Origin of the sequence: Streptococcus sp. S1 (assembly GCF_034137685.1) — a bacterium.
GTDB lineage: Bacteria > Bacillota > Bacilli > Lactobacillales > Streptococcaceae > Streptococcus > Streptococcus dentalis.
This window is the reverse complement of sequence record NZ_CP139418.1, coordinates 1-57,671: the sequence shown is the minus strand read 5'-3', so window position 1 is coordinate 57,671 and position 57,671 is coordinate 1. Positions and strand designations below refer to the sequence as shown.

The window sequence follows — 57,671 nt, the reverse complement described above, 5'->3', positions numbered from 1 at the left end:
ATGGATGCTTTGTTGGTAGCCATGGAAAAATTGGGCATTGAAAATCCACAAGCCAGCTTTGATACGGTTTCAAAAACAACCATGGATTTGACCAATGAAGCAGCAGTCAACTTTACCAAAGCCTTGATTGGCAAGTACATGGACTACTTCAAAGACAAGTCTAAGATCTTTAACTACGGAACAGATGAATATGCCAATGACGCTACCAGTGCGCAAGGCTGGTACTACCTCAAGTGGTATGACCTCTATGGTAAATTTGCGGAGTATTCCAATAGTCTTGCAGCTATGGCGCGTGAAAAAGGCTTGCAGCCAATGGCCTTTAACGATGGCTTCTATTATGGAGATGAAGATGATGTTGCCTTTGACAAGGACGTCTTGATTTCATACTGGTCTAAAGGATGGTGGGGCTATAACCTTGCGTCACCACAGTATTTGGCAGATAAGGGGTATAAATTCCTTAATACCAACGGGGACTGGTACTATGTTTTGGGCCACAAAGGTGACCAAAGTTATCCGCTCGAAAAAGCTATTCAAAATACAGAAACTGTTCCGTTTGAACAGTTAGCTTCAACCAAGTACCCTGATGTCAAATTACCGACATCCGGAAGTATGTTGGGAATTTGGGCTGATGAGCCGGCCAATGAATACAAGGAAGAAGAAGTCTTCCAGGTCATGGAAGCTTTTGCCAACCATAACAAGGACTATTTCAAGGCGGACTTCACTGCTCTTAGAAAAGCAGTTGCTACGGTACCAACAGATCTAGCCATTTACACACCAGAATCGCGCGCAGCCCTTGCGAAAGTCTTAGATAGCTTGAATTGGAATGTGAGCCGTGCTCATCAAGATCAGGTGGATCAAGAAGTGGCTGCTCTGACTCAAGCCCTTGCGGGGCTCAAGCCAATTACGCAAGTAGGTAGCTTGGCTGAAAATGACGTCAAAGCCCTAGTGGAAGACAAACCAAGTCTTGAAATCGTAGAAAAAGAACTTGATTTTGACCTTGTGGAACGGACCAATCCAGATCTCGCTAAAGGAGAACGCAGAGTGATCCAGGCTGGGGTTAAAGGGCAAGGTCTTGAGTATGTAGAGGTTTCAGCGCTTGATCAAAGTCGAAAAGTGATTGCTACAGAAGTTGCAACAGAGCCTGTTGCAGAAATTGTTGAAGTCGGTACCAAAGAAGTCGTGATCCCAACAAGCCCTTCAGTAGAAGCACCAGTGAAACCAGACGTGCTTGTAAACAAAATGGTTTCAGATCCTTCAACACCTCAAGTGATCTCGAAGAATCAGCCAGTAGCACCAGAAAATACCCCAACGCCAATTCCAGCAGCTGTGGAAGAAACGGTTCGTTCAGAAGCAGTATCTTCTAACAAGCAACTTCCAGAAACAGGAGTGGAATCTGCTCTGGGGCTCTCTTTACTAGGAGCGATCTTAGGAGCAGCAGGAATGGACTTGAAAAATAAAAAAAGAGACTAAGACCTAGTAGATTTGTAACAGGTCGAAGTTAGGAGAGTGGGACAGAAATCGGTCATTCGTTAGAATTCGATTTCGTCGTCCCACCTCCGCACAGTTGAGTAGGGCTGTAAAAGCTGATGAAATCAGCGTAGTAGAGCCCACTCAACCACTGCGTCTTGCTCGACAATCCAAAAATAATTGAGAGGCTAGGACTTTTGTCCCAGTCTCTTTTTGTGCTCGTAAAACTGTACCCGGACAGTTTGATTTTTTCACTCTTGTAACCCCTTCTATATCCTGCTAAAATAAAACCATGACACGATACAAAGCAACCATTTCATATGACGGGACCTTGTTTGCAGGGTTTCAACGCCAACCTCATGCCCGTAGTGTGCAAGAGGAAATCGAGAAGACCTTGACGCGCCTCAATCAAGGAACCCCTGTTACCGTTCATGGAGCGGGGCGAACGGATTCCGGTGTCCATGCTCTTGGCCAGGTGATTCATTTTGATCTCCCCCAAGCGCGGGACGAGGAAAAGCTCCGCTTTGCCCTCGATACCCAAACCCCAGAGGATATTGATTTCATCCGAGTAGAGCAAGTAGCAGATGACTTTCACTCACGCTACAAGAAGCACAGCAAGACCTATGAATTTATTGTGGATTATGGTCGTCCCAAGAACCCCATGATGCGCCACTATGCCACCCACTATCCTTATCCTTTGGATGTGGAAAAGATGCAAGCAGCCATCCAAAAGTTGGAGGGAACCCATGATTTCACCGGTTTTACGGCTTCAGGAACCAGTGTGGAAGATAAGGTTCGTACGATTACAGAGGCTCGCTTGGTCGAGGATGCAGAGCATCATCGCCTTGTCTTTACCTTTTCGGGCAATGGTTTTCTCTACAAGCAAATCCGCAATATGGTGGGAACTTTGTTGAAGATCGGAAATGATCGGATGCCGATCGAGCAGATCGATCTGATTTTGGATAAGAAGGACCGCAATTTAGCAGGTCCTACAGCAGCGCCAAATGGCTTATATTTAAAGGAGATCCGTTATGAGTAATGAATTGATTCTAGCTATTTCAGGAAATGATATTTTTAGTGGTGGAGGTCTTCACGCAGACCTTGCAACCTATACGACCAACAAACAGCATGGTTTTGTAGCGGTGACTTGTTTGACCGCTATGACGGAGCACGGTTTTGAAGTGATTCCGGTGGATCCGACGACCTTTGCGCAACAGCTCAACTCCCTCAAAGATGTTCCTTTCTCTGCTATTAAACTCGGTCTTTTGCCAAATGTCCAAGTGGCAGACTTGGCTTTGGACTATGTCAAAGCCCATGCGGAGATTCCTGTGGTACTAGATCCTGTCTTGGTCTGCAAGGAAAGTCATGATGTAGAAGTTTCAGCTCTTCGAGACGAATTGATTAAGTTCTTCCCTTATGTGACCATCATCACGCCAAACTTACCAGAAGCTGAGATCTTGACCCAAAGCAAGATTCAATCGCTCGACGATATGAAGGCGGTAGCGCGCAAGCTCCACGAATTAGGAGCAGCGAATGTCGTGGTCAAAGGAGGCAATCGTCTCAATAAAGAAAAGGCCATCGATGTCTTTTATGATGGGACAGACTTCACCGTCATTGAAGAGCCAGTCTTAGAAAAGAACAATACAGGAGCTGGTTGTACCTTTGCGTCTAGCATTTCCAGCCAGTTGGTGCAAGGGAAATCTCCACTTGAAGCTGTTAAAGCCTCTAAAGACTTTGTTTTCCAAGCGATTCAACATTCAGACCAGTATGGAGTAGTACAGTATGACATCTAATCGAACTCAACTCATTGCCCGCCTCTCTATTTTGACAGCCTTGACAGTTGTACTTGGCTACTATACCAAACTTCCAACTCCTACAGGGATCGTCACCCTACTAGATCTTGGCGTTTATTTCACAGCCTTCTATTTTGGACGCAAGGAAGGTGCTATTGTAGGTGGTGTCGGAGCCTTCTTATTGGATCTGATTTCAGGCTATCCTCAGTGGATGTTCTTTAGTCTCCTCTTTCACGGGGGACAAGGCTACTTCGCTGGCTTCAAGGGCAAAGCTCGTTACCTAGGCTTGCTTCTTGCGACAGTTGTCATGGTAGGCGGTTACGCACTAGCTTCTGCTCTCTTTTTAGGCAATGGCTGGGGTGCTGCTATCTCGGACATTCCGAATAACCTCGCTCAGAATTTTGTTGGAATGGCTTTAGGTTATGTGGTCTATTATGCATTTCAAAAGAAAGGAAGCTAATTCATGGATCTGGAGCAACTGAAGAAGGATACAAAAGAAATCTTGGTAGATGTCTTGGAAAAAAGCCGTCTCCGCCAAGGACAGATTCTTGTACTCGGGATGTCTTCAAGTGAAGTTGCAGGAGGGCAAATTGGAAAGGCCTCCAACATCGACATTGCCGAAGCTATTGTCCAGACCTTGCTAGATGAGTTGAATCCAAGAGGGGTTTATCTGGCAGTACAAGGATGTGAGCATCTCAATCGCGCCTTAGTGGTCGAAAGAGAATTGGCAGATAAGAAGGAACTAGAAATCGTCAATGTCCTTCCGAGTCTCCATGCAGGAGGTGCTGGGCAACTCGCAGCTTTCAAGTATTTTAAGGATCCTGTTGAGGTGGAATTTATCACAGCTCAAGCGGGGTTAGACATCGGAGATACCTCCGTGGGGATGCATGTCAAACATGTGCAAGTTCCAATTCGCCCTATCTTGCGTGAACTAGGTGAAGCCCATGTCACAGCCCTCGCCAGTCGGCCAAAATTGATCGGCGGCGCCCGTGCTCTCTACCTCGATGATCCCATCCGAAAATCATAATCAGAACTAGCTTTTAAGGGCTAGTTTTTTTGGATGAAAAGAGAGGCAAAAACGTTTTAAAACTTGCAATTTCAAAGTTTTGTGGTAAAATTATAAGGAATGACTATATTATTTTAAGGAGAGACAGAATGTCTGTATCATTTGAAAACAAAGAAACTAACCACGGTGTATTGACTTTCACAATCAGCCAAGAGCAAATCAAACCTGCTTTGGACCGTGTGTTTGAGTCAGTTAAGAAAACTTTGAACGTACCTGGATTCCGTAAAGGTCATATTCCACGTCCAATCTTCAACCAACGTTTTGGTGAAGAAGCTCTTTACCAAGATGCTTTGAACGATCTTCTTCCAGCAGCGTATGAAGCAGCTGTTAAAGAAGCTGGAATCGAAGTTGTAGCACAACCAACTTTCGATGTTGTATCTATGGAAAAAGGTCAAGACTGGACATTGACAGCAGCTGTTGTAACAAAACCTGAAGTAAAATTGGGTGCTTACAAAGACCTTGAAGTATCAGTAGAAGTTTCTAAAGAAGTAACAGACGCTGATGTGGATGCTCGTATCGAACGCGAACGCAACAACTTGGCTGAATTGGTTGTTAAAGAAGGTGCTGCAGCAGAAGGTGACACAGTTGTGATCGACTTCGTAGGTTCTATCGACGGTGTTGAATTCGACGGTGGTAAAGGTGACAACTTCTCACTTGGACTTGGTTCAGGTCAATTCATCCCAGGTTTCGAAGACCAATTGGTTGGACACTCTGCTGGTGAAACAGTTGACGTGATCGTAACATTCCCAGAAGACTACCAAGCAGCTGACCTTGCAGGTAAAGAAGCGAAATTCGTGACAACGATCCACGAAGTAAAAGCAAAAGAAGTACCAGCTCTTGACGATGAATTGGCAAAAGACATCGACGAAGAAGTTGAAACTCTTGCTGAATTGAAAGAAAAATACCGCAAAGAATTGGCAGCAGCTAAAGAAGAAGCATACAACGATGCAGTAGAAGCAGCAGCAATCGATCTTGCCGTTGAAAACGCTGAAATCGTTGACCTTCCAGAAGAAATGATCCACGAAGAAGTACACCGTTCAATCAACGAGTTCCTTGGAAACATGCAACGTCAAGGTATCTCACCTGAAATGTACTTCCAAATCACTGGAACAACTCAAGAAGATCTTCACAAACAATACGAAGCAGAAGCTGAAAGCCGTACGAAGACAAACCTTGTGGTTGAAGCAGTAGCGAAAGCAGAAGGCTTCGAAGCAACTGAAGAAGAAATCAACGCTGAAATCGAACAATTGGCAGCAGATTACAACATGCCAGTTGAACAAGTTCGCAACCTTCTTTCACCAGAAATGTTGAAACATGACATCACAGTGAAGAAAGCAGTGAACGTAATCACAAGCACAGCAAAAGTAAAATAATTGAGATAAAAAAGAAGAGCCGTGAGGCTCTTCTTTTTTTTGATTTCATGGAGAATCCTGGAATTTTCCTTTGACGAAAGGGGAAATTTATCGTACAATAGAGTGTAACGATAAAATGCGTGATAGATTTAGTGACGAGAAGTTTTCAATCTATCATTGAGGATAGGATGAGGTTGAAGACCGGATCCTTCTCCATTTAGGAAATGAAACATAAGGAGATTTACCCTTGGAATTAGAAGTATTTGCTGGACAAGAAAAAAGTGAACTTTCTATGATTGAAGTGGCGCGTGCGATTTTGGAATTACGCGGACGTGACCATGAAATGTACTTTAGCGATCTTGTAAATGAAATTCAAAATTACCTTGAAAAATCAAACAGCGAGATCCGTGAAGCTCTTCCATTGTTCTACACAGAATTGAATGTAGATGGAAGCTTTATCCCACTTGGAGATAACAAATGGGGTCTTCGTTCATGGTATGCCATCGATGAAGTTGACGAAGAAATCATCGCTATTGAAGAAACAGACGAAGATGAAACTCCTAAGAAACGGAAGAAAAAACGTGTCAATGCCTTCATGGATGGAGACGAAGATGCGATCGACTACAACGACGATGATCCAGAAGATGAAGAAGTTTACGAAGCAGATCCAGCTCTTTCATACGATGAAGAAAATCCAGATGATGAAAAGAGTGAAGTCGAAGCTTACGATGCTGAAATCAATGAAATCGTACCAGATGATTTGGGTGAGGAAGTTGAATTAAGCGAAGAAGACGACGAAGAAGAGGATTCTGAAGACGAGGAAGAAGAATAAATCATAAGAAGAGGCTGGGACAAAAGTCCTAGCCTCTCAATTGTTTTTGGATTGTCGAGCAAGACGCAGTGGTTGAGTGGGCTCTACTACGCTGCTTTCATCAGCTTTTACAGCCCTACTCAACTGTGCGGAGGTGGAACGACGAAATCGAGTTCTAACGAATGACCGATTTCTGTCCCACTCTCTTTTTGTTTGCATTGAAAAAAGTGGCGAAATGGTATATGATAAACGTGTAAGGTTTCCCAAATAGGAGGTGTTCCAGATGGACTTTCGTTTAGATCAAAGTTTAGTAGCTCTTGGTATTGATACAGTTGTGGTCGGAATTGCTAGAAATGTGGATCCTCAAGCAGTTTTGCCCCCTTCTTTTCTTGAAAAGAAGAAAGAGCTTGAACAATGGGCGCTCCAGTGTCAGACAGAAGAAGTAGTGGCATCTCCTGTCATCAAAGGGTATACAGACCTCTTGCAAAAAGTAGGGCGTAGCATCAAGAAAAATCCCCCAACAGTCCTAGCTCTTATCCGAAACATCCAGCATCGAGGAGCTCTTCCTCAGATCAATAGCATCATCGATATCTATAATGTCGAATCTCTGAAGTCCTTTCTCGCAATTGGAGGACATGACCTAGATAAGATTGAGGGACCGATTGAATTTACAGTGAGTCAAAGAGACGATCTCTTCCTCCCTATCCTTTCTAGTGAAAAACATGTCGCACCGACAGATCCTGTCTACCGGGATCAAAAAGGAGTTCTGGCTTGGTTGGATGTACGCGATAGTGACCATTACAAATTTGAGGAGACTACGCAAAACGCCCTCTTTGTCATCCAAGGAAATACCGAGACGTCAGTCGAGATGCGTTTAGAAGCGCTAGAACGAATCCACAAGGACCTTGCTCTTTGCATGCCTCAGCTTCAATTTGAGAAATTTCTCGTCACACAAAATGGAGTGGAAAAGGTCGTGTAAACAGCGAAAATTATTTTCATGAAATTTTCAATTTGACAAAGTAGACCATTTGCGGTAAGATATTGTTCGGGCACCTCATTTTGAGGTCGGAGCTCCCTAAGGATTAGGGAGCTATTTTTGTTTTTTCTGCAAAGAGGAATGGCCTCTACAACATTAGAAGAAGAGGAAAGCACATGTCAACAAAATATATTTTTGTCACGGGTGGTGTCGTATCATCCATCGGGAAAGGGATTGTCGCAGCAAGTCTTGGTCGCTTGCTCAAAAATCGTGGATTGAAAGTGACCATCCAAAAATTTGACCCTTATATCAATATTGACCCAGGGACGATGAGTCCTTACCAACACGGGGAAGTATTTGTCACAGACGATGGCGCAGAGACAGACTTGGACCTTGGTCACTATGAACGCTTCATTGATATTAATCTGAATAAGTACTCAAATGTGACAACAGGGAAAATTTATAGCGAAGTCCTTCGAAAGGAACGTCGTGGAGAATACTTGGGCGCGACTGTACAGGTTATTCCTCATATCACAGATGCTTTGAAAGAAAAGATCAAACGAGCAGCGACGACGACGGATTCAGATGTCATCATCACAGAAGTCGGGGGAACAGTTGGAGACATTGAATCCCTTCCATTCCTTGAAGCTCTTCGTCAAATGAAGGCAGATGTTGGTGCTGAAAATGTTATGTACATCCACACCACCCTTCTTCCTTACTTAAAGGCTGCGGGAGAAATGAAAACCAAGCCGACGCAACACTCTGTGAAAGAATTGCGTGGTCTTGGGATTCAACCAAATATGTTGGTCATCCGTACAGAAAAACCAGCTGGTCAAGGAATTAAGAACAAGTTGGCTCAATTCTGTGATGTCGCACCAGAAGCTGTCATCGAATCACTGGATGTGGAACATTTGTACCAAATCCCATTGAACTTGCAAGCACAAAATATGGACCAAATCGTTTGTGACCATTTGAAATTGGATGTTCCTGCAGCAGATATGACAGAATGGTCTGCGATGGTCGACAAGGTCATGAACCTCAAGAAACAGGTCAAGATTTCCTTGGTTGGAAAATACGTAGAATTGCAAGATGCCTACATTTCTGTCGTTGAGGCCTTGAAGCACTCAGGGTATGCCAATGATGCAGAAGTCAAGATTAATTGGGTCAATGCCAATGATGTGACAGCTGAAAATGTGGCAGAACTCCTTGGAGATGCGGATGGAATCATCGTCCCAGGTGGTTTTGGTCAACGGGGAACAGAAGGCAAAATTCAAGCCATCAAGTATGCGCGTGAACAAGACGTCCCAATGTTGGGTGTCTGCTTGGGTATGCAGTTAACCTGTATCGAATTTGCCCGTCACGTTTTAGGTTTGGAAGGGGCTAATTCATCCGAATTGGATCCAGAAACCAAGTATCCAATTATCGATATCATGCGGGACCAAATCGATGTGGAAGACATGGGTGGAACGCTCCGTCTCGGTCTTTACCCTTCTAAACTCAAACGAGGATCAAAAGCAGCAGCTGCCTATGACAATCAAGAAGTGGTACAACGTCGCCACCGTCACCGTTATGAGTTTAACAATGCTTTCCGTGAACAGTTCGAAGAAGCAGGATTTGTCTTCTCAGGCGTTTCACCAGACAACCGTTTGGTCGAAATCGTTGAAATCCCAGAAAACAAATTCTTTGTTGCTTGCCAATACCACCCAGAATTGTCAAGCCGTCCAAACCGCCCAGAAGGACTTTACACAGCCTTTATCACAGCGGCAGTTGAAAACCACGATAGCAAATAAAAATCAAGGGAGCAGGTCGAAGGACCTGCTCCCTTTTTGTGAAAAAATGACAAACTCTGAAAAAAGTTTGAAAAAAATCTTGACAAGAAAGTAGAAGATTGATATACTAGTAAGGTACTCAATCGCGGGGATGGCGGAATTGGCAGACGCGCAGGACTAAGGATCCTGTGACCGCTTTAGGTCGTGAGGGTTCAAGTCCCTCTCTCCGCATCGGATCAAGATAGCTTCGGCTATCTTTTTTTGTTTTCAAATTTCTTTGTGGTAGAATAGGTGTGAGATGAGGTGAGAACATGAAGAAAAAGGATCTGGTATTGGCCGATGGCCTTTTTGCACTATTGGGAAGTGCCATTAATTTTTTCGGTCCTATCCTGATTTTAGCGATGGGGATAGGTGCATACAAGGATACTTTTAGATATTTTATCGCCTTAAACATATGGAATGTTTTCATTTTTTTAGTGGCGATTGCTTCTAAGTATCTGCTCAGAGATAAAAAAAGAATCAAAAAATGGATTCTTCATCTTTTTCTGATAGCAGGCAGTATACTCTTTCTTGCGTCAATCCTTGCAGTGTGTGAGAATATTCCCTTTCTTGAGGGAGTGCTAAACGGACTTCTTGGAAAAATATTTACCGACAGTCAGTTATTTGCTGCTTATTTCTATTCTCAATGGGTTGCAGCGGTATCCCTTGTGATTTGCGGGATTGCCTTTCTCCTTTCACTAAAAAAATTTAAAGAAGAGAATTGAAGGGGGTGTAAGTCCCCTTCTTTTACTTGTTTGCTAGGATGAGAGTCTTAGGAGATAGGAGATTCCGTCCTATTTATCGGAAGAAATCGCTTAAAGCTACAGGAAAAGCTAGCAATTTCATCTAAAAAGTGATAAAATAAACAATGTAAGTGGGATTAACCCCACAAAAATTTATAGGAGGCCTATAACAAATGGCAATCGTTTCAGCAGAAAAATTTGTCCAAGCAGCTCGTGACAATGGTTATGCAGTTGGTGGATTTAACACAAACAACCTTGAGTGGACTCAAGCTATCTTGCGTGCAGCAGAAGCTAAGAAAGCTCCAGTACTTATCCAAACTTCTATGGGTGCTGCTAAATACATGGGTGGTTACAAAGTATGTAAAGCCCTTATTGAAAACCTTGTAGAATCAATGGGTATTACTGTACCAGTTGCTATTCACCTTGACCATGGTCACTACGACGATGCTCTTGAATGTATCGAAGCTGGTTACACTTCAATCATGTTTGACGGTTCACACCTTCCAGTTGAAGAAAACCTTAAATTGGCGAAAGATGTCGTTGAAAAAGCTCATGCTAAAGGTATCTCAGTAGAAGCTGAAGTTGGTACTATCGGTGGTGAAGAAGACGGTATCATCGGTGACGGTGAATTGGCACCAATCGAAGATGCTAAAGCAATGGTTGCTACAGGAATCGACTTCTTGGCTGCAGGTATCGGTAACATCCACGGTCCTTACCCAGCAAACTGGAAAGGTCTTCACCTTGACCACTTGCAAAAATTGACTGAAGCTGTTCCAGGATTCCCAATCGTATTGCACGGTGGATCAGGTATCCCTGATGATCAAATCCAAGCAGCTATCAAACTTGGTGTTGCAAAAGTTAACGTTAACACTGAATGCCAAATCGCATTTGCAAATGCTACTCGTCAATTCGTACGTGAATACGATGCAAACGAAGCAGAATACGATAAGAAGAAACTCTTCGACCCACGTAAATTCTTGAAACCAGGTTTCGAAGCAATTACAGCAGCTGTTGAAGAACGTATCGACGTATTCGGTTCAGAAGGCAAAGCTTAATTTAGCTTTGAAATGTTATTAACCAGAGGTTTATCCGCAAGGATAAGCCTTTTTTGATTTTATATTCATTTTATCTGATTAATGTTAAATGAATAGATTAGTAAGTTAAAATCAATCCATGGTTATATAAAGAAGTTAATATATTTACTTTTGTAATAGGTTGTGATAAAATGAAATTAAGTTTTAGGTATATAGGAGGTAGTGTGAATATGAAAAACACTAAATTATTGTTAACAGTTTTAATCGCTGGCTCGTTGCTAACGGCTTGTCATACTAATAATGTATCGAAAGATACTGCTTTGCCTGAAAAGAATCCAACGGTAAAATCGGATTCGACACCTAAGTCTGAAAAGAATTCGTCAATGAAAGATGTTACTAAAGAGAACTCGCGTTTAGAAGAGATGAATTTGTTAGCAAAACAATCGAAATCAACAGAAGAAATCTATGTCACCGGAGATGTTGTTGTGGGTGAGAACGGAGATGTAAAACCTGGTATTTATGATTTGGAAATAACAGGAGGATCAGGAAATATTTTTGGAAATAGAAAGGATCCTTTTTCACTGTTTATTAATTGGGTAGCAGGTGCACCAGGAACATCAACCGATTATCCTTCAAAAATCAGGATTATTTTATTTGAGGGTGATACATTGGATTTTAGTAATATTTCCAAGATTAAGTTTAATGCAGTACCAGAAAAAGTAGAAATGAGTAATGAAGCGGGAATTGGAGAGTATGTAGTGGGGCGTGATATTAAAGCTGGTACGTATAAACTGAGCACGAATGTGAAGCTAGATCCTGAATTTGATAATTTAGGTTGGTCAATTGATATTTATAATAATTCAACGAAAAAAAAGAAAGAACAAACTCTAAATTCTGGTAATCAAGATGTTGTCGTGAAATTAGAAGACGGAGATATAATTTCAACTAGTTTATATAACTCTGATCCTGATTTACCAAGTGATAATGCTAGATTAATTTTTACTGAATATAAATAGATTATAAATTAACCAGAGGTTTATCCGTAAGGATAAGCCTTTTTGTAGACTTGGAGGTTATTATTTATCTCTTTTATTATTGCAATAAAAATATCTTATTTGTATTGCTAAAACACTCTAAAACTTGTACAATATGCCTATGAAAAAATTCAAACTGTGGAGCTGGATCGTTTGTGGCTTTCTCCTGCTCTTTTTAGGTGCTACATTTGTTTTTCATCAATTCAGTTTACGAAATGAAAGTAAGCTTCTCACACCCATTGGTAAACAAGTTACAGTCAATGGACATCGAATGAATGTCTCTGTTAAAGGAGAAGGGCCTCAAATAATCGTTTTTCTTTCCGGTGCAGGTATCGCCTCTCCGATTTTAGACTTTAAGGATCTATCAGATTCCCTATCCAAAAAATACAAAGTTGTTGTCGTGGAGCGAGCAGGATATGGTTTTAGCGAAGATAGTGATCGTTCAAGAGATGTGATGGAGGTCCTTTCTGAAACCCGTCAAGCTTTGGCGCAAGCTCATGTTTCAGGTCCTTATGTGATTATTTCGCATTCTATGGCTAGTTTAGAGAGTCTTGCTTGGCAAGAGAAATATCCAAATGAAGTGAAGGCTTTGATTGGCCTGGATTGGGCTTTGCCAGCGAGCTATGAAGATTTAAAAGAACACCCAACTCTTATAACCTTAGCCTATTGGACGAGTAAGATTGGCCTGCTCCGTTATTTCCCTGAGTCTGTTTACCTGAAGAATTCTGACTTGACTAAAAGTGAGCGTCAGCAATACCGATTTTTAGCTTACAAGCAGTTGCTGTCGACGGCTATGCTCAATGAGACCCGAACTGTAAAGAAAAATGCCCAAAAGGTTAGTAAATTTACCATTGATCCCAAAATCCCTGTACTTCTCTTGGTTTCAAATGGGGAGGGAACCAGCTTTAGCCAATCAGAGTGGCAACGTTATGCAGAGAGATTTGCAAGCGACCAGTCTAATGTTCAAGTCGACTATATGGATGCGCCTCACGACCTCTATCATTATCAAAGCGATGCTATTGTTTCTCGTATTAAAGAATTTTTAGAGAATAATTGAGGGCTTAAAAATCCATTGAGACTGATGATAATAATTAAATGCTGAAGGATTAACAGTAGAATCGTTAATTTTCTCGATTAAAAAAATTCTTTTTCTTAACAATAAGCCCGCCCCTAAGGGCAGGTTTTTTGGTGTTTTAAGGAAACTATTAAACCAGAATTTCTGACTCAAAAGCATTATTTCAAGAGAGAAATTTCTAATTTCATAATCTATAAGCAAACGCTTGCATTCCTTTTTTTATTGGATTATAATAGGTTGGTATAAAGCCTTCTGTAATAATATTGAGTAAGTGTAGAAAGTAAGGATTTAGAATATTTGTAGTCAAAAATACAATGTTGCTTCTTACGATAGGGAGATAGATATGGCAATGATAGAAGTGCAACATCTTCGGAAAAATTTTGTGAAGACAGTTAAGGAGCCGGGGTTAAAGGGGGCCTTGCGCTCCTTTATTCATCCTGAAAAGCAGACCTTTGAAGCGGTCAAGGATTTAACTTTTGAAGTTCCAAAGGGGCAGATTCTAGGATTTATCGGGGCAAATGGTGCTGGGAAGTCGACCACCATCAAAATGCTGACAGGGATTTTAAAACCGACATCTGGTTTTTGTCGGATTAACGGCAAGATTCCACAAGATAATCGACAAGATTATGTCAAGGATATTGGAGTCGTTTTCGGACAACGCACCCAGCTATGGTGGGATTTGGCACTGCAAGAGACCTACACGGTCTTGAAGGAAATTTACGATGTACCGGACTCGCTTTTCCATAAGCGCATGGACTTTTTGAATGAAGTTTTGGATTTGAAGGATTTTATCAAGGACCCCGTGCGAACTCTTTCACTTGGGCAACGGATGCGGGCGGATATTGCAGCTTCCTTGCTTCACAATCCCAAAGTTCTCTTTTTAGATGAGCCGACCATTGGTTTAGACGTTTCGGTCAAGGATAACATTCGTCGGGCCATTACTCAGATCAATCAAGAGGAAAAGACAACTATTCTCTTGACTACTCATGATTTGAGTGATATTGAGCAACTCTGTGATCGGATTTTTATGATTGACAAGGGGCAAGAGATTTTTGATGGGACGGTTAGCCAGCTCAAGGAAACCTTTGGCAAGATGAAGACTCTCTCCTTTGACCTGACGCCAGGTCAAAATCATCTAGTCTCTCATTATGAGGGCTTGCCTGATATGTCCATTGATAGACAAGGAAATACTCTCAATATTGAATTCGATAGTTCCCTCTACCAGTCGGCCGATATTATCAAGCAAACCTTATCTGATTTTGAAGTTCGTGATTTGAAGATGGTAGATACAGATATTGAAGATATTATCCGTCGCTTCTATCGAAAGGAGCTCTAAGATGGTCAAATTGTGGAGACGTTATAAACCCTTTATCAATGCAGGGATTCAGGAGTTGATTAGCTATCGAGTTAACTTTATTCTCTATCGGATTGGTGATGTCATGGGGGCTTTTGTCGCTTTCTATCTCTGGAAGGCTGTCTTTGACTCCTCCCAGGAGCCTTTGATTCAGGGCTTCAGTATGGCGGATATCACCCTCTACATCATCATGAGTTTTGTGACCAATCTTTTGACCAGGTCTGATAGCTCCTTTATGATTGGTGATGAGGTAAAAGATGGCTCTATTATCATGCGCTTATTGAGACCAGTGCATTTTGCGGCCTCTTACCTTTTCACTGAACTTGGCTCCAAGTGGTTGATTTTTATCTCTGTTGGACTGCCATTTTTAAGTGTCATTGTTTTGATGAAAATCTTATCTGGGCAAGGTATTGTAGAAGTGCTGGGATTAACTGTCCTTTATCTCTTTAGCTTAACTCTGGCTTATCTGATTAACTTTTTCTTTAATATCTGCTTTGGATTTTCAGCCTTTGTATTTAAAAATTTATGGGGCTCCAATCTACTCAAGACTTCAATAGTGGCCTTTATGTCTGGCAGTTTGATTCCCTTGACGTTTTTTCCAAAGGTGGTTTCAGATATTCTCTCCTTATTGCCATTTTCATCCTTGATTTACACTCCAGTTATGATTATTGTTGGGAAATACGATGCCAGTCAGATTCTTCAAGCACTTTTGCTTCAGCTTTTCTGGCTTATAGTGATGGTGGGCTTGTCTCAGTTGATTTGGAAACGAGTCCAGTCATTTATCACCATTCAGGGAGGTTAGTATGAAAAAATATCAACGCATGCATCTGATTTTTATTAGACAATACATCAAGCAAATCATGGAATACAAAGTTGATTTTGTGGTTGGTGTGTTGGGAGTCTTTCTGACTCAAGGCCTAAACCTCTTGTTTCTCAATGTCATCTTTCAACACATTCCCTCCCTAGAAAGTTGGACTTTTCAAGAAATTGCCTTTATCTATGGATTTTCCTTAATTCCAAAGGGACTAGATCATCTCTTTTTTGACAATCTCTGGGCTTTAGGTCAACGACTAGTTCGAAAAGGGGAGTTTGACAAGTATCTGACTCGTCCTATCAATCCTCTCTTTCACATCCTTGTTGAGACCTTTCAGATTGATGCCTTGGGTGAACTTTTGGTCGGTGGAATTTTACTAGCGACAACGGCGACTAGCATTGCTTGGACTCTTCCAAAATTCCTGATTTTTCTAGTTTGTATTCCTTTTGCGACCTTGATTTATACTTCCTTGAAAATTGCTACAGCCAGCATCGCTTTTTGGACCAAGCAGTCAGGTGCCATGATTTACATTTTCTATATGTTTAATGATTTTGCCAAGTATCCTATTTCTATTTACAATTCGCTCCTTCGTTGGTTAATTAGCTTTATTGTACCTTTCGCCTTTACGGCCTACTATCCTGCCAGCTATTTCTTGCAGGACAAGGATGGACTCTTTAAAATTGGTGGTTTGATTCTGATTTCCCTTGTTTTCTTTGTTATTTCCCTCAAACTTTGGGACCGGGGATTGGATGCCTACGAAAGTGCTGGTTCGTAAGAGGTAAAGTAAGACTAAAATCAAGAAAGGAACTTATGATGTTTGTAATTAAAGAAGTCAAGGGTGAAGATCAAAAAATGGCAGTTGTCGCTGAGATTTTAAGGGATTTGCCAGAATGGTTTGGAATACCAGAAAGCACGCAAGCCTACATTGAAGGAGCTAAGGATTTACGAGTTTGGGCTGCTTATCAAGAAAGTGATGTAGTAGGGTTTATAGGTTTATCATATTCGAGTGAAGATTGTGCTGAAATTGACTGTCTAGGCGTGAAAAAATCATTCCAAGGTCAAGGAATTGGAAGGGAATTAATTACGACTATAGAAAGAGAAGCAGTCAAACAAGTGGACTACCTACAGGTCAAAACAGTCGCAGAAGGTTCAAATAAAGATTATGACCGAACAAATGTCTTTTATCGCAGTCTTGGTTTTAAAAAATTAGAGATTTTTCCGCAACTATGGGATCCACAGAATCCATGTCAGATTCTGATTAAAAAGATCAACTAAAAGTGCTTGACATCCGCTATCAGAGTGCTATACTAAGAAGGTAATCGCCGATTTAGCTCAGTTGGTAGAGCAACGCACTCGTAACGCGTAGGTCACAGGTTCGATCCCTGCAATCGGCATAGAAAAAATCTGCTTTGAAGGAGCGAGACGACGAATGATGGTGATCACATATTCGTTCGGTCTCGCTCTTTTTTTTGACCGCATAGGCACCTTTTTTGACCACTTAGTCAAAAGTCCTTGTCGCCGTTGGGGCTCTCTGCTATCATAGAATCATCAAAGGAAGAAGTACTTCCGAATAATCAAAATGAGGTATATGATGAAAAAACTACTTGGACTTGGATTTATTTTGGCTGCTCTTGCGGTTGTCACAATGGGAATGGTTGGTTTTCCAAAGCTCGATGTGAACATCTGGCCCCTATTTCCTGCTCTCTTATTTGCATTCTTTACACTTGAAAATCTCTTGAAAAAAAGATTACAAGGCAAGTGTTATCTGCGCCTTGATCGCATTTATGATCGCAAATGCGATTTACGATCTCTTGTCGGTCTCAAATGGCCTGGTTATTACAGCAGGTGTGCTCGCTTGTGTAGGTCTTAGTTTTCTTTTACCGAACAAGGAAAGCAATAAATAAAGAAAGGCTGGTCACTTGATCAGCTTTTTTACTTCTCAAAAACTACCTCTTGATGGGGAAAACGTTCCGCTTACTGAAAAGCCCTTGTTTTGTTTTCAACAGCTGTTATAATGGTACTATCAAAACGTTGGGAAAGGAGTTTTATGAAAGTTAGAATCGAATTGGATCCATCTATGGACGAGCCTGAGATCTTGATTCGAGCTCCGCGCTTGACCCCGGAGTTGACCCAGCTGCAAGAGAGAATCCTCGAACAAAAGGTTGCTCCTTTGGCCTTTTACAAGGATCGAAGTGAGTATTTTCTGGATGTGGCATCGATCCTCTTTTTTGAGACGGACGGGGAGAAGATTTTTGGGCACACCAAGGACGAGGCCTATGAGGTTAAGCAGAAGCTCTATGAGTTGGAGGAGCTGCTTCCCATCGCCTTTTGTCGGATATCCAAATCCACCATTGTCAACGCAAAGCAGATCTACTCTCTGGAAAAGTCTTTTTCAGGGACCAGCACGGTCAATTTCTACCAGACTCATAAGCAGGTTCACGTATCTAGACGCTACTATCAACTCTTAAAAGAACGACTAAATGAAATGAGGTAATATCATGAGAAAAAAATTAATTGGAGTATTCTTAATCCTTTTAGCAGCCTTAATCCTCTTACAAGGCTATTTTGTAAAATGGGACATTAGCATCTGGACCTTAGCTTGGGTTACCTTGCTTGCCGTCCTGTCCCTCTCTAGTTTCTTAAAACGCCATTTTGGTTGGGGCTTCATCTATGGACTTTTAGCCCTCTTTTGTCTCAATGGGCAATACCATTTCCTCCCAGTTTCAAATTCAGTTGTCATCCTTTCCTCAATTCTCGCTGTGATTGGGCTCAACATTTTGTTTAAACCCTCTAAGAAAACAAAAGCCCGCCTAGCTTCCTATTCTGCTGGGTCCATGAGTAAGTCGGATGGCAATGACATTGATGTCACTTTTTCAACAGTGACAAAATATCTCAATGACCAACACTTTACCCGCGGAAGTGCAGATGTGAGTATGGGAGAAGCATCGGTTTATTTTGACAATTGCCGCATCGAGGGTCCTTCTGCTCAGTTTGTTGTCGATGTTTCCCTTGGGAGTCTGAGCCTCTATGTACCAAGTGATTGGCGCGTCCATGTTAATGTGGATAATTCCCTCTCAGCGATCCAACATCAGGAAAATCCAAGTGCTTTGACAAGCAAGGATTTCTACATTACAGGCGATGTCTCCTTAGGAAATCTGGAAATTATCTATGTGGGAGCGAATTCGTTTTCTTAAGTCGGAAATGAAAAACTTTGGCCAAAAGCTTGCCAAGAGAGATTTTTTTTGGTAATATAGTACGGTATGTGGTGCTAGCACATCCGTTATATTAGATCTAATAGGAGGAAACACAGAAATGGCTAAAGTATGTTATTTCACAGGTCGTAAGACTGTATCAGGTAACAACCGTTCACACGCTATGAACCAAACAAAACGTGCCGTAAAACCAAACCTTCAAAAAGTAACTGTCCTTATCGATGGTAAACCTAAAAAAGTTTGGGCTTCAGCTCGTGCATTGAAATCTGGTAAAGTAGAACGCGTTTAATAAAGAATATAGAACCTCATAGAGGTTCTTTTCTTTTTCTCTAGAGACAGCTGTCACAGTGGGAGAAGAATAGTCCCTACCCTTTTACAGTTGATCTCTTTTATGGTAAAATAGAATATAAAATACTTTTGAGGTAGAAATTATGACAGTAAAAATCAATACAAAGGACGGTCAAATTGAATTGACTGATGAGGTTATCGCAACTGTTGTAGGCGGTGCCGCTACTGAAATCTTCGGTGTGGTTGGAATGGCCAGCAAAAATGCGATCAAAGATAATTTCCAAGCCCTCCTAGGGAAAGAAAACTTCTCTAAAGGTGTTGTTGTCAAAACAACGGAAGCAGGAACTATCGCAGTTGATGTTTACACTGTTTTGAGCTATGGAACAAAGATTAGCGAAGTCTCAAAAAATATTCAAGAACGTGTGAAATTTAGTTTGGAAAATCAACTTGGAATCACTACGGATACTGTGAATGTCTATATTCAAAATATCAAGATTGTGGGAGAATAATCGTGGCTAATATTACTACAAGTTTATTTCAAGAAATGGTTCAAGCGGGGGCTACGCGCTTAAATAAACAAGCGGAATATGTAAACTCTTTGAACGTCTTTCCTGTACCAGACGGGGACACAGGAACCAATATGGGAATGACCATCGAAAATGGGGCCAAAGAAGTATCTGACCGTTCTGCTTCAACTGTTGGAGAAGCAGCAGGGATCTTCGCTAAAGGTCTCTTGATGGGGGCGCGTGGGAACTCAGGAGTTATCACTTCTCAATTGTTCCGCGGATTTTCTCAAAGTGTCAAAGACAAAGAAGAATTGGATGGAGCAGCACTTGCAGCAGCCTTCCAGTCTGGTGTAGAAGTTGCTTATAAGGCCGTTATGAAGCCGGTTGAAGGAACCATTTTGACGGTTTCTCGTGGGGCAGCCATTGGGGCCAAGAAGAAAGCAGAATCTACCAACGATGCAGTAGAAGTTATGCGTGCCGCTCTTGAAGGAGCTAAAACAGCTCTTGCGAAGACTCCAGATATGTTGCCAGTCTTGAAAGAAGTTGGCGTGGTAGACTCTGGTGGTCAAGGGTTGGTCTTCATCTATGAAGGATTCTTGTCAGCCTTGACAGGTGAATTCATCGCTTCTGAAGAGTTCCAAGCAACACCTGCAACCATGTCAGAAATGATTAATGCAGAACACCACAAGTCAGTCGCTGGCCATGTGGCTACTGAAGACATCAAGTTTGGTTACTGTACAGAAATCATGGTCGCTTTGAAACAAGGTCCAACCTATGTCAAAGACTTCGATTACGATGAATTCCGTAACTATTTGAACAACCTTGGGGATTCCCTATTGGTGGTGAATGACGATGAGATTGTCAAAGTTCACGTCCATACAGAAGATCCAGGTCTTGTCATGCAAGAAGGTCTTAAGTACGGAAGCTTGGTCAAGGTCAAAGTCGACAACATGCGCAACCAACACGAAGCGCAAGTTGAAAAAGAAGAACGTCAAGCCAAACCAGTTGAAGAAAAAGAATATGCCATCATCGCAGTTGTTGCGGGTGACGGATTGGCTGATATCTTTAAAGCGCAAGGGGTGGATTACATCATCTCTGGTGGTCAAACCATGAACCCATCAACAGAAGACTTTGTTAAAGCGGTTGAAGAGTTGAATGCGCGCAACATCATTATCTTGCCAAACAACAAAAATATCTTGATGGCCGCTCAATCTGCAGCAGAAGTGATTGATCAACCAGCAGCAGTTGTAGAGACCAAGACTATCCCTCAAGGATTGACCAGTCTTCTTGCCTTTGATGAGAGCAAATCGATCGAAGAAAACTACGAACGCATGAGCGCTTCATTGGGCGATGTTGTGTCTGGTAGTGTGACGACAGCGGTTCGCGATACCACTATTGATGGCCTTGAAATTCATGAAAATGATAATCTTGGAATGGTCGATGGTAAGATCGTCGTTTCAAACCCAGATATGATGGAAACCTTGGAAGAAACCTTCGCTCATATGTTGGACGAAGATAGTGAAATTGTGACCATCTATGTCGGTGAAGACGGCAGTGAGGAGTTGGCAAATGAATTGGCCCAAGTCCTTGCTGAGAAGTATGAGGATGTAGAAGTGGAAATCCACCAAGGTGGCCAACCCGTCTACCCATACTTGTTTAGTGTAGAATAATTGAACAGAAGGTTCCTTTCGGAACCTTTTTTTGTATATAGAAAAACCAGGAGATTCTCTATGAAAGCAGCGTGATTCAGAGGGATTTGAGACTGAAGTGAACCCTCCACTGAGGCTTTATTCGTGAGAAAAAGGAGTTTCTGCAAAAAGTCTCATATTCATCAGATTTTTATTCAAATTGAAGAGCTTGAAAAGAGGAGGAAATGGTTTGAGAAGTGGAGTTTTTAGACAAGAAAGACGCGATATGTTATACTGGTATCAGTATGTGAAAGGAGAGTTATAAAAATGAAGAAATTTTTTGTAACCCTTGGGCTAGCCATTTTGGTATTGACTGGTTGTTCGCAATCCCAAACGAAGAAAACTACAACCGCTAGCTCATCTAGCAGTTCCTCTGTTAAAAAAGAAGTAAAAAATGAAGAAAAAACCACAACCTTAGTTGGAGATATCAATGGAACAAAACACCGGGATATCATCAAATCTAAGGGAGATAAGGTTGAAAACCTTCGCATCGAAGTGACAGCTGATCTGCCCAAACAACTTGGGACCATTGCAGCAGAGAAATCGCCTGAAGAACTTACAGTAGCCATTCAAGCTTTGATGGAACAAAACGAAGACTACAAGAAGTTAAAAACTGTTCCTGGTTTTAGTTTGGAGTATACAATCACGCCAGAGAAAAAATTGCTCTCAACTAGTGTGATTGACATCAACCTAATTGACGCCAAGTCTCTAGAAGAAATTTCTTACTTTAAAGATGCCGGTCTCAATAACTTGAAGAATATGAAGGCAGATGCCTTGGTCAAGGCCTTGAAATTGCATGGCATGAAAGAAGAAGGTCAGTAAGAAGAATAGAAAAAGTCGAGTGAAGTCACTTGGCTTTTTTTAGTGACTTTTGTCATGTGAGCCAGTGACAAAATTATCTAGTGGCTGTTATTTTCTTTCGCTATAATATAGTCAGAAAGTAAGAGGTAAGGAAAAATGAAACAATGGTTCTATAAAGTGTTTACGTTAACAGTGGTGGGGATGGTCGTCTATTTGATCTTTTCAAAGGATGATAGTCTCTATTACCATTTTCCTTGGGAATTATTTGCTGGGATTGGCATCATGAGCTGGGCGGTTCAAGAAGGATTGAAAATGATCAAGGCTGTTAAAAAGGAGATGGAGCAATGAAAAAGAAACTTGAAATTGGATTGGTAGCTGTTTTGTGTTTGCTCCTTTGGGCAACTGAGATGATGACGGGCTGGTTTTCTGCCCATTTTCCTAGCTGGTTTTTCCAAACGGTTTGGGGAGTGACCTTGGTTGCCTTTGTCATCATTCCAGCTGGCCAGATTTGGTTGAAAGGAGAGTCTCATGAGTGTCATTAGAGTAGAGAACTTGAACAAAAGTATCAAAGGAAAGGTGATCCTAGAAGATCTTTCTTTCACAGTGGAACGAGGGGATTGTCTGGCCTTGATCGGGCCAAACGGAGCTGGGAAAACAACCTTGATGAACTGTCTTCTGGGAGATATGAAGGCGACTTCTGGGATTATTGAAGTAGAGGGGAAGGCACCTGGTCATCCTCAGTTAAAGGCTAGTGTGTCCTATCTCCCTCAAGAGAATGCCATCGTTCAAAAGTTAACCGTGCAGGAACTGATCAACTTCTTTCGCTCTATTTATCCCCAACCCTTAACAGGGGAAGAAATTGATGATTTATTACGTTTTAGCTCAGAACAAAAGAAACAATTGGCTAGTAAGTTGTCTGGTGGTCAAAAGCGCCTCTTATCCTTTGTTCTAACCTTGATTGGTCGTCCTAGCTTACTTTTCTTAGATGAGCCAACTGCGGGAATGGATACGTCCACTCGCCAACGCTTCTGGGAGATTGTTGGGCATTTAAAGGAAGAGGGTGTGACCATTGTCTATTCTTCCCATTACATCGAGGAAGTAGAGCATACAGCTGATCGGATTCTAGTCTTGCATCAGGGGCATTTACTTCGGGATACAACGCCTCTCGCTATGAGAAGCGAAGAGGTAGAAAAACATTTCACCTTGCCTTTGCGCTACCAAGCTCTAGCAGCAGAGATGGAAGGTGTTAGTGAAGTAATCATTAAACCCGATGCTCTTCAGATTGTGACACGTGATGCCAATCGTTTGTGGACTCGATTACAAGAAGAAGGATGTTCGATCCAAGAAATCGAAGTAAGCAATCGAAGTTTATTGGATTCTATTTTTGAAAATACAAAGGAAGTAGGTAGAGAAGATGAAACGCATGAAAGCTCTCGGCGTGGTTGAGTGGCATTTGACCAGTCGCCAAGCTATTTATTACTTGTTATCAATTGGGATGCCCACGGCCTTTTATCTCTTCTTTTCAGGGATGTACCAGGACACGCCAGGGGCCCCCGCTCACTTTATGAGGGATTATCTCCTCTCCATGACGGCTTTTTCCATGATGTCTACGGCTCTATTTTCTTTTCCAACGGTTCTTGAAACCGATCGACTCAATAATTGGCAAAAAATCTTGCGCCATACCCCCGTATCTATGGTAGAATATTATCTAATAAAGGTTGTGGGTCTCTTTGTCGATTTTCTCCTATCGATTGGAGTTGTCTTTACCGTGGGCCATGTGGTGCGGCATGTGAATATGTCCCTACAGGATTGGGTCTTAGCGGCCTTCCTTCTCATCCTAGGAAGTCTAGCTTTTGTAGCTATCGGTCTGGTCTTGACCCTGCTTCCTTCTAGTCAATTGATGTCTGTTGTAGGTAATCTCCTATACATGGGACTGGCTGTCATGGGTGGCCTTTGGATGCCTATTAGCCTCTTTCCAGAATGGATGCAAGCCATCGGCAAATGCCTTCCAACCTATCAATTGATGGAACTGATTAAGACCTTTTTAAACAAGGGACAGGTCAATGTCTTTGCGAGTGTCTATTTAACCTTGTTTAGCCTGGCCTTGTTTGCCCTTGTTATTGTCTATCGTCGTCATTCTGAGGTTCGTTCATGATTGAAAAACTCAAACATATTCACCATATGTTTTACGTAGGCTTAATCTTTATGGCCTTTCCCTTTGCTTCTATTTTCTTAGGGCAGATTCCCTGGTGGCATTTCTTTTTAGCCATCTTCTTTATGATAAGCTATCTAGGAATCCTCATTACTGAAAATAAGAAACTGACCTGGCTTTTTTGGATTTATCTTCTGCTGTATATTGCAGGAAATACCTTTTTTGTTGGAACTAGCTTTTGTTGGTTTTACTATTATCTGAGCAATATTTTGATCTATCGTTTTGGGATTCGCGATTTTCGCTCGCCCTTTCTTTGGACGGCTGTTGGATCACTACTGATCCTTTTTGGAGCGCTATTATTTAATAGGGAGATGAGAGAAAATGATTGGCTTTTTGTCCTGATCGTCTCTTTGTTTATCGCGGTTATGACCTTTAGTATGGTTCGGATGGAGATGATGGAAGAGTTGAAAGCTGACCATGCCAAGCAAAACGCCCAGATCAATCTCTTGCTGGCAGAAAACGAGCGCCATCGGATTGGTCGTGATCTGCATGACAGTCTAGGACACACCTTTGCCATGCTCAGTGTCAAGGCGGACCTAGCTGATCAATTCTTAGCATTGGGTCAGGTTGAGAAGGCCCAGGAACAGGTGCAAGAGATTCAAGCCATCAGTCAAGAGTCCATGCACCAAGTCCGAGAGATTGTCGAGAACTTGAAGCAGCGAACCTTGGCAAGAGAGCTAGAAACCGTCAAGCAAATGCTGGAAGTGGCGCAAGTAAAAGTGGAGATTCAAAACGAGCTTGATACAGCCAGCATCTCGCCGATCCTAGAATCTGCTCTGGCTATGGTATCTCTAGAATTAGCTACCAATATGATCAAACACGCTAAAGCGACGCAAGCTCTCCTCTCTTATCGCTCCACCGAGACAGGAGTGGAAATGGTCGCAGAAGACAATGGCATCGGCTTTGACAAAGTTTCCGACAAGGACCTGCACTCGATTCGCGAACGGATTGCCTTGTTGGGAGGAGAGCTGGAGATCAGTCAACAACACAAGCCGACCCGGATAGAAATACGGATCCCCTATCAAGAAAGGAAATAAGATGCGCTTATTAGTTGCTGAAGACCAAAGTATGTTGCGCGATGCTCTCTGCCAGCTCTTGCTCCTGCAAGAGGATGTGGAAGATGTCTTGCAGGCAGGCGATGGACAAGAGGCCATTCGTTTACTCGAAACACATCCAGTCGATATTGCGATTTTAGATATCGAAATGCCCATTAAAACAGGGTTAGAAGTGTTGGAGTGGGCTAAACGTCAACAACCCCAGATCAAGGTCGTCATCGTTACCACCTTTAAGCGCCCGGGCTATTTCGAGCGGGCTCTCAAGGCTGGAGTCGATGCTTATGTCTTAAAAGAACGCCGCATCACAGATTTGATGGCGACTCTTCATGCAGTATTAGCAGGGCAAAAAGAATATTCACCTGAATTAATGGAAGGGATCTTGACCCATCCCAATCCTCTAAGCCCTCAAGAAAAGGCAGTTTTAAAAGAAGTCGCAAAAGGGGCTTCTAACCAAGAAATTGCTGATCGTTTATTCCTCTCAAACGGGACCATCCGCAATTATATGTCAGCCATTCTGACCAAGTTGGATGCGGAAAACCGGACCGAGGCGGCAAAGATCGCCCAAGAAAAGGGTTGGTTATAAGGAAGAAAAGTTTCTAGGATTTCCTAGAGACTTTTTTTCTGATAGACGTAGCATTTTTAGAAAAACTCTCATTCTTTGGATTTGAATAGAAAATTCAGAAAATTTACTATTTTTCCTTGAAATATTTTCTAAAAATGGTATGATAGTAGCATGCTAATTTGATATACAAAGTACTGGAAAGGAGAGACATGGAGAAAATTACCTTAGAAACTGCGAAAACTGGTTCAGAGCTCGTTCTTGAAACCCTGCGTGATTTGGGCATTGATACGATTTTTGGATATCCTGGTGGAGCGGTTTTGCCTTTATACGATGCCATCTATAGCTTTGAGGGTATCCAGCATATCTTGGGTCGTCATGAACAAGGATGCTTGCATGAGGCTGAAGGCTACGCTAAATCAACTGGAAAGCTGGGTGTCGCAGTCGTCACTAGCGGACCGGGGGCGACCAATGCCATTACAGGGATTGCAGATGCTATGAGCGATAGCGTTCCCTTACTAGTCTTCACTGGCCAAGTCAATCGTGCTGGGATCGGGAAAGACGCCTTCCAAGAAGCGGATATCGTGGGAATTACCATGCCCATCACCAAGTACAACTATCAAGTACGTGAGACGGCAGATATTCCGCGAATTATCACCGAAGCTGTCCATATTGCGACGACCGGCCGTCCTGGCCCTGTGGTAATTGACCTTCCAAAGGATGTGTCTGCTTTAGAGACAGATTTCATCTATGAACCAAGTGTGAAGCTTCCAAGCTACCAACCTACCATTGAACCCAATGAATTGCAGATCAAAAAGATTTTGAAGCAATTGAGTAAGGCTAAAAAACCAGTTCTTCTTGCTGGTGGTGGGGTAAGTTACGCTGGAGCGGCAAAAGAGTTGATTGCTCTAGCAGAGCGCTATCAGATTCCAGTAGTGACCAGTCTGTTAGGTCAAGGAACGATTGCGACCAGTCATCCTCTTTTCCTAGGGATGGGAGGAATGCACGGATCCTTCGCAGCTAATATTGCTATGACAGAGACAGATTTCATGATCAGTGTTGGTTGTCGATTTGATGACCGTTTAACAGGGAATCCAAAGACTTTCGCTAAAAATGCTAAGGTTGCCCATATCGATATTGATCCCGCAGAGATTGGGAAGATCATTGCTGTTGACATTCCTGTCGTTGGCGATGCAAAGAAGGCCTTACAGCAGTTGCTAGCAGAGCCGACGGTTCATAACAACACAGAAAAATGGATCGAAAAGGTGACCCAAGATAAGAACCGGGTTCGTTCATACGACAAGAAGGAACGGGTTGTGCAGCCACAAGCTGTGATTGAACGCATCGGAGAGTTGACCAAGGGGGACGCTATTGTCGTCACAGACGTTGGACAACACCAAATGTGGGCAGCTCAATACTATCCTTACCAAAATGAGCGACAATTGGTGACATCTGGTGGTCTAGGAACAATGGGATTCGGTGTTCCTGCAGCTATCGGAGCGAAAATTGCCAATCCAGATAAAGAAGTTGTTCTCTTTGTCGGAGATGGTGGTTTCCAAATGACCAACCAAGAATTGGCGATATTAAATATTTATAAGGTTCCGATCAAGGTCGTTATGCTCAACAACCACTCGCTTGGGATGGTCCGCCAATGGCAAGAAGCCTTCTATGATGGTCGGACGTCAGAGTCAGTCTTTGATAGCCTTCCAGATTTCCAATTGATGGCGCAAGCATACGGGATCAAGAATTATAAATTTGATAATCCTGAAACTCTTGAGAAGGATTTGGAAGTCATCACAGAAGATGTACCAATGTTCATCGAAGTAGACATTTCTCGGAAAGAGCATGTCTTGCCGATGGTACCAGCTGGTAAGAGTAATCATGAGATGTTGGGGGTGAAGTTTAATGCGTAGAATGTTAACAGCCAAACTTCAAAACCGCTCAGGTGTTCTGAATCGCTTTACAGGAGTCTTGTCGAGACGTCAAGTCAATATCGAAAGTATCTCTGTTGGCGCAACAGAAAACCCTAATGTATCGCGGATTACCATTATCATTGATGTTGCTTCGCACGATGAAGTGGAGCAAATCATCAAACAGCTCAACCGCCAGGTGGATGTGATCCGTGTCCGGGATATCACGGATAAACCACACTTGGAGCGCGAAGTTATCTTGGTGAAAGTTTCTGCACCAGCTGAGAAGCGGGCAGAAATCTTGGCCATTATTCAACCTTTCCGTGCAACCGTGGTCGACGTAGCTCCAAGCTCGATTACTGTTCAAATGACGGGAAATGCAGAAAAGAGCGAAGCCCTCATTCGTGTCATTCGACCTTATGGGATTAAAAACATTGCCCGCACCGGTGCAACCGGATTTACTCGAGATTAATTCTCGCCTTAACATTGTTAACCCCGCCTTAAAAAGGCAAATTAAAATAGAAAAGAGATTTTACTTATGGCAGTTCAGATGGAATACGAAAAAGATGTTAAAGTTGCAGCGTTAACTGGTAAAAAAATTGCTGTAATCGGTTATGGTTCTCAAGGACATGCACACGCACAAAATTTGCGTGACTCAGGTCATGATGTTATTATCGGTGTTCGCCCAGGGAAATCATTCGATAAAGCAAAAGAAGATGGCTTTGATACCTATACGGTGGCAGAAGCGACTAAATTGGCTGATGTCATCATGATTTTGGCACCAGATGAAATCCAACAAGAATTGTACGAAACAGAAATTGCGCCAAACTTGGAAGCTGGTAATGCGGTTGGTTTTGCGCATGGATTTAATATCCATTTCGAATTCATCAAGGTTCCAGCAGATGTCGATGTCTTTATGTGTGCTCCAAAAGGACCAGGTCACTTGGTACGTCGTACTTACACTGAAGGATTTGGTGTACCAGCACTTTACGCTGTCTATCAAGATGCTACTGGTAATGCGAAAGATATCGCTATGGACTGGTGTAAAGGTGTTGGTGCGGCACGCGTTGGTCTTCTTGAAACAACTTACAAAGAAGAAACGGAAGAAGATTTGTTCGGAGAACAAGCTGTACTTTGTGGTGGTTTGACTGCCCTCATCGAGGCTGGTTTTGAAGTATTGACTGAAGCCGGTTATGCTCCAGAATTAGCATACTTTGAAGTTCTTCATGAAATGAAATTGATTGTGGACTTGATCTACGAAGGTGGCTTCAAGAAAATGCGTCAATCAATCTCTAACACTGCTGAATACGGTGACTATGTATCAGGCCCACGTGTAATCACTGAACAAGTGAAAGAAAATATGAAAGCTGTTCTTACTGACATTCAAAATGGTAACTTCGCTAACGACTTTGTTAACGACTACAAAGCTGGACGTCCAAAATTAACTGCTTACCGCGAACAAGCTGCTAACCTTGAAATTGAAAAAGTTGGTGCTGAATTGCGTAAAGCAATGCCGTTCGTTGGTCAAAATGACGATGACGCCTTCAAAATCTACAACTAATTGTCTGTAGAAGACTAAGCAAGTTGGGACACCCTGGCTTGCTTTTTTCATCAAATCACAGCAACAGAGGTATGAAATGATAACAGCAAAAGATGTGGCTAAGGCCCATAAAATATTAAGTGGAGTCGTTGTCAATACGCCCCTTGAATACGACCACTATTTATCTGAAAAATATGGGGCAAAGATTTATTTGAAAAAAGAAAATGCCCAACGCGTTCGTTCTTTCAAGATTCGTGGCGCCTACTTTGCGATCTCTCAATTATCAAAAGAAGAGCGGGAACGTGGGGTAGTGTGTGCATCTGCGGGAAACCATGCGCAAGGGGTTGCTTACACATGTAATGAGATGAAAATTCCAGCGACTATTTTTATGCCCATTACGACACCGCAACAAAAGATTGGACAAGTCCGCTTCTTTGGTGGGGATTATGTAACAATCAAGTTGGTCGGAGATACTTTTGATGCTTCAGCGAAGGCAGCACAAGAATTTACACTTGCAGAAAAAAGGACCTTTATTGACCCATTTGATAATCCATTCGTACAGGCTGGTCAAGGGACGGTTGCCTACGAAATCCTTGAGGATGCTCGGAAAGAGTCGATTGCCTTTGATGCTGTCCTTGTTCCTGTCGGTGGAGGAGGCCTCATTTCAGGTGTTTCTGCCTACATCAAAGAAACGGATCCTCGGATTGAGGTCATTGGGGTAGAGGCCGAGGGAGCACGCTCCATGAAGGCGGCCTTTGAAGCAGGAGGCCCCGTCAAATTACCAGAAATTGATAAGTTTGCAGACGGAATTGCCGTACAAAAGGTGGGACAATTGACCTATGAAGTAACCCGCCAGCATGTGGAAACCCTGGTTGGGGTCGATGAAGGTTTGATTTCAGAGACTTTGATTGATCTTTATTCTAAGCAAGGGATCGTAGCCGAACCAGCGGGAGCTGCCAGTGTGGCATCCCTTGAAATCTTGCGCGAATACATCAAGGGAAAAACGATCTGTTGTATTATCTCAGGTGGGAATAATGACATCAACCGTATGCCTGAGATGGAAGAACGTGCCTTGATCTACGATGGAGTAAAACACTACTTTATTATCAATTTCCCACAACGTCCAGGTGCCCTTCGCGAATTTGTAAATGATATCTTAGGGCCAAATGATGATATCACGCGTTTTGAATACATTAAACGCGCCAGCAAGGGGACAGGTCCTGTCTTGATTGGGGTTACTTTGGCTAATAAACATGACTATGCAGGCTTGGTCAACCGTATTGAGCGTTTTGATCCGTCTTTCATTAATTTGAACGGAAATGAAACTCTCTATAATATGCTAGTCTGAATATCATACAGAAACAAACGACTATTTAAGCAATATATTTTGATGGAATATATTGCTTTTTTATGAAGACTTGTGATATGATATGCGTAAATTAAAAGGAGGAACTTTTTATGCCAGGATTTATTATCTTTGTTTTATTCTTGCTACTGGTTGCAGGAGTCATTGTGATCAGCTCACTATATGTGGTGAAACAACAATCCGTTGCCATCATCGAGCGTTTCGGACGTTATCAAAAAATTAGTGATAGTGGCATTCATATGCGAGCACCTTTTGGCATCGATAAAATTGCAGCACGAGTTCAATTGCGCGTCTTGCAGAGTGAGATCGTGGTTGAAACAAAAACTCAGGATAACGTATTCGTTACCATGAATGTGGCGACGCAATACCGAGTGAACGAGAGCAACGTAAAGGATGCCTACTACAAACTAATGCGTCCAGAATCACAGATTAAATCATACATTGAAGATGCTCTTCGTTCTTCTGTGCCTAAGTTGACCTTGGATGAATTGTTTGAGAAAAAAGATGAAATCGCCCTTGAAGTTCAAAAACAAGTGGCAGAAGAAATGTCAACTTATGGATATATTATTGTTAAAACTTTGATCACCAAAGTTGAGCCAGATGCCGAAGTGAAACAATCCATGAACGAGATCAATGCTGCGCAAAGAAAACGCGTGGCAGCTCAGGAATTGGCAGAAGCAGACAAGATCAAGATCGTTACTGCTGCCGAAGCGGAGGCAGAAAAAGACCGTTTACACGGGGTTGGTATTGCCGAGCAACGGAAAGCCATTGTCGATGGATTGGCAGACTCTATTAAAGAGTTAAAAGGTGCGAATGTAGACTTAACTGAAGAACAAATCATGTCTATTCTCTTAACCAACCAGTACTTAGATACCTTAAATAATTTTGCAGATAAAGAAGGGAATAATACGATTTTCCTACCAGCAAACCCAGATGGTGTCGAAAACATTCGTACACAAATATTATCCGCCTTGAAAGCAAAGTAAACTATTTATCATTTTTTAAAAAAGGTTCGTATTTTCAGCGATTTTAGTTGACAAAATGTGCAAAAAAATTTATATTAGTATTGGAAATAATAATATAGGAGAAAGATCATGGCTAAATCGAACTTTGAAAAAGTAGAATCAGTTGTTGGATGGGTACGTGATAAGAAAATAACAGGGTATCGTATCAGCAAAGAAACAAATGCCCGTGAAATGTCTATCATTGCCTTGGCTCAAGGACGTGCAAAAGTGAAGAATATCTCGTTTGAAACGGCACTTGGATTGATTGATTTTTATGACAAAAATCATCAAAAATTCGAAGATTAATTTGTTGTTCCAATTGAAAACCAGAGAGTTTGCTCTCTGGTTTTTTTGATGCCTCAAAAGCAGAAGCGATACAAAAAACAGCTTGCTTCCATACTGGTAAGCAAACTGTTTCAAGAGATTAATGCAAGAAGCGTTGAAGGAATTCCTTGGTCCGTTCTTCTTTTGGATTGCTAAAGATTTCTTTTGGATCTCCTTGCTCAGCGATGACTCCCTTGTCCATGAAGATGACCCGGCTAGAGACATCGCGGGCAAATTCCATTTCGTGGGTTACAACAATCATGGTGAGGCCTTCTTTTGCAAGGTCCTGCATGATTTTCAAGACTTCCCCCACCATTTCTGGGTCTAAGGCAGAAGTTGGTTCATCAAAGAGAATGGCATCAGGATCCATAGAAAGGGCACGTGCGATGGCAACCCGTTGCTTTTGACCACCTGAAAGTTGTTTCGGACGAGCAGCCCAATATTGAGAGCCCATACCGACTTTTTCAAGGTTTTCTTTGGCAATTTTTTCTGCGGTTTCACGATCACGCTTGAGGACGGTTGTTTGTGCAACGATCGTATTTTCTAAGACATTTAAATTTTCAAAGAGATTAAAGCTTTGGAAAACCATTCCCAATTTCTCGCGGTAGTGAGTAAGATCATACTCAGGATCAAGAACATTTTGTCCACGATAGAGAATCTCTCCAGCTGTAGGAGTCTCTAGAAGATTGATGGAGCGAAGGAAGGTTGATTTTCCGCTACCAGAGCTCCCGATGATGGAGATCACCTCTCCTTTTTCAACCGTAAGGGAAATATCTTTCAAAACCTCATTTTGACCATAAGATTTTTTTAAATGTTGGATTTCAAGAATTTTTTCTGCCATTATTTCACCTCATTGACTTGCATTTGATTGGCACCTGTAGTATAAGTATCAGAATCTAAGCGACGTTCGATGTAGCGAAGAATTCGTGTGATGGTAAAGGTGAGAACGAAGTAAATCACAGCGATGATCGTAAAGGTTGGGAAGTATTGGTAGTTTTGAGTTGCGACCGTATTTCCTGTAAAGTACAGTTCAACTACAGAGATAACATTCAAAACAGATGTATCCTTGATGTTAATAACAAATTCATTCCCTGTTGCTGGCAAGATATTGCGAACAACCTGTGGAAGGACGACCTTGCGCATGGTTTGTCCATGGGTCATTCCTAGAGCAGTCGCTGCTTCAAACTGACCTGGATCCACTGCTAAGATCCCACCACGAACAATCTCACTCATATAAGCTCCGGTATTGATTGATACGATAAAGATGGCGGCCCAGGTACGATCCAAGGAAATGTTGAAGGCTTGGGCGGAACCGTAGAAAATGACCATGGATTGAACGATCATCGGAGTTCCACGGAAGATTTCAATGTAGACATTGAGGAACCAACCAAAGGCAGTTTGGCATCCAGCAAGGAATTTATTTTTAGCCTTCGGAGCTGTCCGGAAGACACCGATTAACAAACCGATAATCAATCCAGCGATGGTCCCTGTCATGGAGATGAGGAGGGTCATACCAGTTCCACGTAAGAACTGTGGTCCATTATCTTTCAAAATCTTCATCATTTGGCTGAAGAAAGTCTGCTCATCATCGCTAGCATCACTGGAAGCTGGTTGCTTCTTAATCATATCATCCATGAGTTTGACTTGGTCTTCAGACGAAATTTTAGCTAGTGCGGCATTGACTTGGTCAATTCTAGTGTCACCCTTCTTCATCCCGATAGCGATAGTCGCATCTTCTTCCCCAACTACAAATCCTTTTTTGAATTGAATCATCTTAAATTTAGAATTAGCGGACTCGGCGGTTAGGGCTTCGGGACGTTCAGAAACATAGGCATCAATAACACCCGATTCTAAAGCTTGACGCATCTGGGCAAAATCACCCATTGCAGTTTCTTGTTTCGCACCCTTGAGTTGGGAAATGAGAGAATAGAGGTAGACCCCTTGTTGAGAGGTGACTTTTGCATCCTTAAAGTCATCTAGACTAGTGGCGTTTGCATAGTTTCCATCTTTACGAACGAGCATGACCGGTTCACTGGTATAGTAGCTCTTGGAGAAGGCGACCTCTTTTTTACGTTCAGCGGTTGGACTCATCCCAGCGATAATCATATCGATTTTACCAGAAGTGAGGGCTGGAATTAAACCGTTCCAAGAAGTTTTTACGATCAGAGGTTTTTTACCTAACTCCTCAGCAACTTTTTTGGCGATTTGGACATCGTACCCATTAGCATATTGATTGGTACCGTCAATTTTAACAGCTCCATTTGCATCATCTTCTTGGGTCCAGTTGAAAGGAGCATAGGCAGCTTCCATTCCAATTCGTAAATAGTCATCTGCATGAGCTACCTGTGTGATGCCTAGGCAAATGAAAAGCCCTGTTAAGAGCGCGAATAATGTTTTTTTCATTTTTTCTCCTCTTCCTTATTTTAACTCTTCCTATTGTACAGTAAAATGGGTTGCATTTCAAACATGGTCCTCTTTTTATTTAAAAAATGCTATAATAATACAAAGGAGCGTGATCAAATGAAAAAGTATTTGTATGTTTTTTTCACCTTTCTGGCCTGCCTTTTTGTCAGTCAGAATGTCCATGCATCTAGCCCATCTTATGATGTACTTTACTATGGTGGAACCTTGACCTTGGACACCTGGGATGATGCCACCTATGAGGAGGAGTTGGTCTATTATTTCAAAGATTCTTATAGAGGGCAGTATGTTAGCCTAGGAACTGCGGGCAACATGCCACAAGGGTTTGCAATTGAGATACCGCCAAAGGTTGAGGTGGAAGGTCGTGATCTTCAAAGAGAACCCGAGATTACGAATCTAGGTGATGGCTACCGAGTGAAAATTTATAACAGTGGTGTAGCGCAAGATACAGTCAAAATAAAAGTCACATGGAAATTAAAAAATCTTCTTTATTCACACAAGGATATCTTGCAGTTGAACTGGAAACCAATTACGGATGGCGATCAGAAGGTGGACGAAGTTCAATTTCGTGTCATTCCTAAGTTTGCACCAGCCAATGCCCAGTCGGAACTGTATATCCATACAGCCTTTATGGGACCGGATGTGACTGTAAAGAAAGAAGATGGAATCTATTCTGCCACTTTCTATAACTTAGGCAAAGGAAAGGCTGTGGAGTTGTATGGTTACTGGTTGAAGTCAGACCTAACTACTTTGTATGATTCTGGTCGAAATACAGGATTGACCAAATTGGATGAATTTCACAAGAACCAAGCTAAAATTGAACAGGAAAAATACTGGACACGCATGTTTTGGAACTGGATCTTGCCAGCCTTCATTATTGCACTCTGGCTTCTTTCTCTCTTGGGCCGCAATCGGTTCAAAAAAATGATTTGGCCTGGTGTGACCTATCCGACCGATACTCGTCTTTACGAGATTCCACAGGACATTGCACCTCTGATTATGAGTTCGGTTGTTTATTCAGCTGAATTAGACGAGGCCTCCCCGACCAATAAAGAGAAGGCAACTCCGCCGGTATTTACATTTGAAAAAATGCTTCAAGCTACTTTGCTGGATCTGATGGATCGTGGAGTGATTGTTTACGAGCAACAAGGAAATGAAGTAATTTTGACCAGGAAGTCTCATGGACATGTGGATGATTTTGAACGCTCCTTTATGAATATGGCTTTTGGGGATCAAGTTTCCTGTCCTGTTAACCGTCTCTTTGAGAATTATGAATTCAGTGATGATCTATACAAACATGCCAAAAAAGCAGATCAAGATGCGATTCGTTCACTAGGAAGTAAGGCTCAGGCTCGTTTCGATACGGCTGTGAACCAAGTGGCCCGAGATGTTCATCGCAAGGTGGAAGATCTCCATTTGCCAAGCTACTATCGCCCTTTAGAAGCAAAAGAAGAAGCGCAAGCTAGACGAAGTCTCTTCTTTGGTTGGGCTGCTTGGTTTATCGCCCTTGGAGCAGAAATCTTTGCCATCTTTGGGATGGGTTGGTTCTCTGTTCCTTGTTTGATAGGGATCCTCATACTTTGGTTTATGCCAGTGCGCTTCAATGGTGTCTTTAAAGCCTGCCTACGAGATGGTGTTGTCAATCTTGCGGGTGCTGAGCAACGCTATTACTGGGATAGTTTTGGTCGGATGTTGAAAGAAATTGCCCACCTCAACGATGCAGAGTTGCAGTCTCTGGTCCTATGGAATCGCTTATTGGTCTATGCGGCCTTGTATGGTGTAGCCGATCAGGTCACAAAGGTTATGAAACTTCGGAATATTCATCTAGAAAATCAAGCCTTAAACGCCTTCGTTTATACTCCGTTCTATCATGATGTGACCCACTCAAGTCATGCCATGTCTACTTATGGATCGACAGCATCGACAGCTAGTCATTTCACGGTTTCTTCTGGTAGTGGAGGAGGCTTCTCTGGCGGAGGAGGCGGAGGAGGCTTTGGTGCCTTCTAAGTAGCACTAAGAATGGTCTTGGCCGCTCTTTCCTTTCTAGTACGGAGGGCCTGGTCCAGTCCATTGAATTATGATATAATAGAGCAAATGTAAGTTTAGGAGAAAAAGATGTTTCTGATCGAATTAATCAAGGCGGTTCTTTTTGGGATTGTCGAGGGGATTACAGAATGGTTACCGATCTCAAGTACAGGTCACTTGATTCTGCTACAGGATTTTGTGCAGTTTAAAAATCAAGATCCAGCCTTTATGGAGATGTTCAATGTTGTGATCCAATTGGGAGCGATCCTAGCGGTTGTGGTGATTTATTTCGATAAATTGTATCCCTTCAAACCTGGTAAATCTCCACTCGAAGTACGGCGGACTTGGCAATTATGGGCAAAAGTTGCGGTTGCAACGCTCCCGCTTGTCTTTGTTTTTAAATTAGATGATTGGTTTGAGGCGCATTTCCACAATTCGATTTCCGTTGCGATTATGTTGATCACATACGGGATTGCCTTTATCTATCTAGAAAGACGGGAACAAGTTGAGCCGGAAGTGACGGAATTGCGTAAGCTTCCTTATCGAACAGCTCTTTATATCGGACTCTTCCAAGTCTTATCGCTATTTCCAGGAACAAGCCGTTCAGGTGCTACGATTGTAGGTGGCTTGATCAATGGTGTTAGCCGTCCAGTCGTGACAGAATTTACCTTTTATCTAGGAATTCCAGCTATGTTTGGAGCAAGTCTCTTAAAAGTTGGGAAATTCGTTCTAGGAGGGCATTCGCTTGCACTGGGACAACTCTTTATTCTACTGGTAGCGATGGGAGTAGCCTTTGTGGTTAGTATGTATGCTATCCGCTTCTTGACAGATTATGTGAAAAATCATGATTTCACCGTCTTTGGGAAATACCGGATTGTTCTTGGTTCTATCTTGTTATTGTATGGACTCCTCCGTGTCATTTTCTAATAGAACGGTTGAACTCGATCAAATTGTTTTTTGAGGTTGGAGACTTTTGTCCCAACCTCTTTTCTATGCATCCTTTTTTTGAATTCTATCCAATTTTTTAGTATAATAGTAAGACTAGAAGTATGAGGTTATGCTATGAAGATGAAGCAAATTAGTGATTCAACTATTAAGATCACAATCCAACTAGAAGACTTAGAAGAACGTGGGATGGAAATTGCTGATTTTCTTGTCCCGCAAGAAAAAACAGAAGAATTTTTCTACGCCATTTTGGATGAGCTCGAAATGCCAGAAAGCTTCCTGGATAGCGGGATGCTGAGTTTTCGTGTGACACCAAAACCAGATAAATTGGATGTTTTTGTTACCAAATCAAAAATTGACCAACAATTGGATTTTGAGGATTTGTCAGATCTTCCTGATATGGAAGAGTTGTCGCGCATGACGCCAGATGAATTTATCAAAACCTTGGAAAAAACAATCTCTGATAAGACAAAAGGGGATGCAGAAGCTATTCACCATTTGGAACAAGAAGAGTTACGTGACAATCAAGAACAAGATCCGACACCTGAAGCGCCAGTAAGTCAGTATATTTATTACATTTTGCGTTTTTCAAATATCCAGCAAGCAGTTGTCTTTTCAAAAACGGTAAGCTTTCCAGTGGATACCTCTGAATTATACAAAATGGGATCCGATTATTATTTAACTGTCTTGATCGATACAGAGGATCAACCAAATCAATATCCAACCTGGTTACTTGCCATCATTCGGGAGTATGCGGATGATTCAGAAGTGACACGGGCAGTTTTGCAGGAACATGGTCATTTATTAATGGTGTCTGGTGCGATTGAGAATTTGAAGAAAGTTGCTAGCTTATGATGTCCTTTTCCTTGCAATTTGTTCTGGTGCTGATTGGGACTTTTGTGATTGCCTTGGTATTGACGCCCTTGGTTCGCCTATTCTCCTTTAAGATTGATGCCGTAGATTATCCGAATGCGCGTCGGATCAATACCAAACCCATGCCAAGCGCGGGTGGACTGTCTATTGTGATCGCTTTTTCGATTGCGACTCTCGTCTTTATTCCTATGCTGACATCCACCGCCGCACCAATCAAAAGTTACCTCTCCTATACCTTGCCGGTCGTAGGAGCGGGATGGATTATCGCTCTCACAGGCTTGATCGATGATGTAAAAGAGTTGTCTGCCAAGAAAAAGATGATCGGTATCCTGCTAGCGGCGAGTCTGGTCTGGTTTTTGACAGATTTTCGGCTGAATGATTTTAAGATTCCTTTCGGTGGTCCCTTACTTCATTTTGAACCATGGCTATCGTATCTTTTGACGGTGATTTGGATCGTTTCTATCACCAATGCGGTCAATCTGATTGATGGACTAGATGGATTGGTGAGTGGGGTCTCTATTATTTCTCTCGTGACAATGGGGATTGTGTCCTATTTCTTTCTGCCGGTGCCCAATCTCTTTTTGACCATGACGATCTTTGTCTTGGTTGCGTCCATCGCAGGTTTCTTTCCTTTTAACTACCATACTGCTATTCTCTATTTGGGAGACACGGGTGCCTTGTTTATCGGATTCATGATTTCTGTCTTGTCCTTGCAAGGTTTGAAAAATTCAACGGCAGTTGCTGTCGTTACTCCTATGATCATTTTGGGAGTACCGATTACAGATACCTTTTTAGCCATTATCCGTCGGACCCTGTCTGGGCAAAAATTTTATAAACCTGATCGCAATCACTTACACCACCGCCTACTCTCCCTAGGCTTAACGCATCGGGGAACTGTGCTTGTGATCTATGGGATTTCGATGATCTTCTCCTTGATTTCTCTCTTACTCAACATCTCGAGTCGCATTGGGGGCGTCCTACTTGTGATCGGGCTCTTGTTTGGAGTAGAGCTGTTAGCAGAATTAATCGGAGTTCTAGGACCGAGTCACAGTCCTTTATTAAATGTTTTGCGGTATATAGGGAATTCCTCCTATCGGGAGGAAGTTCGTCAAAAACGAAAAGAAAAAACTAAATAAGAATAGTTCTAATCAAAAGAAAAGCCATTTAGGCTTTTTTTTGATATACTTGAAAGGTAAAAAAATACTTTGTGATGAAGGAATCTATGCTTTGAGCACCTTCTAGACTTCAAAGTAAAAAGAAAGGGAAAGCAATGTCGACATTAGAAATTAAAGACCTTCACGTTGAAATTGAAGGCAAAGAAATTTTAAAAGGTGTAAACCTGACCCTAAAAACTAGTGAGATCGCAGCCATCATGGGACCAAACGGAACAGGGAAATCTACTCTGTCAGCTGCCATTATGGGAAACCCAAATTATGAAGTAACCAAAGGGGAGATTCTGTTTGATGGTGTCAACATCTTGGAATTGGAAGTAGACGAACGTGCACGGATGGGCTTGTTCCTTGCCATGCAATACCCTTCAGAAATCCCAGGAATTACCAATGCTGAATTTTTACGTGCAGCCATGAATGCTGGTAAAGAAGAGGACGAGAAGATCTCTATTCGTGATTTCATCAAAAAATTGGATGAAAAGATGGAACTGCTCAACATGAAAGAAGAAATGGCAGAACGCTATTTGAACGAAGGCTTCTCTGGTGGTGAGAAAAAACGCAATGAAATCCTTCAATTGTTGATGTTGGAACCAACATTTGCCCTTTTGGATGAAATTGACTCTGGTTTGGATATCGATGCTCTTAAGGTCGTATCTAAAGGGGTTAATGCAATGCGGGGTGAAGGTTTTGGAGCTATGATTATTACCCACTACCAACGTTTGTTGAACTATATTACTCCTGACGTCGTTCATGTGATGATGGAAGGCCGTGTCGTGCTTTCAGGTGGGCCAGAATTGGCTGCACGCTTGGAACGTGAAGGCTATGCCCAACTCGCAGAAGAACTCGGTTACGACTATAAAGAAGAACTATAACCTGATGACAAGTGATCTAATGTTGTCATAAAATCAAACAGATAGTGTCTTTATTAGGAGAAAAAAATGAGTATTGAAAATATTACCCTCTTTTCGGAACTGCATGCTGAGCCAAGCTGGCTGCAGGATTTACGAAAAAAAGCTTTTAACAAGATCGATCAGTTGGAATTACCAGCCATTGAACGCGTCAAATTCCACCGCTGGAATCTTGGGGATGGGACGATCACAGAAAGCGAGGCTTCTGCCAATGTTCCTGATTTTACAGCCCTCGATTCAAATTTAAAATTAGTCCAAGTTGGAACTCAAACTGTATTTGAACAGGTGCCACAAGCCTTGGCAGACCAAGGAGTCCTTTTCACAGATTTCCATACTGCCCTAGAAGAAATTCCGCAGGTAGTGGAAGACTACTTCATGTCTTCGGTTAAATACGATGATGATAAACTAGCAGCATACCACACAGCTTATTTTAATAGTGGGGCTGTCCTTTATGTTCCAGACAATGTCGAAATTTCAGAACCAATCGAAGGCATTTTCTACCAGGATAGCGACAGTGATGTACCTTTTAATAAGCACATTTTGATTATCGCAGGTAAAAACAGCAAGTTCAGCTATTTGGAACGTTTGGAATCAAAAGGTGAAGGCTCAGCAACAGCAACTGCTAATGTGACGGTTGAAGTGATCGCTCGCTCAGGTGCCCAAGTGAAATTTGCGGCGATTGACCGTCTGGGTGAAAATGTCACAGCCTACATCAGTCGACGTGGGAAACTAGGACAGGATGCCAGCATTGATTGGGCTATTGGTGTTATGAACGAAGGTAACGTGGTTGCAGATTTTGACAGTGACTTGGTTGGAAACGGAAGTCATGCAGATTTGAAAGTCGTTGCCTTATCAAGTGGTCGTCAGGTACAAGGAATTGACACCCGCGTGACCAACTTTGGTTGCAACTCGATCGGAAATATCTTGCAACACGGGGTTATTCTTGAAAAAGGAACCTTGACCTTCAACGGAATTGGTCATATCATCAAGGGAGCTAAAGGAGCAGATGCTCAGCAAGAAAGCCGTGTCTTGATGTTATCGGATCAAGCGCGTTCAGATGCCAACCCAATCCTCTTAATTGATGAAAATGACGTCACAGCAGGTCATGCTGCATCGATCGGTCAAGTGGACCCAGAAGATATGTATTACCTCATGAGTCGTGGTCTGGATCAACACACAGCAGAACGCTTAGTGGTGCGTGGTTTCTTGGGATCTGTTATTGTTGAAATCCCAGTTAAAGAAGTACGTGATGAAATGATTGCGACTATCGAAGAAAAGTTATCTCAACGCTAAGGAGAAACGATGCTAGATAAAAATACGATTGCTCAAGATTTTCCCATTCTCGATCAACTAGTTCACGATGAGCCTTTGGTTTATCTAGATAATGCAGCGACGACGCAAAAACCTAAACGTGTTCTTGAAGCCGTTAATCACTATTATTTGCAAGATAACGCCAATGTTCATCGTGGAGTTCATACTTTGGCTGAACGAGCGACAGCAGCCTATGAGGCGGTGCGTGAGAAAGTCAGAAAATTTATCAACGCTTCATCAACCAAGGAGGTGCTCTTTACAAGAGGGACAACGACTGGACTCAACTGGGTGGCACGCTACGCAGAAGAAGTCCTAAAGGAAGGGAATGAGGTCCTGATTTCCATCATGGAACATCACTCCAACATCATTCCTTGGCAACAAGCCTGCAAGAAGACAGGAGCAAAACTGGTCTATGTCTATCTAAAAGATGGCTTGCTGGATATGCAGGACTTAAAGAGCAAGCTTAGTGAGAAGACAAAATTTGTCTCCATCACCCATGCTTCGAATGTCTTAGGGGTGGTCAATCCGATCAAGGAAATTGCTCGATTAGCTCATGAAGTTGGAGCGATCATGGTCGTAGATGGGGCTCAATCAACCCCTCATATGGCCATTGATGTACAAGGCTTAGATGCGGATTTCTTTGCTTTTTCTGGCCATAAGATGGCTGCACCAACAGGGATTGGTGTCCTCTATGGGAAGGAAGAAATCTTAGAGCAAATGTCTCCGATCGAGTTTGGGGGCGAGATGATTGACTTTGTTTATGAACAATCTGCCTCTTGGAAGGAATTGCCTTGGAAATTTGAAGCTGGAACACCTAATATGGCGGGTGCAATTGGACTTGGTGCAGCAATCGATTACTTAGAAGAGCTGGGTATGGACCAAGTAGGAGCGCATGAGCAAGAATTGATTGCCTATGTGTTTCCAAAATTACAGGCTATCGAAGGCTTGACCATCTATGGTTCCCAAGACTTAGCCCAACGTTCTGGCGTCATTTCCTTCAATCTAGGAGATCTCCATCCGCATGACTTAGCAACAGCACTAGATTATGAAGGGATTGCCGTTCGTGCAGGTCACCACTGTGCACAACCGCTCCTTCAATACCTACAAGTCCCAGCGACAACGAGAGCAAGTTTTTATATCTACAACACCAAAGCGGACTGTGATAAATTAATTGAGGCATTGATCAAAGCAAAGGAGTTTTTCAATGGCACTTTCTAAATTAGATTCGCTGTACATGGCGGTCGTAGCCGATCATTCAAAACACCCCCACCACCAAGGACAAATTGAAGATGTTGATCAGATCCAACTCAACAATCCAACTTGTGGAGATGTGATCCAGTTAAGTGTGAAATTTGATGAGAATGACAGGGTGGAAGATATCGCCTTTGTTAATTCAGGATGTACGATCTCGACCGCTTCAGCTAGTATGATGACGGATGCTGTAATGGGAAAAACAAAAGAGGAAGTCGAAGAATTGGCGCAGGTCTTTTCAGAAATGGTCCAAGGGAAGTCAGATCCTCGGCAAGAGGAGTTGGGAGATGCAGCCTTCTTATCTGGAGTCTCAAAATTCCCACAACGGATTAAATGTGCGACCCTCTCCTGGAATGCTCTTAAAAAAGCGATCGAACGTAGCAAATAGTTAAAAGAAGAAACAGAGAAAGAAAGGAAATTATGGCTGAAGAAAGAGTCGAACCGAAACCAATTGATCTCGGTGAATATAAATTTGGATTTCACGATGATGTTCAACCCATTCTCTCTACCGGGAAGGGATTGAATGAAGCGGTTATTCGTGAATTGTCTGCAGCAAAAAATGAACCCGAATGGATGCTCGAATTCCGTTTGAAATCTTTTGAAACCTTCAAAAAGATGCCCATGCAAACCTGGGGAGCCGATCTATCAGAGATTGACTTTGATGATTTGATCTATTATCAAAAACCTTCGGATAAACCTGCCCGTTCATGGGACGAAGTTCCAGAGAAAATCAAGGAAACCTTTGAGCGTATCGGGATTCCTGAAGCAGAACGTGCTTACTTAGCAGGGGCTTCTGCTCAGTATGAATCAGAAGTGGTTTACCACAATATGAAAGAAGAGTTTGAAAAGTTGGGGATTATCTTTACTGATACCGATTCTGCCTTAAAAGAATATCCAGATCTTTTCAAACAGTACTTTGCGAAGTTAGTGCCACCAACGGATAACAAATTGGCTGCCCTCAACTCAGCAGTCTGGTCTGGTGGAACCTTCATTTATGTACCAAAAGGCGTAAAAGTCGACGTCCCCCTTCAAACTTACTTCCGTATCAACAACGAAAATACAGGTCAGTTTGAGCGTACCTTGATTATCGTGGATGAGGGAGCAAGTGTTCACTATGTGGAAGGCTGTACAGCACCGACCTATTCAAGCAATAGCCTCCATGCAGCGATTGTTGAGATCTTTGCCTTGGATGGTACTTATATGCGCTACACGACCATCCAAAACTGGTCTGACAATGTCTACAACTTGGTCACCAAGCGGGCCAAAGCTCAAAAAGATGCTACAGTTGAGTGGATCGACGGGAACTTAGGAGCGAAGACAACCATGAAGTACCCATCTGTTTATCTAGATGGAGAAGGAGCGCGTGGGACCATGTTGTCCATTGCCTTTGCGAATGCAGGTCAACACCAAGATACAGGTGCCAAGATGATCCACAATGCCCCTCACACTAGCTCGTCTATCGTATCCAAATCCATCGCGAAAGGTGGCGGAAAGGTAGACTACCGTGGACAAGTAACCTTTAACAAAAATTCCAAGAAATCAGTTTCTCATATCGAGTGCGATACCATTATTATGGATGATTTGTCAGCATCAGATACGATTCCATTTAATGAAATCCACAACTCACAAGTTGCTTTGGAGCACGAAGCTAAAGTTTCAAAAATCTCAGAAGAGCAACTGTATTATTTGATGAGTCGTGGTCTGTCTGAATCAGAAGCGACAGAAATGATTGTCATGGGATTTGTAGAACCCTTTACAAAAGAACTTCCAATGGAATATGCCGTTGAGTTAAACCGACTCATTAGCTACGAAATGGAAGGATCTGTAGGATAATTCGTTTTAATAGCAAAATAAAATCACAATGGATTTGACTCCATTGTGATTTTTTTGCTTATAGCTTTTCGTTGACATAACGAACAAATTCATTCCACCAAACCTTTAAGAAAAAGCTTTTCTCAATGGTTCTTCCCGATACCATATCGACCGTTGGCTCTTGATCTTCTAAGTAGCCACGTCCGATTTTATCTGGATCAGTGTAGTGTAATTTTCCAAGATTTGTGCCTGATTTGACAGGTGCTCGGAATGATTCTTGGTTGCTCTTGAATTGAATTTTTGGTTCCGCTTGACTGCCTTGCTTTTCAACGATATAGAAGTCTTTTTTTGCAACAGCTAAAACAGTCTCGGACTTCCCGTCCATGACAGTTGCCTTACTTTTTCCGTAGGGATCTCCTTCTTTGACGACAATGGAAGAAACAAAGGTTCGTACCACGTAGTTCATCAGAGAAGAAGTAGCCACAAAACGTGCATATGGATCACCGTCAACTGCCTCCACTCCTAGGACAACCGTGATCATGTGGATGCCATTTTGCGTCGTTGATGCAGCAAATGTGATACCACCTTTGGTAGAGTTGCTGACCCGAAGGCCGTCGACTCCCGACCGGTAATTCGGCATGCCTTCTAGCATCAGGTTGGGGTTTTCAATCTGCGTGTTTGAAAAAAGAGCAGTGGGTTTTGAAGTATATTTGGTCACTTCAGGAAAATCCTGGAGTAAGTGCTTGGCAATGACAGCAATATCATAAGCACTCAATTGATTTTCGTCTCCTTTCCCGTCAGGATCTCCGCTGATGGTTTGAGTATTTAATCCGGTAGCATTAATTAAATGAGGAGATTGAATGCCCCATTCAGAAAGTTTCTGCTTCATTTTTTCAACGAAGCTTTTCTCAGAGCCCCCCACTTTCTCAGCTAAGGCCAAGGCAGCAGTACTAGAATTTCCAACTAAAAGAGCAGTCAATAACTGTTCAACCGTATATTGGTTCGCTTCCATAGGAAGAGTACCAGCACCTTCGATATCATTTAAAGCCAGAGCTTTCTCAGACAATTTGATAGGATCTTTTAGAGAAAGTTTTTTTTCATGAATAGCTTCGAAAATCAGATAAGTGGTCAAGAGTGTAGATAGTCCCCCCACATCTCGTTTTTTCTCTGAATCCTTTTCATATAAAATTTTACCTGTATCAGCTTCAACAGCAATAGCACTTTGAGCAGGAAGTTCTAGCTCATCTGCCAGAACGACTTGATAAGGTAAACTGCATAACAGCAGCATGAAGGTTAAAAAAGAAAGAAAGAATTTTTTCACAGTTGTTTCCTCGTTGCTTAGTCCTCTCTATTGTATCATACAAATGATTAATGGAAAATTGTAAAATCATCAATTAGGCTAAAAAGTCAGTCATAGCAAGGTTTTTGAATAGTGATAAAACGAATATTCAGAAAATTTAGTTTACTTTTTTTTCTACTTGTGATATAATCTTAAACAAATCTAAAAAAACTATTGGAGAATTCCTATGAAAAAAGGTAAAGTATTCGCAGTTGCCGGAGTAACACTCCTTGCAGCTGGATTGTTAGCTGCATGTTCTAGTTCAAATACTAGCAAAGCAAGCTCAGGCGAAGACAAAAACTATGGTTATGTCTACACTTCAGATCCAACAACTTTGGACTATACAATTTCTTCTAAAGCTGCTACCCATGACATCACTACAAATGTGGTAGACGGTTTGTTAGAAAATGATAAATACGGTAACCTTGTACCTTCACTTGCGGAAGACTGGTCTGTTTCTAAAGATGGTTTGACTTATACCTACAAGATTCGTAAAGGTGTCAAATGGTATGATGCGGATGGTGAAGAACACGGCGAAGTGACTGCCAAAGACTTCGTGACTGGTTTGAAACACGCTGCTGATAAAAAATCGGAAACTCTTCCACTCGTTCAAGGTTCTGTCAAAGGATTGGATGATTATGTCCAAGGAAAAATCACAGACTTCAGCCAAGTTGGTGTCAAAGCGGTTGATGATTACACACTTCAATACACATTGAACAAACCTGAAACTTTCTGGAACTCTAAAACGACTAACGGAATTTTGTTCCCAATAAGCACAGAGTTCTTGAAGAGTAAGGGAGATGATTTTGGTCAACCAAACGATGTGAAGTCAATCCTTGCAAACGGACCTTTCCTTCTTAAATCAATCACTTCAAAATCATCTGTTGTATTTGAAAAGAATGACAACTACTGGGATAAGAAAAACGTTCACCTGAAAGAAGTAAAATATACTTATTACGATGGATCAGACCAAGATTCATTGGCACGTGGATTCTCTGATGGTGCTTATACAAAAGCTCGCCTTTTCCCTGCAAGTTCAAACTTTGCAACTGTAGAGAAAAAATATAAAGACGATATCTTTACTACACCAGCAGGATCAGGTGTAGCAGTTCTTGGCTTTAACCTTGATCGTCAATCTTACAAACACACTGCTAAAAAATCAGATGCTGAAAAGACTGCGACTAAGAAAGCAATTTTGAACAAAGATTTCCGTCAGGCCATCACTTTTGCCTTGAACCGTGAAAACTACTCAGCACAAGTCAATGGTAAAGAATTTGCTAAACCAGCTATCCGTAATACATATGTTGCACCTGCATTCGTACAAGTAGATGGAAAAGACTTCGGAAATGTAGTTGCAGATAAGTTGACTACTTATGGAGACCAATGGAAGGGTATCAACCTTGCAGATGGTCAAGATGGTCTTTATAACAAGGATAAAGCGAAAGCGCAACTTGAAAAAGCCAAAGCTGAACTTCAAAAAGATGGTGTTCAATTCCCAATTCATATTGATGTACCGGTAGCACAAAATTCTACAAACTTTGTTTCACGGATGCAATCTCTGAAACAAACGGTAGAAGATACTCTTGGTAAAGACAATGTCGTTCTTGATCTTCAAATGATGGACTCAGACGAAGTGTTGAATATTACTTTGAATGTGCCATCAGCTGCAGACGCAGACTGGGATCTTCAAGGAATGGTAGGATGGAACCCAGACTATGATGATCCATCAACTTACCTTGATACTCTTCAACCAGCTTCTGAGGACCAAACAAAAGTTTACCTTGGTTTTGCAGGTGGTGTAGATAACCCATCAGCAAAAGCTGTAGGTTTGGATGAGTTTGCAAAACTTCTTGACGATGCAAACAACGAAACACAAGATGTTGTGAAACGTTATGAAAAATACGCAGTAGCTCAAGCTTGGTTGACAGATAGTGCGATTGTTATTCCAACGATGTCAAGTACAGGTGCTGCAACAGTTGTTTCTAAGGTAGTTCCATTCTCTGAACCATCATCACAAACAGGTAACAAAGGTTCAACATACTTGAAATACGTTGAAGTTCAAGATGAGCCGGTTACTAAGAAACAATACGATGAAGCCCTTAAGAAATGGCAAAAAGAAAAAGCTGAGTCAAACAAAAAAGCTCAACAAGATCTTGAAAAACACGTTAAATAATTAAATTATTGATTTTCATTAGAACTTTCTCTTCTAGGGGAGAAAGTTCTTTTGGACATTAAAGGAATGAAATATGAAAAAATATGTTTTTATGCGTATTTTGCGTTCGTTAGTGTCGATCTTTCTCGTCACGACATTAACCTACATGATTATCTATACGCTAACACCGAGAAATCTCATCTTTAAAAATGACCCTAACTACAATAAAGTAGCGAAGACAAAGGATTCGAAGATCAACTACGAAAATACTGTCTACGATCGCATGGGTTATTTGGAATACATGGATTCAAAGAGCTTGCAACAAAAAGCAAGTAAAGAAGATTCTTCTGTAACAGTTGATGCGACTACTGCTAATGAAAAGATCTATAAGGAATACATTAAAAAATTAGGTCATGGTTGGCAGTTGAAACGTTTCCCAGAAAGCAAGTCTTTCTATGCGGTGCGTGAAATTCCGGTTTTTGAACGTGTCATTAGTTTCTATGCGAATTTGATTCAATTTGATCATCCAGGTTGGGTGAAAGATGCCTCAAATCCAAACCTCAAACGCTATATCCGTATTGAAAATGATCCATCTATTGGTTGGTCTGTTGTAGGTTCTGGTACGAAGCACAAATACCTCTTGTACTTTAATGGTCAATTCCCATATGTACACCAAAACTTTGTGACCTTAAACCTTGGAAATTCATATCCAACTTATTCAAATACCCCTGTTCTTCAAGTTATTACCCAAGGACAAGGAACAACTAAGAAGAGTGAAGTGAACTTCCCAACAGGTAAAAAGACATCTTCAATCGATATCTACTCACGTACCTACAAATCACCAAGTAAGGCAGACTCACAAGATATCAGTCGATTTGGTAAAGGGGACGCTTATACAGCAACGTTGAGCAACTATGAGAATCCATCCATGATTGCATCTTCTTCAATCATTGGTTTGATTGGTATTGCGATTGCTTACTTGATTGCGATCCCATTAGGATCTTACATGGCTCTGTTCAAGGACTCATGGTTTGATAGCATCTCAACAGCAACCTTGACATTTATGATGTCTCTTCCAACTATTGCCCTTGTTTACATTGTGCGTCTAGCAGGTTCATTCTTTGGACTTCCAGACTCATTTCCAGTACTTGGAGCACAGGATTGGCGTTCATATGTATTGCCTTCTCTGATTCTTGGCTTGTTGAGTGCTCCATTTATCGCAGTTTGGATTCGTCGTTACATGATCGATATCCACTCGCAAGATTTCGTCCGTTTTGCTCGTTCAAAAGGATTGTCAGAACGTGAGATCTCAAGAAAACACATCTTCAAAAATGCGATGGTTCCATTGGTATCTGGTATTCCAGGTTCTATTATTGGAGTTATCTCAGGTGCGACACTTACTGAAACGGTCTTCGCTTTCCCAGGTATGGGTAAAATGTTGATTGACTCTATTAAAGCATCAAACAACACCATGGTCATCGGACTTGTCTTCATCTTCACATCACTTGGTATCTTTGCTGCCATGTTAGGTGATATCTTGATGACAGTGCTTGATCCACGGATTAAATTAACGAATACGAAAGGAGGCAAATAATGGCTACAATCGATAAAAATAAATTTCAGTTTGTAAAACGCGATGACTTTGCCTCTGAAGTAATCGATGCTCCAGCATATTCTTACTGGAAATCTGTATTCAGACAATTCTTGAAAAAAAGAACTACCATCATTATGCTTGCTATTTTAATTGGGATTCTCTTGATGAGTTTTGTCTATCCTATGTTTTCAAATTTTGATTACAACGACGTAAGTAAGGTAAATGACTTTTCAGCACGTTTGAATCCACCAAGTGCCAAAGCTTTCTTTGGTACAGATAATAACGGTAAATCCCTCTTTGATGGAGTTTGGTTTGGTGCTCGAAATTCTATTATCATTTCCTTCATCGCCACTGTTATTAACGTGGTAGTCGGAGTCATCGTTGGTGGAATTTGGGGGATCTCAAAATCTATCGACCGTATCATGATGGAAGTTTATAACGTTATTTCAAACATTCCATTTATGTTGATCGTTATCGTCTTGACTTACTCAATGGGATCTGGTTTCTGGAACTTGATTCTTGCCATGTCCTTAACAGGATGGATCGGAATTGCTTATACCATTCGTGTCCAAATCATGCGTTACCGTGATTTGGAGTACAACCTTGCCAGCCGAACATTAGGAACACCAACTTTGAAAATTGTTACGAAAAATATTTTGCCTCAATTGGTATCTGTTATCGTGACACAAACATCACAGTTGCTTCCAAGCTTTATTTCTTACGAAGCTTTCCTTTCATTTTTCGGACTTGGTCTTCCAATTACAGTTCCAAGTTTGGGACGATTGATTTCTGACTATTCTCAAAACGTAACTACAAATGCCTACCTATTCTGGATTCCGCTTACTGTTTTGATTTTAGTATCCTTGTCATTCTTTATCGTCGGACAAAACTTGGCCGATGCCAGCGACCCACGTACACATAGATAGGAGGAGTAGATATGACATCAAATAACAATATTATTTTATCTGCTCAAGATATCGTAGTGGAATTTGACGTGCGCGATCGCGTACTGACAGCTATTCGTGGCGTATCGCTTGAGCTAGTGGAAGGTGAAGTTCTTGCCTTGGTTGGTGAGTCAGGTTCAGGGAAATCAGTTTTGACAAAAACATTCACTGGAATGTTAGAAGATAACGGCCGTATTGCCCAAGGTTCGATTAAATACCGTGGTCAAGAATTGACAGATTTGAAATCGAATAAAGATTGGGAAAATATTCGTGGATCAAAGATCGCTACAATTTTCCAAGACCCAATGACAAGTTTGGACCCAATCAACACAATTGGTTCACAAATTACAGAAGTCATTATCAAACACCAAGGGAAAACAGCTAAAGAAGCCAAAGAAATGGCTTTGGACTATATGGAGAAAGTTGGAATTCCAGATGCTGAACGTCGTTTTGATGAGTATCCATTCCAATATTCAGGTGGGATGCGTCAACGGATCGTTATTGCCATCGCCTTGGCCTGTCGTCCAGATATCTTAATCTGTGACGAACCAACAACAGCCCTTGACGTAACCATTCAAGCGCAAATCATTGATTTATTGAAATCCCTTCAAAAAGAATACCAATTTACAGTTATCTTTATCACCCACGACTTAGGTGTGGTTGCAAGTATTGCAGATAAAGTAGCCGTTATGTATGCTGGCGAAATTGTTGAGTTTGGGAAAGTAGAAGAAATTTTCTACGATCCAAAACATCCATATACATGGAGCTTGCTTTCAAGCTTGCCTCAGTTGTCAACCTCAGATGGTGATCTTTACTCTATTCCAGGGACTCCGCCATCATTGTATGCTCCAATCAAAGGAGATGCCTTCGCACTTCGTTCAGACTATGCAATGCAGATTGATTTTGAAGAAGAGGCACCTGCTTTCAAAGTAACCGATACTCACTGGGCTAAGACATGGTTGCTCCATCCAGATGCACCAACAGTTCATAAACCAGAAGTAATCGAAAACCTTCACGAAAAGATTGGCTCAAAAATGGGCTTCACTCACATTACTGAATAGGAGGAAGGAAATGACTGAAAAATTAGTTGAAATTAAAGATTTAGAAATTTCCTTCGGTGAAGGAAGTAAAAAATTCGTTGCTGTAAAGAATGCCAATTTCTTCATTAATAAGGGAGAAACTTTCTCTCTTGTTGGTGAATCAGGAAGTGGGAAGACGACAATTGGACGTGCGATCATCGGTTTGAATGATACAAGTGCTGGAGAAATTATTTATGATGGGCGCAAGATCAACGGAAAAAACTCTCATAGTGAAAAATCAGAGTTGATCCGTAAAATTCAAATGATCTTCCAAGACCCAGCAGCAAGTTTGAATGAACGTGCTACAGTTGATTATATTATCTCCGAAGGTTTGATCAATCACCATTTGTTTAACAGCGAAGAAGAACGTCAGGAAAAAGTGAAAAATATTATGCATGAAGTTGGACTTCTTGCAGAACATTTGACACGTTACCCTCACGAATTTTCAGGTGGTCAACGTCAACGGATCGGTATTGCCCGTGCACTTGTCATGGAACCAGAATTTGTCATTGCGGATGAACCAATCTCAGCCCTTGACGTTTCAGTACGTGCGCAGGTCTTGAACCTTTTGAAAAAATTCCAAAGAGAATTAGGCTTGACCTATCTCTTTATCGCCCATGACTTGTCAGTTGTGCGTTTCATTTCTGACCGTATTGCAGTTATCTATAAAGGGGTTATTGTAGAAGTAGCAGAAACTGAAGAGCTATTTAACCACCCAATCCATCCATACACGCAATCGCTTCTTTCAGCAGTCCCAATTCCAGATCCAATTCTAGAACGTAAAAAAGTTCTAAAAATCTATGATCCAGAACAACATGATTACTCTGAAGATAAACCACAAATGGTTGAAATTAAACCAGGTCATTATGTATGGGCTAACAAAGCTGAAGAAAACAAATACAGACAAGAATATAAATAGAGAGGATTCCCTCTCTATTTTCTTTATTCAAAAAACTTTCAAGAAAGTAAAAAAAAATTAAAAAAAGTGTTGACAGTAAGTGTAGGTCATGATATACTAATATAGTTGTCGCGCGAGAGCGACAAAGACCTTTGAAAACTGAACAAGACGAACCAATGTGCAGGGCACTATAACGGAGGTTATAGTAACTGAACAATAAAAAAACAATAAATCTGTCAGTGACAGAATGAGTTTAAGACAAACAATTATTTTAATGAGAGTTTGATCCTGGCTCAGGATGAACGCTGGCGGCGTGCCTAATACATGCAAGTAGAACGCTGAAGGAGGAGCTTGCTCTTCTGGAAGAGTTGCGAACGGGTGAGTAACGCGTAGGTAACCTGCCTCTTAGCGGGGGATAACTATTGGAAACGATAGCTAATACCGCATAAAAGTCGACATTGCATGATGTTGACTTGAAAGGTGCAATTGCATCACTAAGAGATGGACCTGCGTTGTATTAGCTAGTTGGTGAGGTAACGGCTCACCAAGGCGACGATACATAGCCGACCTGAGAGGGTGATCGGCCACACTGGGACTGAGACACGGCCCAGACTCCTACGGGAGGCAGCAGTAGGGAATCTTCGGCAATGGGGGCAACCCTGACCGAGCAACGCCGCGTGAGTGAAGAAGGTTTTCGGATCGTAAAGCTCTGTTGTAAGAGAAGAACGAGTGTGAGAGTGGAAAGTTCACGCTGTGACGGTATCTTACCAGAAAGGGACGGCTAACTACGTGCCAGCAGCCGCGGTAATACGTAGGTCCCGAGCGTTATCCGGATTTATTGGGCGTAAAGCGAGCGCAGGCGGTTAGATAAGTCTGAAGTTAAAGGCTGTGGCTTAACCATAGTACGCTTTGGAAACTGTTTAACTTGAGTGCAGAAGGGGAGAGTGGAATTCCATGTGTAGCGGTGAAATGCGTAGATATATGGAGGAACACCGGTGGCGAAAGCGGCTCTCTGGTCTGTAACTGACGCTGAGGCTCGAAAGCGTGGGGAGCAAACAGGATTAGATACCCTGGTAGTCCACGCCGTAAACGATGAGTGCTAGGTGTTGGGTCCTTTCCGGGACTCAGTGCCGCAGCTAACGCATTAAGCACTCCGCCTGGGGAGTACGACCGCAAGGTTGAAACTCAAAGGAATTGACGGGGGCCCGCACAAGCGGTGGAGCATGTGGTTTAATTCGAAGCAACGCGAAGAACCTTACCAGGTCTTGACATCCCTCTGACCGCTCTAGAGATAGAGTTTTCCCTCGGGACAGAGGTGACAGGTGGTGCATGGTTGTCGTCAGCTCGTGTCGTGAGATGTTGGGTTAAGTCCCGCAACGAGCGCAACCCCTATTGTTAGTTGCCATCATTGAGTTGGGCACTCTAGCGAGACTGCCGGTAATAAACCGGAGGAAGGTGGGGATGACGTCAAATCATCATGCCCCTTATGACCTGGGCTACACACGTGCTACAATGGCTGGTACAACGAGTCGCGAGTCGGTGACGGCAAGCTAATCTCTTAAAGCCAGTCTCAGTTCGGATTGTAGGCTGCAACTCGCCTACATGAAGTCGGAATCGCTAGTAATCGCGGATCAGCACGCCGCGGTGAATACGTTCCCGGGCCTTGTACACACCGCCCGTCACACCACGAGAGTTTGTAACACCCGAAGTCGGTGAGGTAACCATTTGGAGCCAGCCGCCTAAGGTGGGATAGATGATTGGGGTGAAGTCGTAACAAGGTAGCCGTATCGGAAGGTGCGGCTGGATCACCTCCTTTCTAAGGAAAAGGAAACCTGTACGTTGGTCTTGTTTAGTTTTGAGAGGTCTTGTGGGGCCTTAGCTCAGCTGGGAGAGCGCCTGCTTTGCACGCAGGAGGTCAGCGGTTCGATCCCGCTAGGCTCCATTAACACTATAAGGGTGTTAAGATTGAACATTGAAAATTGAATATCTATATCAAATAGTAACAAGAAAATAAACCGAAACGCTGTAAATATTTAAAGAGTTTAGGTCGCAAGACCAAAAATAAGGTTAAGTTAATAAGGGCGCACGGTGGATGCCTTGGCACTAGAAGCCGAAGAAGGACGTGACAAACGACGAAATGCTTTGGGGAGCTGTAAGTAAGCGACGATCCAGAGATGTCCGAATGGGGGAACCCACTAGCTAATGGCTAGTACTCCTATCTGTTAAGGATAGGTAGAGGAAGACGCAGTGAACTGAAACATCTAAGTAGCTGCAGGAAGAGAAAGCAAAAGCGATTGCCTGAGTAGCGGCGAGCGAAACGGCAGGAGGGCAAACCGAAGAGTTTACTCTTCGGGGTTGTAGGACTGCAATGTGGACTTAAAGATTATAGAAGAATGACATGGGAAGGTCAGCCAAAGAGAGTAAGAGCCTCGTATTCGAAATAGTCTTTATACCTAGCAGTATCCTGAGTACGGCGGGACACGAGAAATCCCGTCGGAATCTGGGAGGACCATCTCCCAACCCTAAATACTCTCTAGTGACCGATAGTGAACCAGTACCGTGAGGGAAAGGTGAAAAGCACCCCGGGAGGGGAGTGAAATAGAACCTGAAACCGTGTGCCTACAACAAGTTCGAGCCCGTTAATGGGTGAGAGCGTGCCTTTTGTAGAATGAACCGGCGAGTTACGATATGATGCGAGGTTAAGTTGAAGAGACGGAGCCGTAGGGAAACCGAGTCTGAATAGGGCGCAATAGTATTATGTCGTAGACCCGAAACCATGTGACCTACCCATGAGCAGGTTGAAGGTGAGGTAAAACTCACTGGAGGACCGAACCAGGGCACGTTGAAAAGTGCTTGGATGACTTGTGGGTAGCGGAGAAATTCCAAACGAACTTGGAGATAGCTGGTTCTCTCCGAAATAGCTTTAGGGCTAGCGTCGACATTAAGATTCTTGGAGGTAGAGCACTGTTTGGGTGAGGGGTCCATCCCGGATTACCAATCTCAGATAAACTCCGAATGCCAATGAATTATGGTCGGCAGTCAGACTGCGAGTGCTAAGATCCGTAGTCGAAAGGGAAACAGCCCAGACCACCAGCTAAGGTCCCAAAATAATTGTTAAGTGGAAAAGGATGTGGGGTTGCACAGACAACTAGGATGTTAGCTTAGAAGCAGCTATTCATTCAAAGAGTGCGTAATAGCTCACTAGTCGAGTGACCCTGCGCCGAAAATGTACCGGGGCTAAAACAATTTACCGAAGCTGTGGATACCTTTATAGGTATGGTAGGAGAGCGTTCTATGTGTGGCGAAGGTGTACCGTGAGGAGCGCTGGAACGCATAGAAGTGAGAATGCCGGTATGAGTAGCGAAAGACAGGTGAGAATCCTGTCCACCGTAAGACTAAGGTTTCCAGGGGAAGGCTCGTCCGCCCTGGGTTAGTCGGGACCTAAGGAGAGACCGAAAGGTGTATCCGATGGACAACAGGTTGATATTCCTGTACTAGAGTATGTAGTGAAGGAGGGACGCAGTAGGCTAACTAAAGCGTGCGACTGGAAGTGCACGTCTAAGCAGTGAGGTGTGAATTGAGTTAAATGCTTAATTCTATAACATTGAGCTGTGATGGGGAGCGAAGTTTAGTAGCGAAGTTAGTGACGTCACACTGCCAAGAAAAGCTTCTAGCGTTAATCATACTCTACCCGTACCGCAAACCGACACAGGTAGTCGAGGCGAGTAGCCTCAGGTGAGCGAGAGAACTCTCGTTAAGGAACTCGGCAAAATGACCCCGTAACTTCGGGAGAAGGGGTGCTGGCTTAAAGTCAGCCGCAGTGAATAGGCCCAAGCAACTGTTTATCAAAAACACAGCTCTCTGCTAAATCGTAAGATGATGTATAGGGGGTGACGCCTGCCCGGTGCTGGAAGGTTAAGAGGAGTGCTTAGCGTAAGCGAAGGTATGAATTGAAGCCCCAGTAAACGGCGGCCGTAACTATAACGGTCCTAAGGTAGCGAAATTCCTTGTCGGGTAAGTTCCGACCCGCACGAAAGGCGTAATGATTTGGGCACTGTCTCAACGAGAGACTCGGTGAAATTTTAGTACCTGTGAAGATGCAGGTTACCCGCGACAGGACGGAAAGACCCCATGGAGCTTTACTGCAGTTTGATATTGAGTGTCTGTACCACATGTACAGGATAGGTAGGAGCCATTGATATCGGGACGCCAGTTTCGATGGAGGCGTTGTTGGGATACTACCCTTGTGTTATGGCCACTCTAACCCGGTAGGTTTATCATCTACGGAGACAGTGTCTGACGGGCAGTTTGACTGGGGCGGTCGCCTCCTAAAAGGTAACGGAGGCGCCCAAAGGTTCCCTCAGAATGGTTGGAAATCATTCGCAGAGTGTAAAGGTATAAGGGAGCTTGACTGCGAGAGCTACAACTCGAGCAGGGACGAAAGTCGGGCTTAGTGATCCGGTGGTTCCGTATGGAAGGGCCATCGCTCAACGGATAAAAGCTACCCTGGGGATAACAGGCTTATCTCCCCCAAGAGTTCACATCGACGGGGAGGTTTGGCACCTCGATGTCGGCTCGTCGCATCCTGGGGCTGTAGTCGGTCCCAAGGGTTGGGCTGTTCGCCCATTAAAGCGGCACGCGAGCTGGGTTCAGAACGTCGTGAGACAGTTCGGTCCCTATCCGTCGCGGGCGTAGGAAATTTGAGAGGATCTGCTCCTAGTACGAGAGGACCAGAGTGGACTTACCGCTGGTGTACCAGTTGTCTCGCCAGAGGCATCGCTGGGTAGCTATGTAGGGAAGGGATAAACGCTGAAAGCATCTAAGTGTGAAACCCACCTCAAGATGAGATTTCCCATGATTTTATATCAGTAAGAGCCCTGAGAGAAGATCAGGTAGATAGGTTAGGAGTGGAAGTTGTGTGAGCAATGGAGCGGACTAATACTAATAGCTCGAGGACTTATCCAAAGAGTCAGAAGATATTGACAACGAAAGGTTAACTTGTTAGAATATAGATGTTCAATTTTGAATGTTTAATCATTCAGAGTTAAGTGACGATAGCCTAGGAGATACACCTGTACCCATGCCGAACACAGCAGTTAAGCCCTAGAACGCCGGAAGTAGTTGGGGGTTGCCCCCTGTGAGATAAGGTAGTCGCTTA

General features: G+C 42.5%; 52 protein-coding genes, 3 tRNA genes, 3 rRNA genes and 1 pseudogene (1 of these 59 running past the window's edge). 56 read left to right on the top strand and 3 right to left on the bottom strand.

Annotated elements, in window-relative coordinates; translation table 11 throughout:
- The 38 genes and pseudogenes from SM121_RS00295 to SM121_RS00110 form a co-directional block, all read left to right on the top strand.
- On the top strand, positions 1-1,470 hold the 3' end of the coding sequence (locus tag SM121_RS00295) for a family 20 glycosylhydrolase (protein ID WP_320910930.1). Its footprint begins 2,067 nt before the window's first position; only the last 1,470 of its 3,537 coding nucleotides appear in the window; its start codon lies off the left edge, out of view; the stop codon is at positions 1,468-1,470.
- Between the two features lie 289 nt (positions 1,471-1,759).
- Positions 1,760-2,506 carry a tRNA pseudouridine(38-40) synthase TruA gene (truA, locus tag SM121_RS00290; RefSeq protein WP_320910929.1) on the top strand — a complete coding sequence of 249 codons (747 nt, stop codon included), beginning with the start codon at positions 1,760-1,762 and terminating at the stop codon, positions 2,504-2,506.
- A complete protein-coding gene (locus tag SM121_RS00285) occupies positions 2,499-3,260 on the top strand; it encodes a bifunctional hydroxymethylpyrimidine kinase/phosphomethylpyrimidine kinase (RefSeq protein WP_320910928.1) in 762 nt (253 codons plus the stop codon). The genes truA and SM121_RS00285 overlap by 8 nt, the downstream gene beginning before the upstream one ends.
- Positions 3,250-3,720 carry an ECF transporter S component gene (locus tag SM121_RS00280; RefSeq protein WP_003010175.1) on the top strand — a complete coding sequence of 157 codons (471 nt, stop codon included), beginning with the start codon at positions 3,250-3,252 and terminating at the stop codon, positions 3,718-3,720. Before SM121_RS00285 ends, SM121_RS00280 begins: the two co-directional genes overlap by 11 nt.
- Before the next feature lie 3 nt (positions 3,721-3,723).
- Positions 3,724-4,287, top strand: a complete 564-nt coding sequence (locus SM121_RS00275) for a TIGR01440 family protein (protein ID WP_320910927.1) — start codon at positions 3,724-3,726, stop codon at positions 4,285-4,287.
- Positions 4,288-4,415: 128 nt separating this feature from the next.
- Positions 4,416-5,699 (top strand): trigger factor, encoded by a 1,284-nt coding sequence (tig, locus tag SM121_RS00270; protein WP_003017990.1) that lies wholly within the window; start codon positions 4,416-4,418, stop codon positions 5,697-5,699.
- A 226-nt stretch (positions 5,700-5,925) separates the two neighbouring features.
- The gene (rpoE, locus tag SM121_RS00265; protein ID WP_320910926.1) at positions 5,926-6,510 is read left to right on the top strand and encodes a DNA-directed RNA polymerase subunit delta; all 585 of its coding nucleotides are present in this window, start codon (positions 5,926-5,928) and stop codon (positions 6,508-6,510) included.
- 262 nt (positions 6,511-6,772) lie between these two features.
- Positions 6,773-7,468: a B3/B4 domain-containing protein gene (locus SM121_RS00260; RefSeq protein WP_195487438.1), complete on the top strand. Its 696-nt coding sequence runs from the start codon at positions 6,773-6,775 to the stop codon at positions 7,466-7,468.
- A 173-nt stretch (positions 7,469-7,641) separates the two neighbouring features.
- Positions 7,642-9,255 (top strand): CTP synthase, encoded by a 1,614-nt coding sequence (locus SM121_RS00255; RefSeq protein ID WP_003004055.1) that lies wholly within the window; start codon positions 7,642-7,644, stop codon positions 9,253-9,255.
- Positions 9,256-9,379: 124 nt separating this feature from the next.
- Positions 9,380-9,465, top strand: a tRNA-Leu gene (locus SM121_RS00250).
- 80 nt (positions 9,466-9,545) lie between these two features.
- A complete protein-coding gene (locus SM121_RS00245) occupies positions 9,546-9,998 on the top strand; it encodes a hypothetical protein (RefSeq protein WP_320910925.1) in 453 nt (150 codons plus the stop codon).
- 191 nt (positions 9,999-10,189) lie between these two features.
- Entirely contained in the window at positions 10,190-11,071 is an 882-nt protein-coding gene (locus tag SM121_RS00240) for a class II fructose-bisphosphate aldolase (RefSeq protein ID WP_003004573.1), read from the top strand.
- Positions 11,072-11,280: 209 nt separating this feature from the next.
- On the top strand, positions 11,281-12,066 hold the full coding sequence (locus SM121_RS00235) for a hypothetical protein (RefSeq protein ID WP_257738288.1): 786 nt from the start codon (positions 11,281-11,283) through the stop codon (positions 12,064-12,066).
- Between the two features lie 133 nt (positions 12,067-12,199).
- Entirely contained in the window at positions 12,200-13,141 is a 942-nt protein-coding gene (locus SM121_RS00230; RefSeq protein ID WP_320910924.1) for an alpha/beta hydrolase, read from the top strand.
- A gap of 361 nt (positions 13,142-13,502) precedes the next feature.
- Complete coding sequence (locus SM121_RS00225) at positions 13,503-14,495, top strand: ABC transporter ATP-binding protein (protein WP_320910923.1); 993 nt, start codon at positions 13,503-13,505, stop codon at positions 14,493-14,495.
- Position 14,496: 1 nt separating this feature from the next.
- Positions 14,497-15,315, top strand: a complete 819-nt coding sequence (locus SM121_RS00220; protein ID WP_320910922.1) for an ABC transporter permease — start codon at positions 14,497-14,499, stop codon at positions 15,313-15,315.
- 1 nt (position 15,316) lies between these two features.
- Positions 15,317-16,102, top strand: coding sequence for an ABC transporter permease (locus SM121_RS00215; protein WP_320910921.1), 786 nt, complete (start codon positions 15,317-15,319; stop codon positions 16,100-16,102).
- A gap of 38 nt (positions 16,103-16,140) precedes the next feature.
- Positions 16,141-16,602, top strand: coding sequence for a GNAT family N-acetyltransferase (locus SM121_RS00210; RefSeq protein WP_320911300.1), 462 nt, complete (start codon positions 16,141-16,143; stop codon positions 16,600-16,602).
- A 46-nt stretch (positions 16,603-16,648) separates the two neighbouring features.
- Positions 16,649-16,721: transfer RNA gene (locus SM121_RS00205), tRNA-Thr, on the top strand.
- A 197-nt stretch (positions 16,722-16,918) separates the two neighbouring features.
- Positions 16,919-17,231: pseudogene (locus tag SM121_RS00200) on the top strand (LiaF transmembrane domain-containing protein).
- Positions 17,232-17,374: 143 nt separating this feature from the next.
- Complete coding sequence (locus SM121_RS00195; RefSeq protein WP_003004160.1) at positions 17,375-17,821, top strand: LytTR family DNA-binding domain-containing protein; 447 nt, start codon at positions 17,375-17,377, stop codon at positions 17,819-17,821.
- A 4-nt stretch (positions 17,822-17,825) separates the two neighbouring features.
- Positions 17,826-18,521 (top strand): LiaF transmembrane domain-containing protein, encoded by a 696-nt coding sequence (locus SM121_RS00190; protein WP_013904689.1) that lies wholly within the window; start codon positions 17,826-17,828, stop codon positions 18,519-18,521.
- 118 nt (positions 18,522-18,639) lie between these two features.
- Positions 18,640-18,828, top strand: a complete 189-nt coding sequence (gene rpmB, locus SM121_RS00185) for a 50S ribosomal protein L28 (protein ID WP_001140948.1) — start codon at positions 18,640-18,642, stop codon at positions 18,826-18,828.
- 142 nt (positions 18,829-18,970) lie between these two features.
- A complete protein-coding gene (locus tag SM121_RS00180) occupies positions 18,971-19,336 on the top strand; it encodes an Asp23/Gls24 family envelope stress response protein (RefSeq protein ID WP_003004393.1) in 366 nt (121 codons plus the stop codon).
- A 2-nt stretch (positions 19,337-19,338) separates the two neighbouring features.
- Complete coding sequence (locus tag SM121_RS00175) at positions 19,339-21,003, top strand: DAK2 domain-containing protein (protein ID WP_003004216.1); 1,665 nt, start codon at positions 19,339-19,341, stop codon at positions 21,001-21,003.
- A 285-nt stretch (positions 21,004-21,288) separates the two neighbouring features.
- Positions 21,289-21,843, top strand: a complete 555-nt coding sequence (locus tag SM121_RS00170; protein WP_003004619.1) for an SP0191 family lipoprotein — start codon at positions 21,289-21,291, stop codon at positions 21,841-21,843.
- Positions 21,844-21,978: 135 nt separating this feature from the next.
- Positions 21,979-22,170 carry a hypothetical protein gene (locus tag SM121_RS00165; protein ID WP_014712940.1) on the top strand — a complete coding sequence of 64 codons (192 nt, stop codon included), beginning with the start codon at positions 21,979-21,981 and terminating at the stop codon, positions 22,168-22,170.
- Positions 22,167-22,364, top strand: coding sequence for a hypothetical protein (locus SM121_RS00160; RefSeq protein WP_003004140.1), 198 nt, complete (start codon positions 22,167-22,169; stop codon positions 22,362-22,364). The genes SM121_RS00165 and SM121_RS00160 overlap by 4 nt, the downstream gene beginning before the upstream one ends.
- Positions 22,351-23,268, top strand: a complete 918-nt coding sequence (locus SM121_RS00155) for an ABC transporter ATP-binding protein (RefSeq protein WP_155127037.1) — start codon at positions 22,351-22,353, stop codon at positions 23,266-23,268. The genes SM121_RS00160 and SM121_RS00155 overlap by 14 nt, the downstream gene beginning before the upstream one ends.
- Positions 23,237-23,977 carry an ABC transporter permease gene (locus tag SM121_RS00150; protein WP_320910920.1) on the top strand — a complete coding sequence of 247 codons (741 nt, stop codon included), beginning with the start codon at positions 23,237-23,239 and terminating at the stop codon, positions 23,975-23,977. The genes SM121_RS00155 and SM121_RS00150 overlap by 32 nt, the downstream gene beginning before the upstream one ends.
- Positions 23,974-25,071 carry a sensor histidine kinase gene (locus tag SM121_RS00145; RefSeq protein ID WP_155127043.1) on the top strand — a complete coding sequence of 366 codons (1,098 nt, stop codon included), beginning with the start codon at positions 23,974-23,976 and terminating at the stop codon, positions 25,069-25,071. Before SM121_RS00150 ends, SM121_RS00145 begins: the two co-directional genes overlap by 4 nt.
- A 1-nt stretch (position 25,072) precedes the next feature.
- Positions 25,073-25,672: a response regulator transcription factor gene (locus SM121_RS00140; protein ID WP_003013932.1), complete on the top strand. Its 600-nt coding sequence runs from the start codon at positions 25,073-25,075 to the stop codon at positions 25,670-25,672.
- Between the two features lie 188 nt (positions 25,673-25,860).
- Positions 25,861-27,561: an acetolactate synthase large subunit gene (locus SM121_RS00135; RefSeq protein ID WP_003004603.1), complete on the top strand. Its 1,701-nt coding sequence runs from the start codon at positions 25,861-25,863 to the stop codon at positions 27,559-27,561.
- Positions 27,554-28,030: an acetolactate synthase small subunit gene (ilvN, locus tag SM121_RS00130; protein ID WP_003010242.1), complete on the top strand. Its 477-nt coding sequence runs from the start codon at positions 27,554-27,556 to the stop codon at positions 28,028-28,030. The genes SM121_RS00135 and ilvN overlap by 8 nt, the downstream gene beginning before the upstream one ends.
- A 66-nt stretch (positions 28,031-28,096) precedes the next feature.
- Complete coding sequence (gene ilvC / locus SM121_RS00125) at positions 28,097-29,119, top strand: ketol-acid reductoisomerase (RefSeq protein WP_320910919.1); 1,023 nt, start codon at positions 28,097-28,099, stop codon at positions 29,117-29,119.
- A 76-nt stretch (positions 29,120-29,195) separates the two neighbouring features.
- Positions 29,196-30,446, top strand: a complete 1,251-nt coding sequence (gene ilvA, locus SM121_RS00120) for a threonine ammonia-lyase IlvA (RefSeq protein ID WP_003004336.1) — start codon at positions 29,196-29,198, stop codon at positions 30,444-30,446.
- A gap of 110 nt (positions 30,447-30,556) precedes the next feature.
- Complete coding sequence (locus SM121_RS00115) at positions 30,557-31,450, top strand: SPFH domain-containing protein (RefSeq protein WP_003004210.1); 894 nt, start codon at positions 30,557-30,559, stop codon at positions 31,448-31,450.
- Between the two features lie 108 nt (positions 31,451-31,558).
- Positions 31,559-31,774 carry a capsule biosynthesis transcriptional regulator gene (locus SM121_RS00110; protein ID WP_003004771.1) on the top strand — a complete coding sequence of 72 codons (216 nt, stop codon included), beginning with the start codon at positions 31,559-31,561 and terminating at the stop codon, positions 31,772-31,774.
- A 118-nt stretch (positions 31,775-31,892) separates the two neighbouring features.
- Here the strand turns inward: SM121_RS00110 and SM121_RS00105 are convergent, their stop codons facing one another.
- The gene (locus SM121_RS00105) at positions 31,893-32,633 is read right to left on the bottom strand and encodes an amino acid ABC transporter ATP-binding protein (protein ID WP_155127046.1); all 741 of its coding nucleotides are present in this window, start codon (positions 32,631-32,633) and stop codon (positions 31,893-31,895) included.
- Entirely contained in the window at positions 32,633-34,195 is a 1,563-nt protein-coding gene (locus SM121_RS00100; protein ID WP_155127049.1) for an ABC transporter substrate-binding protein/permease, read from the bottom strand. The genes SM121_RS00105 and SM121_RS00100 overlap by 1 nt, the downstream gene beginning before the upstream one ends.
- A gap of 117 nt (positions 34,196-34,312) precedes the next feature.
- Between SM121_RS00100 and SM121_RS00095 the strand changes: the two genes are divergently transcribed.
- The 9 genes from SM121_RS00095 to sufB all read left to right on the top strand — a co-directional run bounded on the left by SM121_RS00095 (position 34,313) and on the right by sufB (position 44,528).
- A complete protein-coding gene (locus SM121_RS00095; RefSeq protein WP_155127052.1) occupies positions 34,313-36,220 on the top strand; it encodes a DUF2207 domain-containing protein in 1,908 nt (635 codons plus the stop codon).
- A gap of 108 nt (positions 36,221-36,328) precedes the next feature.
- Positions 36,329-37,165 (top strand): undecaprenyl-diphosphate phosphatase, encoded by an 837-nt coding sequence (locus SM121_RS00090; RefSeq protein WP_155127055.1) that lies wholly within the window; start codon positions 36,329-36,331, stop codon positions 37,163-37,165.
- A 135-nt stretch (positions 37,166-37,300) separates the two neighbouring features.
- Positions 37,301-38,038 carry an adaptor protein MecA gene (gene mecA, locus SM121_RS00085; protein ID WP_155127058.1) on the top strand — a complete coding sequence of 246 codons (738 nt, stop codon included), beginning with the start codon at positions 37,301-37,303 and terminating at the stop codon, positions 38,036-38,038.
- On the top strand, positions 38,035-39,192 hold the full coding sequence (locus SM121_RS00080) for a glycosyltransferase family 4 protein (protein WP_320910918.1): 1,158 nt from the start codon (positions 38,035-38,037) through the stop codon (positions 39,190-39,192). Before mecA ends, SM121_RS00080 begins: the two co-directional genes overlap by 4 nt.
- 134 nt (positions 39,193-39,326) lie before the next feature.
- Positions 39,327-40,097, top strand: coding sequence for a Fe-S cluster assembly ATPase SufC (gene sufC, locus SM121_RS00075; RefSeq protein ID WP_155127064.1), 771 nt, complete (start codon positions 39,327-39,329; stop codon positions 40,095-40,097).
- Between the two features lie 66 nt (positions 40,098-40,163).
- Positions 40,164-41,426, top strand: coding sequence for a Fe-S cluster assembly protein SufD (gene sufD / locus SM121_RS00070; protein ID WP_155127067.1), 1,263 nt, complete (start codon positions 40,164-40,166; stop codon positions 41,424-41,426).
- 9 nt (positions 41,427-41,435) lie between these two features.
- Complete coding sequence (locus tag SM121_RS00065) at positions 41,436-42,662, top strand: cysteine desulfurase (protein WP_320910917.1); 1,227 nt, start codon at positions 41,436-41,438, stop codon at positions 42,660-42,662.
- Positions 42,649-43,083: a Fe-S cluster assembly sulfur transfer protein SufU gene (gene sufU, locus SM121_RS00060; RefSeq protein ID WP_003004754.1), complete on the top strand. Its 435-nt coding sequence runs from the start codon at positions 42,649-42,651 to the stop codon at positions 43,081-43,083. Before SM121_RS00065 ends, sufU begins: the two co-directional genes overlap by 14 nt.
- A gap of 32 nt (positions 43,084-43,115) precedes the next feature.
- Positions 43,116-44,528, top strand: a complete 1,413-nt coding sequence (gene sufB / locus SM121_RS00055; RefSeq protein WP_320910916.1) for a Fe-S cluster assembly protein SufB — start codon at positions 43,116-43,118, stop codon at positions 44,526-44,528.
- Positions 44,529-44,586: 58 nt separating this feature from the next.
- Here sufB and SM121_RS00050 read toward each other — a convergent pair whose 3' ends face one another.
- Complete coding sequence (locus tag SM121_RS00050) at positions 44,587-45,828, bottom strand: serine hydrolase (RefSeq protein WP_320910915.1); 1,242 nt, start codon at positions 45,826-45,828, stop codon at positions 44,587-44,589.
- A gap of 205 nt (positions 45,829-46,033) precedes the next feature.
- Between SM121_RS00050 and SM121_RS00045 the strand changes: the two genes are divergently transcribed.
- The 9 genes from SM121_RS00045 to rrf all read left to right on the top strand — a co-directional run bounded on the left by SM121_RS00045 (position 46,034) and on the right by rrf (position 57,671).
- The gene (locus tag SM121_RS00045) at positions 46,034-48,019 is read left to right on the top strand and encodes a peptide ABC transporter substrate-binding protein (protein WP_155127073.1); all 1,986 of its coding nucleotides are present in this window, start codon (positions 46,034-46,036) and stop codon (positions 48,017-48,019) included.
- A gap of 73 nt (positions 48,020-48,092) precedes the next feature.
- Entirely contained in the window at positions 48,093-49,592 is a 1,500-nt protein-coding gene (locus SM121_RS00040) for an ABC transporter permease (protein ID WP_003013994.1), read from the top strand.
- The gene (gene oppC / locus SM121_RS00035; RefSeq protein WP_003010290.1) at positions 49,592-50,518 is read left to right on the top strand and encodes an oligopeptide ABC transporter permease OppC; all 927 of its coding nucleotides are present in this window, start codon (positions 49,592-49,594) and stop codon (positions 50,516-50,518) included. The genes SM121_RS00040 and oppC overlap by 1 nt, the downstream gene beginning before the upstream one ends.
- A gap of 11 nt (positions 50,519-50,529) precedes the next feature.
- On the top strand, positions 50,530-51,597 hold the full coding sequence (locus SM121_RS00030; protein WP_003004369.1) for an ABC transporter ATP-binding protein: 1,068 nt from the start codon (positions 50,530-50,532) through the stop codon (positions 51,595-51,597).
- Between the two features lie 10 nt (positions 51,598-51,607).
- A complete protein-coding gene (locus SM121_RS00025; protein ID WP_003010296.1) occupies positions 51,608-52,534 on the top strand; it encodes an ATP-binding cassette domain-containing protein in 927 nt (308 codons plus the stop codon).
- 249 nt (positions 52,535-52,783) lie between these two features.
- Positions 52,784-54,329 (top strand): 16S ribosomal RNA (locus SM121_RS00020).
- 53 nt (positions 54,330-54,382) lie between these two features.
- Positions 54,383-54,455, top strand: a tRNA-Ala gene (locus tag SM121_RS00015).
- 123 nt (positions 54,456-54,578) lie between these two features.
- Positions 54,579-57,478: ribosomal RNA gene (locus SM121_RS00010) — 23S ribosomal RNA — on the top strand.
- Between the two features lie 79 nt (positions 57,479-57,557).
- Positions 57,558-57,671 (top strand): 5S ribosomal RNA (gene rrf / locus SM121_RS00005).
- Together the 16S, 23S and 5S rRNA genes with 1 tRNA gene alongside form the textbook arrangement of a ribosomal RNA operon.

Bases quoted from the DNA above. Each gene is read 5' to 3' on its own strand.
- truA (WP_320910929.1), top strand. From the start codon at position 1,760: ATGACACGATACAAAGCAACCATTTCATATGACGGGACCTTGTTTGCA.
- SM121_RS00285 (WP_320910928.1), top strand. From the start codon at position 2,499: ATGAGTAATGAATTGATTCTAGCTATTTCAGGAAATGATATTTTTAGT.
- SM121_RS00280 (WP_003010175.1), top strand. From the start codon at position 3,250: ATGACATCTAATCGAACTCAACTCATTGCCCGCCTCTCTATTTTGACA.
- SM121_RS00275 (WP_320910927.1), top strand. From the start codon at position 3,724: ATGGATCTGGAGCAACTGAAGAAGGATACAAAAGAAATCTTGGTAGAT.
- tig (WP_003017990.1), top strand. From the start codon at position 4,416: ATGTCTGTATCATTTGAAAACAAAGAAACTAACCACGGTGTATTGACT.
- SM121_RS00260 (WP_195487438.1), top strand. From the start codon at position 6,773: ATGGACTTTCGTTTAGATCAAAGTTTAGTAGCTCTTGGTATTGATACA.
- SM121_RS00255 (WP_003004055.1), top strand. From the start codon at position 7,642: ATGTCAACAAAATATATTTTTGTCACGGGTGGTGTCGTATCATCCATC.
- SM121_RS00245 (WP_320910925.1), top strand. From the start codon at position 9,546: ATGAAGAAAAAGGATCTGGTATTGGCCGATGGCCTTTTTGCACTATTG.
- SM121_RS00240 (WP_003004573.1), top strand. From the start codon at position 10,190: ATGGCAATCGTTTCAGCAGAAAAATTTGTCCAAGCAGCTCGTGACAAT.
- SM121_RS00235 (WP_257738288.1), top strand. From the start codon at position 11,281: ATGAAAAACACTAAATTATTGTTAACAGTTTTAATCGCTGGCTCGTTG.
- SM121_RS00230 (WP_320910924.1), top strand. From the start codon at position 12,200: ATGCCTATGAAAAAATTCAAACTGTGGAGCTGGATCGTTTGTGGCTTT.
- SM121_RS00225 (WP_320910923.1), top strand. From the start codon at position 13,503: ATGGCAATGATAGAAGTGCAACATCTTCGGAAAAATTTTGTGAAGACA.
- SM121_RS00220 (WP_320910922.1), top strand. From the start codon at position 14,497: ATGGTCAAATTGTGGAGACGTTATAAACCCTTTATCAATGCAGGGATT.
- SM121_RS00215 (WP_320910921.1), top strand. From the start codon at position 15,317: ATGAAAAAATATCAACGCATGCATCTGATTTTTATTAGACAATACATC.
- SM121_RS00210 (WP_320911300.1), top strand. From the start codon at position 16,141: ATGTTTGTAATTAAAGAAGTCAAGGGTGAAGATCAAAAAATGGCAGTT.
- SM121_RS00195 (WP_003004160.1), top strand. From the start codon at position 17,375: ATGAAAGTTAGAATCGAATTGGATCCATCTATGGACGAGCCTGAGATC.
- SM121_RS00190 (WP_013904689.1), top strand. From the start codon at position 17,826: ATGAGAAAAAAATTAATTGGAGTATTCTTAATCCTTTTAGCAGCCTTA.
- rpmB (WP_001140948.1), top strand. From the start codon at position 18,640: ATGGCTAAAGTATGTTATTTCACAGGTCGTAAGACTGTATCAGGTAAC.
- SM121_RS00180 (WP_003004393.1), top strand. From the start codon at position 18,971: ATGACAGTAAAAATCAATACAAAGGACGGTCAAATTGAATTGACTGAT.
- SM121_RS00170 (WP_003004619.1), top strand. From the start codon at position 21,289: ATGAAGAAATTTTTTGTAACCCTTGGGCTAGCCATTTTGGTATTGACT.
- SM121_RS00165 (WP_014712940.1), top strand. From the start codon at position 21,979: ATGAAACAATGGTTCTATAAAGTGTTTACGTTAACAGTGGTGGGGATG.
- SM121_RS00160 (WP_003004140.1), top strand. From the start codon at position 22,167: ATGAAAAAGAAACTTGAAATTGGATTGGTAGCTGTTTTGTGTTTGCTC.
- SM121_RS00155 (WP_155127037.1), top strand. From the start codon at position 22,351: ATGAGTGTCATTAGAGTAGAGAACTTGAACAAAAGTATCAAAGGAAAG.
- SM121_RS00150 (WP_320910920.1), top strand. From the start codon at position 23,237: ATGAAACGCATGAAAGCTCTCGGCGTGGTTGAGTGGCATTTGACCAGT.
- SM121_RS00145 (WP_155127043.1), top strand. From the start codon at position 23,974: ATGATTGAAAAACTCAAACATATTCACCATATGTTTTACGTAGGCTTA.
- SM121_RS00140 (WP_003013932.1), top strand. From the start codon at position 25,073: ATGCGCTTATTAGTTGCTGAAGACCAAAGTATGTTGCGCGATGCTCTC.
- SM121_RS00135 (WP_003004603.1), top strand. From the start codon at position 25,861: ATGGAGAAAATTACCTTAGAAACTGCGAAAACTGGTTCAGAGCTCGTT.
- ilvN (WP_003010242.1), top strand. From the start codon at position 27,554: ATGCGTAGAATGTTAACAGCCAAACTTCAAAACCGCTCAGGTGTTCTG.
- ilvC (WP_320910919.1), top strand. From the start codon at position 28,097: ATGGCAGTTCAGATGGAATACGAAAAAGATGTTAAAGTTGCAGCGTTA.
- ilvA (WP_003004336.1), top strand. From the start codon at position 29,196: ATGATAACAGCAAAAGATGTGGCTAAGGCCCATAAAATATTAAGTGGA.
- SM121_RS00115 (WP_003004210.1), top strand. From the start codon at position 30,557: ATGCCAGGATTTATTATCTTTGTTTTATTCTTGCTACTGGTTGCAGGA.
- SM121_RS00110 (WP_003004771.1), top strand. From the start codon at position 31,559: ATGGCTAAATCGAACTTTGAAAAAGTAGAATCAGTTGTTGGATGGGTA.
- SM121_RS00105 (WP_155127046.1), bottom strand. From the start codon at position 32,633: ATGGCAGAAAAAATTCTTGAAATCCAACATTTAAAAAAATCTTATGGT.
- SM121_RS00100 (WP_155127049.1), bottom strand. From the start codon at position 34,195: ATGAAAAAAACATTATTCGCGCTCTTAACAGGGCTTTTCATTTGCCTA.
- SM121_RS00095 (WP_155127052.1), top strand. From the start codon at position 34,313: ATGAAAAAGTATTTGTATGTTTTTTTCACCTTTCTGGCCTGCCTTTTT.
- SM121_RS00090 (WP_155127055.1), top strand. From the start codon at position 36,329: ATGTTTCTGATCGAATTAATCAAGGCGGTTCTTTTTGGGATTGTCGAG.
- mecA (WP_155127058.1), top strand. From the start codon at position 37,301: ATGAAGATGAAGCAAATTAGTGATTCAACTATTAAGATCACAATCCAA.
- SM121_RS00080 (WP_320910918.1), top strand. From the start codon at position 38,035: ATGATGTCCTTTTCCTTGCAATTTGTTCTGGTGCTGATTGGGACTTTT.
- sufC (WP_155127064.1), top strand. From the start codon at position 39,327: ATGTCGACATTAGAAATTAAAGACCTTCACGTTGAAATTGAAGGCAAA.
- sufD (WP_155127067.1), top strand. From the start codon at position 40,164: ATGAGTATTGAAAATATTACCCTCTTTTCGGAACTGCATGCTGAGCCA.
- SM121_RS00065 (WP_320910917.1), top strand. From the start codon at position 41,436: ATGCTAGATAAAAATACGATTGCTCAAGATTTTCCCATTCTCGATCAA.
- sufU (WP_003004754.1), top strand. From the start codon at position 42,649: ATGGCACTTTCTAAATTAGATTCGCTGTACATGGCGGTCGTAGCCGAT.
- sufB (WP_320910916.1), top strand. From the start codon at position 43,116: ATGGCTGAAGAAAGAGTCGAACCGAAACCAATTGATCTCGGTGAATAT.
- SM121_RS00045 (WP_155127073.1), top strand. From the start codon at position 46,034: ATGAAAAAAGGTAAAGTATTCGCAGTTGCCGGAGTAACACTCCTTGCA.
- SM121_RS00040 (WP_003013994.1), top strand. From the start codon at position 48,093: ATGAAAAAATATGTTTTTATGCGTATTTTGCGTTCGTTAGTGTCGATC.
- oppC (WP_003010290.1), top strand. From the start codon at position 49,592: ATGGCTACAATCGATAAAAATAAATTTCAGTTTGTAAAACGCGATGAC.
- SM121_RS00030 (WP_003004369.1), top strand. From the start codon at position 50,530: ATGACATCAAATAACAATATTATTTTATCTGCTCAAGATATCGTAGTG.
- SM121_RS00025 (WP_003010296.1), top strand. From the start codon at position 51,608: ATGACTGAAAAATTAGTTGAAATTAAAGATTTAGAAATTTCCTTCGGT.